The sequence below is a fragment of the Ramlibacter pinisoli genome (assembly GCF_009758015.1).
In the GTDB taxonomy this organism is placed as follows: domain Bacteria; phylum Pseudomonadota; class Gammaproteobacteria; order Burkholderiales; family Burkholderiaceae_C; genus Ramlibacter; species Ramlibacter pinisoli.
Genome location: NZ_WSEL01000011.1, coordinates 169685 through 225705, shown reverse-complemented (window position 1 = coordinate 225705; position 56021 = coordinate 169685). Strand labels below are relative to the sequence as shown.

At 72.9% G+C, this 56021-nt stretch carries 48 protein-coding genes (2 of these 48 running past the window's edge); 19 read left to right on the top strand and 29 right to left on the bottom strand.

Annotated elements, in window-relative coordinates; genetic code table 11:
* Positions 1–2039: the 5' portion of an ATP-dependent DNA helicase RecG gene (recG, locus tag GON04_RS26170; protein ID WP_157401055.1), read on the bottom strand. Its footprint begins 49 nt before the window's first position; the window shows 2039 of its 2088 coding nt (coding positions 1–2039); the start codon lies at positions 2037–2039; its stop codon lies off the left edge, out of view.
* Positions 2040–2105: 66 nt separating this feature from the next.
* Between recG and queA the strand changes: the two genes are divergently transcribed.
* The 3 genes from queA to GON04_RS26155 are packed head-to-tail and all read left to right on the top strand — an operon-like array spanning position 2106 to position 4817.
* Positions 2106–3143 (top strand): tRNA preQ1(34) S-adenosylmethionine ribosyltransferase-isomerase QueA, encoded by a 1038-nt coding sequence (gene queA / locus GON04_RS26165; RefSeq protein WP_157401054.1) that lies wholly within the window; start codon positions 2106–2108, stop codon positions 3141–3143.
* 1 nt (position 3144) lies between these two features.
* Complete coding sequence (gene tgt, locus GON04_RS26160) at positions 3145–4305, top strand: tRNA guanosine(34) transglycosylase Tgt (RefSeq protein WP_157401053.1); 1161 nt, start codon at positions 3145–3147, stop codon at positions 4303–4305.
* 14 nt (positions 4306–4319) lie between these two features.
* Positions 4320–4817, top strand: a complete 498-nt coding sequence (locus GON04_RS26155; protein WP_157401052.1) for a hypothetical protein — start codon at positions 4320–4322, stop codon at positions 4815–4817.
* Positions 4818–4824: 7 nt separating this feature from the next.
* Here the strand turns inward: GON04_RS26155 and GON04_RS26150 are convergent, their stop codons facing one another.
* From GON04_RS26150 to GON04_RS26115, 8 genes are all read right to left on the bottom strand, one after another.
* The gene (locus GON04_RS26150) at positions 4825–6084 is read right to left on the bottom strand and encodes an FIST signal transduction protein (protein WP_157401051.1); all 1260 of its coding nucleotides are present in this window, start codon (positions 6082–6084) and stop codon (positions 4825–4827) included.
* Between the two features lie 15 nt (positions 6085–6099).
* Positions 6100–6810 (bottom strand): PhaM family polyhydroxyalkanoate granule multifunctional regulatory protein, encoded by a 711-nt coding sequence (locus tag GON04_RS26145; RefSeq protein WP_157401050.1) that lies wholly within the window; start codon positions 6808–6810, stop codon positions 6100–6102.
* A 110-nt stretch (positions 6811–6920) separates the two neighbouring features.
* Positions 6921–7409 (bottom strand): copper chaperone PCu(A)C, encoded by a 489-nt coding sequence (locus tag GON04_RS26140; RefSeq protein WP_157401049.1) that lies wholly within the window; start codon positions 7407–7409, stop codon positions 6921–6923.
* 18 nt (positions 7410–7427) lie between these two features.
* Complete coding sequence (locus tag GON04_RS26135) at positions 7428–7976, bottom strand: YcnI family copper-binding membrane protein (RefSeq protein ID WP_157401048.1); 549 nt, start codon at positions 7974–7976, stop codon at positions 7428–7430.
* Positions 7973–10294 carry a TonB-dependent receptor gene (locus GON04_RS26130; RefSeq protein WP_157401047.1) on the bottom strand — a complete coding sequence of 774 codons (2322 nt, stop codon included), beginning with the start codon at positions 10292–10294 and terminating at the stop codon, positions 7973–7975. The genes GON04_RS26135 and GON04_RS26130 overlap by 4 nt, the downstream gene beginning before the upstream one ends.
* Positions 10295–10365: 71 nt before the next feature.
* Positions 10366–10719 carry a DUF2946 family protein gene (locus tag GON04_RS26125; RefSeq protein ID WP_157401046.1) on the bottom strand — a complete coding sequence of 118 codons (354 nt, stop codon included), beginning with the start codon at positions 10717–10719 and terminating at the stop codon, positions 10366–10368.
* 92 nt (positions 10720–10811) lie between these two features.
* Positions 10812–11615 (bottom strand): enoyl-CoA hydratase/isomerase family protein, encoded by an 804-nt coding sequence (locus GON04_RS26120; RefSeq protein WP_157401045.1) that lies wholly within the window; start codon positions 11613–11615, stop codon positions 10812–10814.
* A gap of 106 nt (positions 11616–11721) precedes the next feature.
* On the bottom strand, positions 11722–12300 hold the full coding sequence (locus tag GON04_RS26115) for a YSC84-related protein (RefSeq protein WP_157401044.1): 579 nt from the start codon (positions 12298–12300) through the stop codon (positions 11722–11724).
* Positions 12301–12473: 173 nt separating this feature from the next.
* On the opposite strand from GON04_RS26115, the gene otsB reads away from it, so the two are divergent.
* The 3 genes from otsB (at position 12474) to GON04_RS26100 (ending at position 16506) form a co-directional block, all read left to right on the top strand.
* Positions 12474–13220, top strand: a complete 747-nt coding sequence (gene otsB / locus GON04_RS26110) for a trehalose-phosphatase (protein ID WP_157401043.1) — start codon at positions 12474–12476, stop codon at positions 13218–13220.
* A complete protein-coding gene (locus tag GON04_RS26105; RefSeq protein ID WP_157401042.1) occupies positions 13217–15013 on the top strand; it encodes a glycoside hydrolase family 15 protein in 1797 nt (598 codons plus the stop codon). Before otsB ends, GON04_RS26105 begins: the two co-directional genes overlap by 4 nt.
* A gap of 83 nt (positions 15014–15096) precedes the next feature.
* On the top strand, positions 15097–16506 hold the full coding sequence (locus tag GON04_RS26100) for an alpha,alpha-trehalose-phosphate synthase (UDP-forming) (protein WP_157401041.1): 1410 nt from the start codon (positions 15097–15099) through the stop codon (positions 16504–16506).
* Positions 16507–16512: 6 nt separating this feature from the next.
* On the opposite strand, the gene GON04_RS26095 is transcribed toward GON04_RS26100, so the two are convergent.
* Together GON04_RS26095 and GON04_RS26090 are read right to left on the bottom strand one after the other, a co-directional pair.
* Positions 16513–18192 carry an OPT/YSL family transporter gene (locus GON04_RS26095; RefSeq protein WP_157401128.1) on the bottom strand — a complete coding sequence of 560 codons (1680 nt, stop codon included), beginning with the start codon at positions 18190–18192 and terminating at the stop codon, positions 16513–16515.
* Positions 18193–18271: 79 nt separating this feature from the next.
* Entirely contained in the window at positions 18272–19279 is a 1008-nt protein-coding gene (locus GON04_RS26090) for a fumarylacetoacetate hydrolase family protein (protein ID WP_157401040.1), read from the bottom strand.
* A 107-nt stretch (positions 19280–19386) separates the two neighbouring features.
* Between GON04_RS26090 and GON04_RS26085 the strand changes: the two genes are divergently transcribed.
* From GON04_RS26085 to GON04_RS26075, 3 genes are all read left to right on the top strand, one after another.
* On the top strand, positions 19387–20163 hold the full coding sequence (locus tag GON04_RS26085) for an IclR family transcriptional regulator (protein ID WP_157401039.1): 777 nt from the start codon (positions 19387–19389) through the stop codon (positions 20161–20163).
* A complete protein-coding gene (locus GON04_RS26080; RefSeq protein WP_157401038.1) occupies positions 20160–21236 on the top strand; it encodes a DUF3108 domain-containing protein in 1077 nt (358 codons plus the stop codon). The genes GON04_RS26085 and GON04_RS26080 overlap by 4 nt, the downstream gene beginning before the upstream one ends.
* Positions 21237–21338: 102 nt before the next feature.
* Positions 21339–21611, top strand: coding sequence for a BTH_I0359 family protein (locus GON04_RS26075; protein ID WP_157401037.1), 273 nt, complete (start codon positions 21339–21341; stop codon positions 21609–21611).
* Positions 21612–21638: 27 nt separating this feature from the next.
* Here GON04_RS26075 and GON04_RS26070 read toward each other — a convergent pair whose 3' ends face one another.
* Positions 21639–22694, bottom strand: a complete 1056-nt coding sequence (locus GON04_RS26070; protein ID WP_157401036.1) for an AbrB family transcriptional regulator — start codon at positions 22692–22694, stop codon at positions 21639–21641.
* 34 nt (positions 22695–22728) lie between these two features.
* On the opposite strand from GON04_RS26070, the gene GON04_RS26065 reads away from it, so the two are divergent.
* The gene (locus GON04_RS26065) at positions 22729–23475 is read left to right on the top strand and encodes a ChaN family lipoprotein (RefSeq protein WP_157401035.1); all 747 of its coding nucleotides are present in this window, start codon (positions 22729–22731) and stop codon (positions 23473–23475) included.
* A 25-nt stretch (positions 23476–23500) separates the two neighbouring features.
* Here GON04_RS26065 and aptA read toward each other — a convergent pair whose 3' ends face one another.
* Both aptA and GON04_RS26055 read right to left on the bottom strand, forming a co-directional pair.
* A complete protein-coding gene (aptA, locus tag GON04_RS26060) occupies positions 23501–24835 on the bottom strand; it encodes an omega-aminotransferase AptA (protein WP_157401034.1) in 1335 nt (444 codons plus the stop codon).
* A 49-nt stretch (positions 24836–24884) separates the two neighbouring features.
* Complete coding sequence (locus GON04_RS26055; RefSeq protein WP_157401033.1) at positions 24885–25586, bottom strand: DUF4197 domain-containing protein; 702 nt, start codon at positions 25584–25586, stop codon at positions 24885–24887.
* A gap of 97 nt (positions 25587–25683) precedes the next feature.
* On the opposite strand from GON04_RS26055, the gene purU reads away from it, so the two are divergent.
* The 4 genes from purU to GON04_RS26035 all read left to right on the top strand — a co-directional run bounded on the left by purU (position 25684) and on the right by GON04_RS26035 (position 30799).
* A complete protein-coding gene (gene purU, locus GON04_RS26050) occupies positions 25684–26532 on the top strand; it encodes a formyltetrahydrofolate deformylase (RefSeq protein WP_157401032.1) in 849 nt (282 codons plus the stop codon).
* 71 nt (positions 26533–26603) lie between these two features.
* Positions 26604–27473 (top strand): LysR substrate-binding domain-containing protein, encoded by an 870-nt coding sequence (locus GON04_RS26045; RefSeq protein ID WP_157401031.1) that lies wholly within the window; start codon positions 26604–26606, stop codon positions 27471–27473.
* On the top strand, positions 27449–29224 hold the full coding sequence (locus GON04_RS26040) for a sensor domain-containing diguanylate cyclase (RefSeq protein ID WP_181653809.1): 1776 nt from the start codon (positions 27449–27451) through the stop codon (positions 29222–29224). Before GON04_RS26045 ends, GON04_RS26040 begins: the two co-directional genes overlap by 25 nt.
* A gap of 81 nt (positions 29225–29305) precedes the next feature.
* Positions 29306–30799: an FAD-linked oxidase C-terminal domain-containing protein gene (locus GON04_RS26035; RefSeq protein ID WP_157401029.1), complete on the top strand. Its 1494-nt coding sequence runs from the start codon at positions 29306–29308 to the stop codon at positions 30797–30799.
* Between the two features lie 54 nt (positions 30800–30853).
* Here GON04_RS26035 and GON04_RS26030 read toward each other — a convergent pair whose 3' ends face one another.
* Positions 30854–38185, bottom strand: coding sequence for a two-partner secretion domain-containing protein (locus GON04_RS26030; protein ID WP_157401028.1), 7332 nt, complete (start codon positions 38183–38185; stop codon positions 30854–30856).
* A gap of 316 nt (positions 38186–38501) precedes the next feature.
* Between GON04_RS26030 and GON04_RS26025 the strand changes: the two genes are divergently transcribed.
* Positions 38502–39452: a GlcNAc-transferase family protein gene (locus GON04_RS26025; protein WP_157401027.1), complete on the top strand. Its 951-nt coding sequence runs from the start codon at positions 38502–38504 to the stop codon at positions 39450–39452.
* On the opposite strand, the gene GON04_RS26020 is transcribed toward GON04_RS26025, so the two are convergent.
* The 3 genes from GON04_RS26020 to tsaB are packed head-to-tail and all read right to left on the bottom strand — an operon-like array spanning position 39449 to position 41431.
* Positions 39449–40231: a uracil-DNA glycosylase gene (locus tag GON04_RS26020; RefSeq protein WP_157401026.1), complete on the bottom strand. Its 783-nt coding sequence runs from the start codon at positions 40229–40231 to the stop codon at positions 39449–39451. The genes GON04_RS26025 and GON04_RS26020 overlap by 4 nt on opposite strands.
* A gap of 31 nt (positions 40232–40262) precedes the next feature.
* The gene (gene rimI / locus GON04_RS26015; protein ID WP_157401025.1) at positions 40263–40730 is read right to left on the bottom strand and encodes a ribosomal protein S18-alanine N-acetyltransferase; all 468 of its coding nucleotides are present in this window, start codon (positions 40728–40730) and stop codon (positions 40263–40265) included.
* Positions 40727–41431: a tRNA (adenosine(37)-N6)-threonylcarbamoyltransferase complex dimerization subunit type 1 TsaB gene (tsaB, locus tag GON04_RS26010; protein WP_157401024.1), complete on the bottom strand. Its 705-nt coding sequence runs from the start codon at positions 41429–41431 to the stop codon at positions 40727–40729. The genes rimI and tsaB overlap by 4 nt, the downstream gene beginning before the upstream one ends.
* 63 nt (positions 41432–41494) lie before the next feature.
* Between tsaB and dacB the strand changes: the two genes are divergently transcribed.
* Both dacB and GON04_RS26000 read left to right on the top strand, forming a co-directional pair.
* Entirely contained in the window at positions 41495–42877 is a 1383-nt protein-coding gene (gene dacB / locus GON04_RS26005) for a D-alanyl-D-alanine carboxypeptidase/D-alanyl-D-alanine endopeptidase (RefSeq protein ID WP_157401023.1), read from the top strand.
* Positions 42874–43152, top strand: coding sequence for a SemiSWEET transporter (locus tag GON04_RS26000; protein WP_338051063.1), 279 nt, complete (start codon positions 42874–42876; stop codon positions 43150–43152). The genes dacB and GON04_RS26000 overlap by 4 nt, the downstream gene beginning before the upstream one ends.
* A 73-nt stretch (positions 43153–43225) precedes the next feature.
* Here the strand turns inward: GON04_RS26000 and GON04_RS25995 are convergent, their stop codons facing one another.
* The 4 genes from GON04_RS25995 to purE form a co-directional block, all read right to left on the bottom strand.
* Positions 43226–44197: an SGNH/GDSL hydrolase family protein gene (locus tag GON04_RS25995; RefSeq protein WP_157401022.1), complete on the bottom strand. Its 972-nt coding sequence runs from the start codon at positions 44195–44197 to the stop codon at positions 43226–43228.
* 65 nt (positions 44198–44262) lie between these two features.
* Complete coding sequence (locus tag GON04_RS25990) at positions 44263–45258, bottom strand: L-threonylcarbamoyladenylate synthase (RefSeq protein WP_157401021.1); 996 nt, start codon at positions 45256–45258, stop codon at positions 44263–44265.
* A 3-nt stretch (positions 45259–45261) separates the two neighbouring features.
* A complete protein-coding gene (locus GON04_RS25985; RefSeq protein WP_157401020.1) occupies positions 45262–46425 on the bottom strand; it encodes a 5-(carboxyamino)imidazole ribonucleotide synthase in 1164 nt (387 codons plus the stop codon).
* Complete coding sequence (gene purE / locus GON04_RS25980; protein ID WP_157401019.1) at positions 46422–46916, bottom strand: 5-(carboxyamino)imidazole ribonucleotide mutase; 495 nt, start codon at positions 46914–46916, stop codon at positions 46422–46424. The genes GON04_RS25985 and purE overlap by 4 nt, the downstream gene beginning before the upstream one ends.
* 46 nt (positions 46917–46962) lie before the next feature.
* On the opposite strand from purE, the gene trxA reads away from it, so the two are divergent.
* Complete coding sequence (gene trxA, locus GON04_RS25975) at positions 46963–47865, top strand: thioredoxin (protein ID WP_157401126.1); 903 nt, start codon at positions 46963–46965, stop codon at positions 47863–47865.
* Between the two features lie 12 nt (positions 47866–47877).
* Here trxA and GON04_RS25970 read toward each other — a convergent pair whose 3' ends face one another.
* From GON04_RS25970 to pyk, 3 genes are all read right to left on the bottom strand, one after another.
* On the bottom strand, positions 47878–48786 hold the full coding sequence (locus GON04_RS25970) for a phosphoribosylaminoimidazolesuccinocarboxamide synthase (protein WP_157401018.1): 909 nt from the start codon (positions 48784–48786) through the stop codon (positions 47878–47880).
* A gap of 178 nt (positions 48787–48964) precedes the next feature.
* A complete protein-coding gene (gene fba / locus GON04_RS25965; protein WP_157401017.1) occupies positions 48965–50029 on the bottom strand; it encodes a class II fructose-bisphosphate aldolase in 1065 nt (354 codons plus the stop codon).
* Between the two features lie 176 nt (positions 50030–50205).
* A complete protein-coding gene (gene pyk, locus GON04_RS25960) occupies positions 50206–51639 on the bottom strand; it encodes a pyruvate kinase (protein WP_157401016.1) in 1434 nt (477 codons plus the stop codon).
* A 164-nt stretch (positions 51640–51803) separates the two neighbouring features.
* Here pyk and GON04_RS25955 point away from each other — a divergent pair, with 164 nt between their 5' ends.
* On the top strand, positions 51804–52886 hold the full coding sequence (locus tag GON04_RS25955) for a fatty acid desaturase (protein ID WP_157401015.1): 1083 nt from the start codon (positions 51804–51806) through the stop codon (positions 52884–52886).
* Between the two features lie 19 nt (positions 52887–52905).
* Here the strand turns inward: GON04_RS25955 and GON04_RS25950 are convergent, their stop codons facing one another.
* The 4 genes from GON04_RS25950 to fmt form a co-directional block, all read right to left on the bottom strand.
* Positions 52906–54099, bottom strand: coding sequence for a phosphoglycerate kinase (locus GON04_RS25950; RefSeq protein WP_157401014.1), 1194 nt, complete (start codon positions 54097–54099; stop codon positions 52906–52908).
* An 83-nt stretch (positions 54100–54182) separates the two neighbouring features.
* Positions 54183–54524 carry an AzlD domain-containing protein gene (locus GON04_RS25945; RefSeq protein WP_157401013.1) on the bottom strand — a complete coding sequence of 114 codons (342 nt, stop codon included), beginning with the start codon at positions 54522–54524 and terminating at the stop codon, positions 54183–54185.
* Complete coding sequence (locus GON04_RS25940) at positions 54521–55258, bottom strand: AzlC family ABC transporter permease (RefSeq protein WP_157401012.1); 738 nt, start codon at positions 55256–55258, stop codon at positions 54521–54523. Before GON04_RS25940 ends, GON04_RS25945 begins: the two co-directional genes overlap by 4 nt.
* Positions 55258–56021, bottom strand: the 3' portion of a protein-coding gene (gene fmt, locus GON04_RS25935; protein ID WP_157401011.1) for a methionyl-tRNA formyltransferase. It continues 199 nt past the right edge of the window; the window shows 764 of its 963 coding nt (coding positions 200–963); its start codon lies beyond the right edge, outside the window; the stop codon is at positions 55258–55260. The genes GON04_RS25940 and fmt overlap by 1 nt, the downstream gene beginning before the upstream one ends.

Sequence of the window (56021 nt, the reverse complement as noted above, 5' to 3'; positions counted from 1 at the left end):
CGGCTGGCGTCCTGCGGGTGGCGATCGAGCAGCAGCGGCGCGAGGCGGCGCGCCGGCTCCAGCAGGTGCGCATCGGTGGCCAGGTCGGCGAACCGCAGCAGCGGCGCGCCCGACTGGCGCGCCCCCAGGAACTCGCCCGGCCCGCGGATCTCGAGGTCGCGGCGCGCGATCTCGAAGCCGTCGGCGGTCTCGGCCATCGCCTTCAGCCGTGCCCGCGCCGTCTCGCCCAGGCGGCCGTTCTCGCCCGGCGCGTACAGCAGCACGCAGGCCGAGGCCGCCGCGCCGCGGCCGACGCGACCGCGCAGCTGGTGCAGCTGCGACAGGCCGAACCGCTCGGCATGCTCGATCACCATCAGCGAGGCGTTGGGCACGTCGACGCCGACCTCGATCACGGTGGTGGAGACCAGCACGCCCATCTGGCCGCCGGTGAACAGCGCCATCACGGCCTTCTTCTCGGCCGCCGGCATGCGCGAATGCAGCAGGCCCACCAGCACGCCGGGCAATGCCGCCGACAGCGCCTGGTGGGTGGCGGTGGCATTGGTGAGGTCGAGCGCCTCGCTCTCCTCGATCAGCGGACAGACCCAGTACACCTGCCGGCCCTGGGCGACCTGCGCCCGGATGCGCTCGACCACCTCGTCGCGCCGGCTGTCGGCCACCAGCCGGGTGACCACGGGCGTGCGCCCGGGCGGCAGTTCGTCGATGGTGGAGACGTCCAGGTCGGCGTAGTAGCTCATCGCCAGGGTGCGCGGGATGGGGGTGGCCGACATCATCAGCAGATGCGGCTCCTGCCCGCCCTCGTCCATCTTCTCGCGCAGCGCCAGCCGCTGCGCGACGCCAAACCGGTGCTGCTCGTCGATGATGGCCAGCGCCAGCCGCCGGAACTGCACCTGCTCCTGGATGACGGCGTGGGTGCCCACCACCAGCGCCGCCTCGCCGCTGCCGATGCGCTCGAGCATCGGCGCCCGCTCCTTCTTCTTCTGGCTGCCCGTGAGCCAGGCCACCACCTGCCCGCGCGCCGCCAGCAGCGGCTCCAGCCAGCCGATCAGCTTGCGGAAGTGCTGCTCGGCCAGGATCTCGGTCGGTGCCATCAGGGCGCACTGCCAGCCGGCGTCGATGGCGATGGCCGCCGCCAGCGCCGCCACCACCGTCTTGCCGGCGCCCACGTCGCCCTGCAGCAGCCGGTGCATCGGCACCGCCCGGCCGAGGTCGCCGGCGATCTCCTCGCCGACGCGCCGCTGGGCGGCGGTGAGCTGGAACGGCAGCACCTGCAGCAGCTGCTCGTGCAGCCCGCCGGCCGGCGCGGCCAGCACCGGCGCGCGCAGCCGGTCGCGCTCGCGCTTGCTCTCCAGCTGCGACAGCTGCTGCGCCAGCAGCTCCTCGGACTTCAGGCGCTGCCAGGCCGGGTGGCTGCGGTCCTCCAGCGTCGCCAGCGGCGTGTCGGGCGGCGGATGGTGCAGGAACTGCAGCGCCGCCCGCAGCGGCCAGGGGTCGCGCAGGCCCAGCTGGGGCACGAGTGGCACCGGCACGGTCTCCGACAGGTCGGCGCGCGCCAGCCCGGCCAGGACCGCCTTGCGCAGGTAGGCCTGGGGCAGGCTGGCCACGGTGGGATAGACCGGGGTCAGGGCCTCGGGCAACGCGCCGCCGGCGGGCCGGGTGGCCGGATGGACCATCTGCCAGCCGAGGAACCCGCCCTTGAGCTCGCCGCGCACCAGCAGCCGGGTGCCGACCGCCAGCGCCTTCTGGTGGGACGGGTAGAACGAGAAGAAGCGCAGCACGCAGGTGTCGCTGCCGTCGTCGACGGTCACCACCAGCTGGCGGCGCGGCCGGAAGGCGATCTGGCTGTCGGTGACGGTGGCCTCGATCTGCACCGTCTCGCCCTCGCGCGCGTCGCACAACCGCACGATCCGCGTCTCGTCCTCGTAGCGCAGGGGCAGGTGCAGCGCCAGGTCGATGTCGCGCACCAGCCCCAGTTTGCGCAGGGCCTTCTGGGGCTCGGACAGGGCCTTCTTCGGCGCGGCGACGGCCTGGGCAGCGGGCATGGGACAATTCTGCCTTCCCCTGTCCCCCTCCCTCTTGGCACGGGTCTCGTCCGACCCTCAAGCAGCATGCGTCCCTTCACCCCGGCGGACTTCGACTTCGCCCTGCCCCCCGAGCTGATCGCCCAGCATCCCGCCGCCGAGCGCAGCGCCTCGCGCCTGCTCGATGGCCGCACGCTGCCGCCGGTCGACCGCGTGTTCCGCGACCTGCCCGCCCTGCTGGCGCCGGGCGACCTGCTGGTGTTCAACGACACCCAGGTCGTCAAGGCGCGCCTGTACGGCGAGAAGCCCTCGGGCGGCAAGCTGGAGCTGCTGGTCGAACGCGTGCTGGGCGCGCGCGAGGTGGTGGCGCACATGAAGGTGAGCAAGAAGCCGGCGCCCGGCACGGTGCTGGCCATGCACGGCGGCTTCAGCGCCACCCTGCTGGGGCGCTGGCCAGACGACGAGGGGGCGCTGTTCCGCTTCGCCTTCAGCGACGACCCGTTCGCGCTGATGGAGCGCCATGGCCACGTGCCGCTGCCGCCCTACATCGAGCATGGCGACACCGCCGAGGACGCGCGCCGCTACCAGACCGTGTTCGCCCGCCACCCCGGCGCCGTCGCCGCGCCGACCGCGGCGCTGCACTTCGACCAGGCGGTGCTGGCGGACCTGGACGCGCGCGGCATCGGCCGCGCCAGCCTGACGCTGCACGTGGGCGCCGGCACCTTCCAGCCGGTGAAGACCGCGACCCTGGCCGAGCACCGCATGCACAGCGAGTGGTACGACGTGCCGCCGGCCACGCAGGAGGCGATCGCGCGCACCCGCACGCAGGGCGGCCGCATCGTCGCGGTCGGCACCACCAGCGTGCGCACGCTGGAGTCCTGGGCCGCCAGCGGCCAGGCCCGCGGCGACACCAGCATCTTCATCACGCCCGGATTCGGCTTCCGGGTGGTGGACCTGCTGGTCACCAACTTCCACCTGCCCAAGTCGACGCTGATGATGCTGGTCAGCGCCTTCGCCGGCCACGACGAGGTGATGACCCTGTACCGCCACGCGGTGGCGAATCGCTACCGCTTCTTCAGCTACGGCGATTCCATGCTGCTGGAACGCCAGGCCCTTCCTTCCTGACATGCTGCAGTTCGACCTCCTCGCCACCGACGGCCATGCGCGGCGCGGCCGCCTCACGCTCAACCACGGCGTCGTGCAGACGCCGATCTTCATGCCCGTGGGCACCTACGGCACCGTCAAGGGCGTGACGCCGCGCTCGCTGCAGGAGATGGGTGCGCAGATCATCCTGGGCAACACCTTCCACCTCTGGATGCGCCCCGGCCTGGACGTGCTGGCGCAGTTCGGCGGGCTGCACCGCTTCGAGCGCTGGGAGCGTCCCATCCTCACCGACTCGGGCGGCTTCCAGGTCTGGAGCCTGGGCGAGATGCGCAAGATCAGCGAGGAGGGCGTGAAGTTCGCCTCGCCGGTCAACGGCGACAAGCTGTTCCTCACGCCCGAGGTGTCGATGCAGATCCAGACCATCCTGGACAGCGACATCGTCATGCAGTTCGACGAGTGCACGCCGTACGAGACCAAAGGCCACATCACGACCGAGGCCGAGGCGCGCGTCTCGATGGAGCTGAGCCTGCGCTGGGCCCGCCGCTGCCAGGCCGAGTTCGCGCGGCTGGCCAACCCGAACGCCCTGTTCGGCATCGTGCAGGGCGGCATGTTCGAGCACCTGCGCGACGAATCGCTGGCCGCCCTGGTGGCCATGGACTTTCCCGGCTACGCGGTCGGCGGCGTCAGCGTCGGCGAGCCCAAGGACGAGATGCTGCGCATCATGGCCCACACGCCGCACCGGCTGCCGGCGCACAAGCCGCGCTATCTGATGGGCGTGGGCACGCCGGAGGACCTGGTCGAGGGCGTCGCCCAGGGCGTGGACATGTTCGACTGCGTCATGCCGACCCGCAACGCGCGCAACGGCCACCTGTTCACCCGCTACGGCGACCTGAAGATCCGCAACGCGCGCCACCGCAGCGACCAGCGGCCGCTGGACGAAACCTGCACCTGCTACGCCTGCCGGGGCGAGACGGCGGCCGACGGCAGCGTCAGCGGCGGCTTCTCGCGCGCCTACCTGCACCACCTGGAGCGCTGCGGCGAGATGCTGGCGCCCATGCTGGCCACGATCCACAACCTGCACTACTACCTGAACCTGATGCAGGAGGTGCGCGACGCGCTCGACGCCGGCCGCTTCGCCGCCTTCCGCGAGCAGTTCCGGCGCGACCGCGCGCACGGCGTCTAGCGGGGCACGCCGACATGGGTCGCTGGCTCGTCAACCTCCTGGGCTGGCTGCTGCGCTGGCCGCTGGCGCTGCTGATCCTGTTCGAGGAATGGGGCTGGGAGCCGCTGCAGCACGCGCTGGTGCGCCTGTCCGAGCGGCTGCGGCTGCGCTGGCTGGAGCCGCGCATCCGGGCCCTGCCGCCGTACCCGGCGCTGGCCCTGTATGCGGTGCCGGCGCTGCTGCTGCTGCCGGTCAAGCTGCTCGCCCTGGCGGCGATCGGCAGCGGGCACGTCGTGCTCGGCGCCGCCGTCATCGTCACCGCCAAGGTGGCCGGCACGGCGGTCCTGGCCCGGCTCTTCACGCTCACCCGCCCGGCCCTGATGCGCCTGCCCTGGTTCGCCCGCTGCTACGAGGGCTGGACGGCATGGAAGGAGGCGCTGCTGGCACAGGTGCGGGCCAGCGCCACCTGGCAGGCCGCGCGGGTGATGCGGCGCTGGCTGGGCCTGCGCTGGGCCGCCCTGCGGCGCCGCTGACCGGCGCTCAGCGGAAGACGGTCAGCACCCCGGTGTAGCCGTACAGGTGGTGGCGGGCGATCTCGCCGCCGGCAAAGAAGCCCACCAGCGGCACGTCGCCCAGGGCGCGGCGCACGATCTGCAGCTCGGCGCTGGGACCGCCGAAGTGCGGCCCGCCGCGGCCGGCGCAACTGACGTAGACGGCGCCGGCGATGCGGCGCTCGGGGCTGGGCGCCGACTGCGCCTCGGGCGCGGCCAGCGCCGCCGCCACGGTGCGCGGCAGTTCCTCCGGCTCCAGTTCTTCGCGCACCTCGGCGCAGATGCGGGTGAGGTCGGCCCGTGCCGCCTGCGCATTGCGCTGGCAGAACGCCATGCGCATGCCGGCCTCGACCCGGCTGGCCACGGCCACCGCCCGCCGGGCCGGGTCCAGGCCGATGATGTGACGCACCACCACGTCGGTGCCGAAGGTGCCGGCGCGCCCCATCACGTCGGCCCCGGCCTCGGTCAGGCCGACCAGCGTGCCGCGCAGCGTGGCCATCGCCTGCTGCGGCTGCTCGAGCGAGATGCCGGCCTCCTCCAGCAGCACGTCCAGCGCCGGCTCGCCGTCGAGCGTGACCAGCACGTTGCCGTCGGCCTCGGTGATGCTGCGCTGGTGGCCGATCGGCTGGCAGCCCTGGGTGACGCGCGAGACCAGCGCCACCCCCTCGCCGAAGGCGACGCCGGACAGGCCGCCGCTGTACACCCCGCGGGCCTTGCCCTGGCCGCGCATGTTGCCGTTGCCGCCGACGGCGAACTGCACCACGTCGGAGCGGCTGGAGGCCAGCCCGCCGAACAGGTAGCCGGTGGCGGTGCGGCCGGCCATCTCGGCGATCAGCTCGCTGACGTCGGGCGTGCCGGCGTCGGCGTGCACCAGCGCCGTGTACGGCTCGAAGCCCATGCCCTCGCCGCTGCCCAGCGGCGCGACGCCGGAGAAGACGCGGTACTGGTCGGACGGGATGGCGCACAGCATGACCGCCAGCGCCGGCTCGTCGAAGTACTCGACGTTGCTGGACGCGATGCCCACGCCGACGGTGCCGGACCAGTCGGTGACTTCCGGCAGTTCGGCGCTCAGGTGGTCCAGGATGTCCTGCGCGTGGGCGGCGTAGTGGTCGGTGATGTAGAGCAGCCCCAGGGTCGGTGCCGAGGCGTAGTCGCGCAAGGCCATCTGCGCGCGCAGTTGCGCCAGCACCAGGCCGGCGGCCATCGGCCACTGCGGGTGGGTGGCGTGCCCGAAGGGAAAGAGCTGCATGCCGCTGTCCCGCCCTCAGCTGCGCGTGCGCGGCGCCGCTGTCTTGCGCGCCCGCGGCGCCTTGGCGGCCGCCTTGCGCGGTGCCTTGGCAGCGGCGCCGGGCGCGGCCGCGTGCACCGGCGCGGCCGGCGGCTGCGCGGCGCTGCCGGCGCCGCCCATGCCGGACGCTGCGTCGACGGCGGTGTGGCGCGCCGCGTCGTTCAGGGCGTCGGTCGCGATCTGCTGGAACTGCTGCGTCAGGGCGCCCCACCATTGCAGCGGGTCGATCACCGACCCCGCCGGCTTGTCGGACCGCGACGCCGCCGGTGATTCGGCCGGCTTGGCACGCGGGGCGTGCGCCGCCGCACTCGCCTCCTTGGGGGCGGCGGCCGGCGTGGACGCCGCCTTCTGCATGCCGGCCACCGCGTCGGCGGCGTTGGTCCGCAGGGCGTTGGCGACCTCCGCCATGCTCAGGTTCATGCCCTGCAGGGTGGCCAGGGTCATCTTCTGGACTTCCAGCGCCTGGATGGTGGCGCCCAGCGCCTTGGAGTTCTGGTCCAGCCAGAAGTGCACCGCCTTCATGTCGGTGATGCGCTTGTCCAGCTCCTCGACGCTGAGGGTGGGCGCGACCCAGTTCGACAGGCTGGGCATCTGCGGGATGGCCTTGCTGGCGCCCTGCGCCAGGTTCTGCAGGAAGTCGAAGCCCGGGACGAACTTGCCGAAGCCGACATGCTGGGAGTCGCTCATGGGGCTGCCTCTGAAAGTTTGCTGCAGCTTAGCAGCCCGCCGCGCGGCCGGGCATGGCGTGCGCGCGCCCAATGCGCAAGAAAGGGTGACCGGCGACGCCGGCCGCCGCGTCAGTGCTTGTGCGCGCCGGCCGCCGCCGCGGCGCCCAGCTCCTTGGGCGGGGTGGCCGACACCGGCACCTGCAGCGCCAGCTGCCGCTGCTCGCCACGGGCGGTGCGGAAGGTCAGCGTCAGCGGGATGCTGGTGCCGGCCTGCAGCGGCGCCTTGAGCTCCTGCAGCATCAGGTGGTTGCCGCCGGGCTTGAGTTCCACCGCCTTGCCGGCCGGCAGCTCCAGCCGCTCGAGCGCGCGCATGCGCATCACGTCGCCCTCGAGCTTCATCTCGTGGACCTCGGCGGTGCCGGCGATCGGCGTCGCGGCGCCCACCAGCGTGACCGGCTCGGAAGCGGTCAGCGTCACGTACACGCCGCCGCTGCGCTGGCCCTGCACCGTGGGGCGGGCCCAGGGCAGTTGCGCGGTGACGGGCGCGGCGGCCTGGGCGAAGGCGGCACCGGCGGCCAGCAGCAGGGCGGCGGCGAGGAAAGGTCGGGTCTTGGTCATGGTGGCGCTCCGATGGGGTCAGTGGCGGTGGCTGCTGGCGCCGGCGGCGGGCAGCACTTCGAGCACCGCGGCGGGGCTCTTGAGGTCGGCGATCGATTGTCCCGGCTTGGGCACCTCGACCCAGTCCAGGCGGCCCGGATCGCACACCTGGCTGAGGGGCCAATACAGCGGCCCGGCGCGCCCCGGCAGCTGGGCCACCAGCACGAACTCGTCGTACTGGTCGCTCGGCAAGGCGTCGGCCGCGCTGCGCGCGGTCCAGGTGATGCGGGTCACGTCCTCGGTGACGGTGCGGCCGTGGCTGGTGAAGGGCTGGGCCAGCTTCTCGCGCTGGATCTCCACCGTCCAGCCCGGCTTGGGCATGGGGCGCGCGCCGGCCACGCCGGCCGGGATGGCCACGCTGACCTGGCGGGTCGCCGCGCTGCCGCAGCCGTGGCCGACCTTGAAGGTCGCCTTGTACGCACTGTCGGCCGGCGCGACCTGGTATTCGAGCACGACGTGCGCGCCGGCCGACGAGGCCAGGCCCAGTCCCAGGACCAGGGCGAGGGGGGAGAGGAGGTGGTGGTTCATAGGTCGGCTCTCACTTCCGCGAAGTAGGTTCGTTGCGGGTAGGGGTGGAAATTCCAGTAGGTGCGGTTGTTCAGGTTGTCGATGCCGAACGCCGCGCTGAACGTCTTGTCGATCTGCACCCGGGCGCGCACGTCGACGACGAAGAAGGGGCTCACGCCCATGTAGGTGTTGCCGTTGACGTCGCTGTTGTCCAGGGTGCGGTACTGGGTGCCGCTGTAGCGCGCCCCCACCGAGGTCGTCCAGCGCTCGCTCCAGTGCCAGCTGGCCAGGCCGGAGGCGCGAAGCTCGGGCACGTTGGGCTGGCGCTTGCCGATGGTGTCGCCGGGCACGGTGACGAAGCCGGCGTTCTCCTTGATGCGCGAGTCGGCCCAGGTCAGGCTGGCCTGCAGGTCCAGGCCGCGCCAGACCACGTCGGCGCCGTTCCAGGCCAGCTCGATGCCCTTGGTGACGATGCGGCCGACGTTCTGCACCCGGCTCACGTTGCGGTTGGCCACGGTGTCGAACGTGGTCTGGGTGTACAGCGCGTCGTGCGTGTCCTCGTAGAACAGCGTGGCCCGGGCGACCCCGTTGCCCACGTCCTTCTCGGCGGTGAGCTCGCCGGTCCACGAGCGCTCGGGCCGCAGGTTGGGGTCGTTGATGAACGCCGAGTTGGTGGTGGAGGTGGCGCCGTACAACTCGGCCACCGTGGGAAAGCGCACCGCCCGCCCGGCCGCCGCCTTGAGCACCAGGTCGGACCGGGTCTGCCAGGACACGGCGAGCTTGGGCGACAGGTGGCTCTCGGTGCGCTCCGGCCAGGCCGTGTTCACCGCCGGCGCCGCGGTGATGGTGGTGAAGCCCGAGTAGGCCGACCAGCGCTCCGCCCGGGCGCCCAGCACCGCCTTCCAGTCCGGTGCGAAGGCCCAGGCATCCTGGCCCCACAGGCTGCGCAGGCGGGTGCGGCCGCCGACGTCGCTGGCCAGGGCGCCGCCCGGGTCGGCCAGCCAGTTGCCCGTGATCGTCGAGGTGCGGTAGGACAGCTTGTAGTCGTCCTGCTGCACCCCGCCCTCGACGATGTGCGGGCCCTTCATGCCCGCCGGCCGCCAGGTGCCGCGCAGGGCCAGCGTCGACCAGCCGGTGCCGCTGCCGTCGGCGACCGTCCCGGGGCCGCCGCTGGCCGCGCCCGGCAGCGTGTTGGTCACGGCGGTCTGCCGCTTCAGGTCGCGCGCGTAGTCGTACAGGCTGGCCGTCGCCTCCCAGTCGAACACGCCCTGGGTGCGGCTGCGCACCGAGAAGCCGTGGATCCAGTGGGTGGCGCTCTCGTCCAGCAGCGGCAGGTCGGCGCCGGTCACGGGCGCGAAGGTCGAGCCGCCGATGCTGATCGGCCCGCTGGTCACCGGCGCGCCGGCGCTGTTGCGCAGATAGCTGGCCGAGTTGCCCTGGGCCGAGTTCTGCCACCAGCCGAGCGTGTAGCTGGCCCGCACCTGCTGCGGGAAGTCGTAGGCGACCTTGGCCTTCACGTGGTCCTGCACCGTGTGGTACTGGGTGCTGGCGCCCAGGATGTACCAGGGCTGGTTGGCGTTGTTGCGGTCCGGCACGGCGCCGGTGACCGGCACGCCGGCGCCGACCGGCGTGCCGGTGCTCACCAGCCGGGTGGCGAAGGTGAGCGGCTGGCTCTCGGCGTCGCCGCGGTCGGCGGCCAGCCACCAGCTCCAGTCACCGGCCCGGCTGCCCAGCGAGGCATTGGCGTGCCAGGTGCGGTAGCTGGCGTCGGTGCCGTAGAGCTGGAAGGGCTGCAGCGAATAGCCCAGCTTGGCGTGGCCCTCGAGCCGGGTCGGCATCCGCGTGGTGTAGTCGACCACTGCGCCGACCGAGTTGCCCGGGTAGGCGGCCGAGAACGGCCCGTACATGACGTCGACCCGGTCGATCTCCTCCGGCGTCACCAGGCCCCAGCGGGGCGGGAACGACAGGCCGCCGACGCCATTGCCCAGCAGGTTGGACAGCAGGATGCCGTCGGCATAGACCAGCGAGCGGGCGCTGTTGCCGGTGCCCGAGGCCCGGCTGGACAGGATGGCATGGTTGAAGTCGCCCGGGTAGCGCTTGCGCACCAGCAGGCTGGGGAAGTACTTGAGGACGTCGGCGCTGTCGGTGGCGTTGATGGACCGCTCGATCTGCTCGCGGTCCATCCCCTCCATGGTGGCGGGGATCTGGGTCGGCAGCGAGGTCGGCTGGCCGCCGTTGATGGTGACCATGCCGAGCGCCTTGGCCGGCGCCTCCTGGGCGGGCGCCTGCGTGCACGGGAAGCCCAGGGCCAGCGCCAGGGCAAGACGGGTGGGGCGCATGGTGCGCACTCCTTGAACGAACGAACGGGAAGCCGCGGCGGCACGGCGGCCCCGCGGAACGGTTCAGGCGATCAGGAGAGCGACGGTGGCCCGCGCGCGGGCAGGGGGGCGGCGATTCGCGCGGCATGGCGCGCGGCCGGGATGGACTGGACCACGTGGCCGAGCGGCAGCGCCAGCGGCGCGGCGTTGACCGCCGGCGGCGGCGGCGCGACCGCCGCGCACAGCGGGCAGTCGAGCGTGTGCTGGACGGCCGGCGTGCCGTCGTCGCCGGCCAGCGTCTTCAGGGTCATGCCGCCGGCGCCGCTGCAGATGAGCTGGACACCCTGCGGGTTGACGACCGGGGAGGCGATGGCCACGCCCACGGCCAGCGCGAACCAGGCCAGCACGAGGCGGGCGAGGTAGCGGGTCTGGCGCAGGCGGTCCATGGCGCGGATTATGGCCACCGTCGCGCCGGCGCCGCCATCCCCAGTTCGATCAACGCCAGCTATTTTTTTTTGCCGGCCGCGCGCCGGCCAGCTCAACCGCCGGGGAAGCGCGGTGGCCGGCGCTCGCGCAGCGAGGCCACGCCCTCGCGCACGTCCGGGCCGGCGAATCCCATGAATTCCAGGGCAAGCGAGGCGTCGAAGGCGGGCCCGGCCTGGCGCAGCCAGTTGTTGAGCGCGTACTTGGTCCAGCGGATCGCGCTCTGGCTGCCGTTGGCCAGCCGGTCGGCCACCTCGTAGGCCTTGGGCAGCAGCTGGTCGTCGTCCACCGCCAGCGCCACCAGGCCGATGCGCTCGGCTTCCTCGCCGCTGACCGGTTCGCACAGCAGCAGGTGGTACTTGGCCTTGGCCATGCCGCACAGCAGCGGCCAGACGATGGCCGCATGGTCGCCCGCCGCCACGCCCAGGCGGGTGTGGCCGTCGACGATCTTCGCGCTGCGGGCCGCGATCGGGATGTCGGCCAGCAGGCCGGCGACCAGCCCGGCACCGACGGCCGGGCCATGCAGCGCGCTGACGATCGGCTTGTCGCAGTTGATGACGTTGTAGACCAGGTCGCGCGCTTCCTTCCAGACCCGGCTGCGCACCTCGAAGTCGTCCGCCATGTCCTGCACCAGCGACAGGTCGCCGCCGCCGGAGAAGCCCTGGCCCTCGCCGCGCAGCACGGCGCAGCGCACGCTGGCGTCGGCGCCGACGTCGCGCCAGATCTCGGCCAGCTCGCGGTGGCCGTCGTGGCCGGCCGTCGGCAGCTTGCCGTTGGCCGCCCGCATCTGGATGTCGAGGACGGCGCCGCCGGGGCCGCGGCGGCTGATGGCGAGGGTCTGGTAGCGCGCGTAGTCCATGGGCAGTGGGCGTGAAGGCGGTCGCGGCCGGCCTGCCGGTGGGCCGGCCCGTGCACAAGGGGAAACGAGTATCGCCCAGCCCCGCCCGGCGCCCGGCGCGACGCCCTCAGCGCTTCTTGAACGAGTACTTCTGGCCGGCCAGCGACACCTCGTACATCAGGCCGCCGCGCACGATGGTGAACACCGCCATGCCGTTGTTGTAGGCCGCTGCGGCGGCGGCCTTCTCCTTGGTGATGCTGGCCCCGGCCCCGGCGCCGGTGGTGCCGGCCTTGGCGCCGGCGCCGGCCGTGAGCGCCACCGCGGACGCGCCCGCGCTGAACTCGAAGTCGCCGGCCGTGAACTTGTCCAGGGCGGCCTTGTTCTCGAAGAAGATCAATTCCGAGAAGCCCTCGCCACCGAGCTGGAAGCCGATCGAGACCTGGGTCATGGTCGAATCGCCGATCAACTTGCCCTTCTCGTAGACGCGGCCGTCGCCGCGCGCGCCGCCGATGCCGATGGCGCCCTTCAGGATCTTGGGAAAGAGCGCGTAGCCCTGCGCGTTGGCGAAGAACTTGCCGGTTTCCTCGGCCTTCTTGAAAGTGGCAAGGGCCTCGTCGTACTCGTCGGCCCGGGCCGAGGGGAGCCACGCCCCGCCGCACACTGCCGCGCAAGCCGCCAAGGCCGTGCGCCGATGGACCAGGATCATGTCGATCTCCTTCTAGGTGGGTCCCCGACCGTAGTGGAGCCCGGCCGGGCCCGGAATCGGACCTTGGTCCAACTCTTTCTGCCCCGTCTCGCCCTGGCGTAGGACGCCTCCTACGCGTGGCGGCGGCTGCGGGACCCGCCGCCGGGCTGGGTGCGGTGGTACGGTTGGCGCCCATGAATTTCGTGGACCTGCTCAGTCCCGCCTGCGCCCTCTTCCTGGATTTCGACGGCACGCTGGTCGACATCGCACCGGAACCCGGCGCGGTGACCGTTCACTCCAGCCTGGTGCCCACGCTCGGCGCCCTGCACCAATACCTCGGCGGCGCGGTCGCGGTGGTGAGCGGCCGCCCGATCGCCGAGATCGACGAGTTCCTGGCGCCGCTGCGCCTGCCCACCGCCGGCATCCACGGCGTCGAGCGCCGGACCGCCGCCGACGTGCTGGTGCGCGCCGCCGCCCATCCCCTGCAGGCCGTCGAAGCGGCAGCGATGGCGCTGGGCGCCGCCCATCCGGCGCTGCTGATCGAACACAAACAGGCCTCGATCGCCGTCCACTACCGGCGCGCGCCGGAGCTCGAAGCCGTCTGCCTGGCCACCATGCAGGATGCGATCGACCGCTCGCCCGGGCTGACGCTGCTGCGCGGCAAGATGGTGGTGGAGGCCAAGCCGGGGGGCGCGAGCAAGGGCCTGGCCATCGAGGCCTTCCTCAACGAGCCACCGTATGCCGGCCGCGTGCCGGTGTTCATCGGCGACGACGTCACCGACGAGGCGGGTTTTTCCGCCGTCCAGCGCCTCGGCGGACTGGGCGTGAAGGTGGGGGAAGGCCCCACCATCGCCCACCAGCGTCTGGCCGATCCCGGCGCACTGCGCCAAGCATTCGATACCGCCATGGCCACCAAGGCCACGGCAAGGGCAAGGGCATGAAAGCCAACACCTCGGTCCAGAACCTCAACCTCGGCATCATCGGCAACTGCGCGTACAGCGCCCTGGTCGACGAGCGCGGCAACATCGTCTGGTGCTGCCTGCCGCGCTTCGACAGCGATCCGGTGTTCAACGGCCTGCTCGACCCGAGCGAGAACGGCAGCCTGTGGGCCTTCGAGCTGGAGGACTTCGCGCGCAGCGAGCACCAGTACGAGCCCAATACCGCCATCCTGCGCACACGGCTGTACGACCGCCAGGGCCAGGGCATCGAGATCACCGACTTCGCGCCGCGCTTCTGGAGCCGCGGCCGCACCTTCCGGCCGCTGACCATGATCCGCCGCGTGCGGGTGCTGGGCGGCACGCCGCGCATGCGGGTGGTGCTGCGGCCGCGCTTCGACTGGGGCCGCGAGGTGCCGCACATCACCCGCGGCAGCACCCACCTGCGCTACGTCGGCTCGCAGCAGACGCTGCGCGTCAACACCGACGCGCCGATCGACTACATCCTGTCCGAGACCTTCTTCGTGGTCGACCGGCCGCTGAACTTCATCCTCGGGCCGGACGAAACGCTCACCGGCGGCATCGAGGACACCGCGCGCGCCTTCGAGCAGGACACGGCGTCCTACTGGCGCAACTGGTCGCGCGCGCTGGCGGTGCCGCTGGAGTGGCAGGACGCGGTGATCCGGGCCGCCATCACGCTCAAGCTGTCGCTGTTCGAGGACACCGGCGCCATCGTGGCGGCGATGACCACCAGCATCCCCGAGGCGGCCAACAGCGGGCGCAACTGGGACTACCGCTACTGCTGGTTGCGCGACGCGTTCTTCGTCGTGCGCGCGCTCAACAGCATCTCCGAAGTGGCGACCATGGAGGAGTACCTGCGCTGGCTCAACAACGTGGTGGTGCGCTCGCGCGGCGGCCACATCCAGCCGCTGTACGGCGTCGGCCAGGAGGAGAACCTGGGCGAGGCCATCCTGGAGCACCTGCCCGGGTACCGCGGCATGGGGCCGGTGCGCGTGGGCAACCAGGCGGCCGAGCACTTCCAGCACGACGTGTACGGCAACATCGTGCTGGGCGCCGCCCAGGCCTTCCACGACCACCGGCTGCTCAAGCGCGCCGGGCGCACCGAGTTCGCCTCGCTCGAGGCGGTGGGCGAGCAGGCGTTCCGGGTCTACTCGGAACCCGACGCCGGCATGTGGGAGCTGCGCACGCGGGCGCGCATCCACACCTCGTCGGCGCTCATGAGCTGGGCCGCCTGCGACCGGCTGGCCAAGGTGGCCGTCGCGCTGGGCCTGAAGGACCGCGCCAACTACTGGGCCGAGCGCGCCACCACCATCCGCGAGCGCATCCTCAACGAATCGTGGAGCGAGGAGCGCCAGGCCTTCGCCGAGAGCTTCGGCGGCCGCGACCTCGATGCCAGCGCGCTGCTGATGGCGGAGGTGAACATCATTGACCCGCGCGACCCGCGCTTCGTGGCCACCGTCGACGCGCTCGAGGCCTCGCTGTGCGACGGCCCGTACATGCGCCGCTACGAGGCGGCCGACGATTTCGGCAAGCCGGAGACGGCGTTCAACATCTGCACCTTCTGGCGCATCGACGCGCTGGCGCGCATCGGCCGCAAGGAGCAGGCGCGCGAGATCTTCGAGGTCATGCTCAAGAGCCGCAACCCGCTCGGCCTGCTGTCCGAGGACACCCATGCCACCACCGGCGAGATGTGGGGAAACTTCCCGCAGACCTACTCCATGGTCGGCCTGATCAACGCCGCGGTCCGCCTGTCGACGCCGTGGGACACGGTGATCTGAGGGCCGCCGCCGGTCATCCCACCGCGCGCGCGGCAGCCCCGCCGGCCCGCGCCCGCTCCACCACCCACCCTCCACGCTGAACCATGTCGCGCCTGGTCGTCGTCTCCAACCGCGTCGCCGACCCGCGCAAGACCGCCGCCGGCGGGCTGGCGGTGGCCCTGGGCGAGGTGCTGAACAACAGCGGCGGGCTGTGGTTCGGCTGGAGCGGCAAGCTGGTCGACCGGCCGGCCGGCAGCCCGCAGCCGGTGCGGATGCACCACGCCGGCCAGGTCACGCTGGCCACCATGGACCTGACGCGCGTCGACTACGACGCCTTCTACGTCGGCTACTCGAACGGGGTGCTGTGGCCGGTGTTCCACTACCGGCTCGACCTGGCCGACTTCGATGCCGGCTACATCGAGGGCTACCGGCGCGTGAACCAGCTGTTCGCGCGCCAGCTGCTGCCGCTGCTGCGGCCCGACGACATCCTGTGGGTGCAGGACTACCACCTGATCCCGCTGGCGGCCGAACTGCGCGCGCTCGGCTGCCAGCAGCGCATCGGCTACTTCCTGCACATCCCGCTGCCGCCGCCGCTGATCCTGGCCGCCATCCCGGGGCACGACTGGCTGGTCAAGGGCCTGTGCGCCTACGACCTGGTGGGCTTCCAGAGCGGGGCCGACCTGGAGCACTTCACCGACACCATCCGCAGCGAGGCCCACGCGCAGGACCTGGGCGAGGGGCGCTGGCGGGTGTTCAACCGCACCCTGCAGGCGGGCGCGTTCCCGATCGGCATCGACGTGCAGGAGTTCAACGCGCTCACCCAGGGGATCGAGGCGGTCGACATGTACGAGCGGATGCGCCGGGAGTACTCGCGCCGCAAGCTGCTGGTGGGGGTGGACCGGCTCGACTACTCGAAGGGCCTGCCGCAGCGCATGCGCGCCTTCCGCGAGCTGCTGGCCAAGTACCCGGACACGCGCAACAGCGCCACGCTGATCCAGATCGCCTCGCCCAGCCGCGAGGACGTCAGCGCCTACACCGACATCCTGCACGAGCTCGAGAGCCTGTGCGGCTCGATCAACGGCAACTACGGCGAGCTCGAATGGATGCCGGTGCGCTACATGCACCGCACGGTGGCGCGCTCGCGCCTGCCGGGGCTGTACCGGGCCAGCCGGGTGGCGCTGGTGACGCCGCTGCGCGACGGCATGAACCTGGTGGCCAAGGAGTTCATCGCGTCGCAGGACCCCGAGGACCCCGGCGTGCTGGTGCTGTCGCGCTTCGCCGGCGCGGCCGAGCAGCTGAAAGAGGCGCTGCTGGTCAACCCGTACGACACCGAGGCCACCGCCGCCGCCATCCACGTCGCGCTGCAGATGCCGGTGGAGGAGCGGCGCGAGCGCCACGTGGCGATGCTGGCCACGATCCGCCGCACCGACGTGCACTGGTGGTGCGACTCGTTCCTGCACCTGCTCGGCCAGACCGAGGCCCACGAGAGCGGCACGCCCTGGCTGCGCCTGTGAGCGCCGTCAGAACACGGTGGCGAGCAGGCCGGCCAGGCCCAGCCCGAGGGCGGCCAGCGCGTCGCCGGCGATCAGGCCGCCGCCCAGCAGCGACATCCCACCCATGTCGGCCGGCACGTCGGGCCGGCGCGGCGCCCGCAGTTGCAGCAGGCTGGCCACCACCCCGCCGCCGCCCAGCCACAGCGCGGTGGGCAGGTTGACGAAGCCGCCGAACGACAGCGCATAGGGCGAGGGCAGCAGCACCGCGTCGACGACGAAGTCGAGCCGGCGCCCGCGCGCCGTCGCGAGTGCCTGCCGGTAGCGGGAGCGGGAACGCAGCCACTTGCGTGCGACCTCGATGGCGAAGCCGATGCCGATGCCGATGGCGATCGCGCGCCGCTGGTGCGGCTGGTCGTCGGTGAGGCTGCGCAGCACGCCGACGAACTTGTACGTCATCGCCGAGCCCCACTCGGGCGGCTGCTGGCCGGCCCGCATCAGCGTCTGGTCCTGCAGCAGCACCGGGTAGGCCGCCATGAACAGGCGCGCGAACGCGACCGCCAGCACCGCGCCGACCAGGATGCCCAGCACCTGGTAGCGGAACTGCAGCACCCGCGGCGTGCCCAGCCGCCAGCCGGTGGAGCGGTCCTGCTGCATGTCGCAGGCGACGCTGGTGGACACCAGCAGGATGGCGCCGGCCATCAGGCCGACGGCGGGCTCGGCCAGGCCCAGCGCCGCCATCACCACCACGCTGACGACGAAGGCGGACGAGATCGGGTTGGAGTCGCTGACGCCGGCGGCGATGCCGTTGACCAGGGCGAACAGGAACACCAGGACGATCGCCACCAGCAGGTACGGCAGCGGCTGCTGCAGCAGCCAGTGGCCGGTGGCCGCCGTCGCCGCGCCCCAGGCCACCACCCAGGCCCACAGGCGGCGCTGGTCGACCCGGCGCCAGTCGGGCGCCTGCACGGCCGGCGCCGGCGCGCGGGCGGCGGCCAGCGCCTGGCGCAGCACCAGTGCGAGGTCGACGACGGCGGCGCCCATGATGGTGCCCAGCGCCAGCAGGAACATGATCTTGCGCGGCGGGTCGCCGGCCTGCAGCCAGCCGATCGCGACGAAGGACGGCTGCAGCGCCCAGCCGATCAGGCCGCCGACGACCGCCGGGATGCCGATGCGGGCGCCCACGATCAGCCCGGCGCCGAAGGTGGAGGCGGAGACCTCGAGCGCGCCCAGCCAGGCGAAGCGGCTGGCCGCCAGCCCCACGGCCAGGCCGGCGGCCGCCCCGCCGCCCAGGCGGGTCATCGAATGGCGCAGCAGCCGGGCGTCGGTGAGCGCGCGCAGGATGTTGGCCACGGCCAGCCCCGACGGATAGGCCAGCCGCAGGCGGTCGACCAGGACCGGCGTGTACAGCATGCCGACGCCGACGCCGAACAGGCCGATGCAGGCGAAGTAGGCCACCAGCTGCCAGGCCGGCGGCTGCGGCAGCCCCAGCCAGGCCATGGCCTGCACCAGCACCGCCATGCCGCTCATGCTGGCCACCGAGGCGGCGGCGGTCTGGATGTAGTTGGCGCCATGCTGGCCGCTGCGGCCGTAGCCGGCCGTCACGGCGGAGCCGAGCAGCCCCGCCAGCACCTGGCCGCCGACGAAGAAGCCGAGCGAGAAGTTCATGTAGGCCGCCGTCACGCCGGCCAGCGGGCCCAGCACCAGCATGCCCGCCGCGCCCAGCAGCGCGTGGTAGCCCCAGCTGTGTTCGCGCGGCAGCCAGGACCAGCGCGCCAACGGTGCGGCCCTAGCGCTGCGCGGCGACCGTCTGGTCGATGGCGCCGAACACCGACTGGCCGTCCTTGCCCTTCATCTCGATGCGGATGGTGTCGCCGAACTGCATGAAGGCGGTGGACGGCTGGCCGTCCTGGATGGTCTCGATGGCGCGCTTCTCGGCGATGCAGCTGTAGCCCTTGGGCCATTCGGTGCGGCCGTCCTGCTCGACGCCCTTGTTGCTGACGGTGCCCGAGCCGACGATGCTGCCGGCGCGCACGTTGCGCGTCTTGCAGATGTGGGCGACCAGCTGGCCGAAGTGGAAGGTCATCTCGGGCCCGGCGTCGCACATCCCGACGCGGCGGCCGTTCCAGGTCGATTGCAGGGTGAGGTGCACGCGCCCACCTTGCCACGCGTCACCCAGTTCGTCCAGCGTGACCGCCACCGGGCTGAACGCGGTGGCCGGCTTGCTCTGGAAGAAGCCGAAGCCCTTGGCCAGTTCGTCCGGGATCAGGTTGCGCAGGCTGACGTCGTTGGCCAGCATCACCAGCCGGATGCCGTCCAGCGCCTGCTCGGGGCTGGCGCCCATGGGCACGTCGCCGGTGACCACCGCCACCTCGGCCTCGAAGTCGATGCCGAAGTCCTCGCTGGGCACCAGCACCGGGTCGCACGGGCCCAGGAAGTCGTCGCTGCCGCCCTGGTACATCAGCGGGTCGGTGTAGTAGGTGGGCGGCACCTGCGCCTTGCGCGCCGCGCGCACCAGCTCCACGTGGTTGATGTAGGCCGAGCCGTCGGCCCACTGGTAGGCCCGCGGCAGCGGCGCCATGCAGCGCTGCGGCTCGAACGGGAACGCGTGCCGCGACTTGCCCTGGTTCAGGGCCTCCGACAGGTCCTGCAACTGGGGGGCGACGAAGCCCCAGTCGTCCAGCGCCTGCTGCAATTTGCCGGCGATGCCGGTCGCATAATGGGCCGTCGCCAGGTCGCGCGAGACGACCACCAACTGGCCATCGCGGGAGCCGTCCTTGTACGTCGCGAGCTTCATCCAGGTTGCTTCCGGTTGGCATGCTGCGCTAGAGTCGCTGCGACTCCACGCGTTACGCATAGTGAAATGAATTTACCTAATCGAAATTCTAGCGGATGCCTTCCGGCATGACGAAGCGCGCCGGCATCCAGTCGGTCGAAGTCGGCTTCGGGCTGCTGCAGGCGCTCGGCGAGGCGGCCGGGCCGCTGATGCTGCGCGACCTCGCCGCCGCCGCCGGCATGAGCGCCGCCAAGGCGCACCGCTACCTCGTGAGCTTCCAGCGCCTGCAGCTGGTGGTGCAGGACCCCGCCAGCACCCGCTACGACCTGGGCCCCGCCGCACTCAAGCTGGGGCTGGCGTCGCTCGAGCGGCTCGATGCGGTCAAGCTGGCGCGCGAACGCGTCGCCGTGCTGGTCGAGCGCATCGGCCACACGCTGGCGCTGGCGGTGTGGGGCAACCACGGGCCCACCGTGGTGCACTGGGAGGAGTCGCCCACCGCCGTCACCGTCAACCTGCGCCTGGGCGACGTGATGCCGCTGCTGTCGTCGGCCACCGGCCGCTGCTTCGCGGCCCACGCGCCCAAGGACGCCATCGCCGGGCTGCTGCGGGAGGAACTGGCGCGGGCCCAGAAGCAGGGCCGCACCGACGTGCCGACCACGCTGGCGCAGGCGCGCGCGCTGTTCGAGGAGGTGCGCGCGCGCGGCGCCGCCCGGGTCGTCGACGTGCTGCTGCCGGGCATCGTCGGGTTCTGCGTGCCGGTGTTCGACGCCGACGGCCACATGGCGCTGGGCATCGTCGCGCTCGGTCCCACCGGCACCTTCGACGGCGCCTGGGACGGCGCCGTCCACGGCCCGCTGCAGCAGGCGGCGGCCCAGCTGTCGAGCGACCTGGGCTGGCGGGGATGAGCCCCGCCGCCGGCGTGCCCTGGCGGCCGCTGGCGGCGCTCACGGCCGGCGTGCTGGCGCTGCACGCGCTGCTGCTGCAGGGCGCCCCGGCGCGCATCACCTGGGACCCACCGGCGCCGCCACGGGTCGTGCGCGCGCTGCTGCCGGCCGTGGCGCCCGTGCTGCCGCCGGAACCAGTCGCGCAGACGGTGGTGGCCGCGCCGGAGCGCCCCCACATCGCACCCGCACCCGCACCCGCGCCGGCACCCGCGCCGGCACCGGGACCGGCACCGGCCGCACGACCCGACAACGCCCGCCGGCCGGCGCCGCCAGTGCCAGCCGCCGACGCGACCCAGGCCACCTCTAGCGCCACCTCTGCCGCCACCTCGGCCGCCCCCACCGCCACCACCGCCCCGCTCCCGACGCCCCCCGCCACCGCGACCACGCCGCCCCGCTTGCTGCTGCCGCCGCCGGCCCGCTGGCACTACCAGGCCACCGCGCTGCACCGCGGCGTCACCCTGCAGGGCCGCGCCGACCTGGCGTGGCAGCCCACGGACGGCGCCTATGAGGCCGTGCTGCAGGTGCAGGTGCCGCCGCTGCCGGAACGGCTGCAGCGCAGCGTGGGCCGGCTGACCGACCAGGGCCTGGCACCGACGCGCTACTCGGACCGCAGCCGCACCGAACAGGCCACCCACTTCGAGCGCGGGCCGGGCCGCATCGTCTTCAGCAGCAACCGGCCCGACGCGCCGCTGCTGCCCGGGGCGCAGGACCGGGTCAGCGCGCTGGTGCAGCTGGCGGCGCTGGCGGCCGCCGACCCGGCGCGGCTGGTCGCCGGCACGGTGGTCACCTTGCAGACGGCCGGCACGCGCGAGGCGCAGCCCTGGGACTATGTCGTCGAGGGTCCCGATGACCTCGCATTGCCGGCCGGCCGCCTCCGCACCGTCAAGCTCACGCGCGCCCCCCAGCGCGAGTACGACCTGCGGCTGGAGGTCTGGCTCGGTCCCGGACCGGACTACGCCCCGGTTCGCCTGCGTCTGACACCGCCCAATGGCGATTGGCTCGACATGCAGTGGTCCGGCACCGACAAACGCTGAGCCGCTGCCCCGCCTACTCTGGAAGCCATGGAAAGCCGCGGCCCGGAGTCTGTCTTGTATCCGGATCCAACGTCGCTATCTGCAAGGGCAAAGGACTCCACCATGCAAATGCTTTATGACTCCGATACGTTCGTCGTCGTGCACATGCAGGCGAACGAACCGGTCGATGGCGAGGCTCCTCCGCCCATCGTGCGGCACGGCTTCGAGATCGTGGACAAGCGATCGAACAAGGAGGTGTACCTCGACGGCACCTGGGCGGAGGCGTTCCAGCGCCAGATCAACGCCTGGCAGCTGAACACTCCCACGCAGGAGGAAGTGGAGGAGACGCTCGACGGTTACGCCGAACTGGCGCAGAACCCGCTCGTCATGCACTGAGCCCGGCGGCCGGCCGGCCCCGGCCGGCTAGCGCAGCATCCCGCGCCGGTACAGCGGCTCGACCAGCACCAGGATGGCGATCAGCCGGCAGACCTGGAACGCGGTCACCACCGGCACCCCCAGCTGCAGCACCTTGGCGGTGATCGCCATCTCGGCGATACCGCCCGGCGAGGTCCCCAGCACCATCGTCGCCGGATGCAGCCCGGCCAGCCAGCCCAGCCCCACCCCGAACAGCGCGCTGGTCACCAGCATCACCACCGTCCCGGCCGCCACGGCGGCCAGCCAGCGCGGCGCCGTGTGGATGAACTCGGCCCGGAAGCGCACCCCCAGGCTGATGCCGATCACCAGCTGGGCCGCATTGCTCAGCGCCTGCGGCACGGCCGACAGCTCGATCCCGCTCATCGTCAGGCCCATGGCCACCAGCAGCGCCCCGATGAACCAGGGGTTGGCGCGGCCGGTGCGTGCCATCAGCCAGGAGCCGACCCAGGCGCCGGCGCCCAGCACCAGCAGGCCCAGCGGCACGACGGTGCGCGGGCCGGGCAGGCTGGGATCGACGCCGTGCAGGCCGCTGGCCGTGATCGCCACCGGCAGCGTGAGCGTCACCACCAGCAGGCGCAGGCTGTGCGCGGCAGCCACCAGGTCGGTGCGGCCGCCGGCGCGCTCGGCCAGCAGCGTCATCTCGGAGGCACCGCCGATGGCACCGGCGAAGTAGCTGGTGGCGCGCTGCTCGGCCGGCGAGCCCGGCAGGTGCTCGCGCACCAGCGGATGCAGCAGCCGCCCGAACGCCCAGCCCAGCAGCAGGGCCCAGGCGATGCCCAGCAGGATGGCCCACCAGAGCTGGCCGACCAGGGCGGTGACCTGGGGCGTGAAGTACAGGCCCAGCGCGACGCCGATCACCAGCTGGCCGGCATTGCGCAGCCGCGTCGAGCTCTGCGTCGGCAAGCCCAGCATGGACGCCGCGGCGGTGGCGATGAGCGGCCCCAGGATCCAGGGCAGGGGCGTGTGCAGCCAGGCACAGAGCGCCGCGGTGGCGAGGGCGAGGGCGAGGGTGGCGGTGACGCGAAGGAGGACGACTGGCGGCATGCGGCGGACGGCGGGAGACGCTTAGTATCGATGCATGTCATCCGTGCGCCGCGCTGCCATTGGCCTCGCCCTGCTGGCGCTGGCGGCCTGCGCGCCGATGACCCCGCGCCTGCAGGACCTGGTCCAGGCCGACGTGGTGCTGCTGGGCGAGCTGCACGACGACGCCGGGCACCAGAGCACCCACCGCCAGGTGGTGCAGGAGTTCGCCGGCCAGGGCCGCCTGGCCGCGCTGGCGCTCGAGATGGCCGAGGAGGGCACGACCACCGCCGGCCTGCCGCCGACGGCCGGCGAGGCCACCGTGCTGCGCGCCCTGCGCTGGAACGACGAGGCCTGGCCCTGGGACGCCTACGGCCCGGCGGTGATGGCCGCGGTGGCGGCCGGCGTGCCGGTGCTCGGTGCCAACCTGCCGCGCGCGCAGCTGCGGGCCGCGATGGCCGATGCCAGCCTGGACGACCGGCTGGATGCCGCCGCGCTGGCGGCGCAACGCGAGGCCATCCGCACCGGCCACTGCGACCTGCTGCCCACGGCGCAGCTGGGGTTGATGGTGCGGGTGCAGGTGGCACGCGACCTCGCCATGGCCCGGACCATCGAGTCCGCGCTGGTGCGCGGGCGCACGGTGGTGCTGCTGGCCGGCAGCGGCCATGTCGACCCGGCACTGGGCGTGCCGCGCCACCTGCCGCCGCGGCTGGTGGTGCGGTCGGTGCGGCTGCCGCGCACGGCGGACAGCGAGGCCAAGGACTACTGCGCCGGCCTGCGGCGACAGATCGGGCAGCCGGCCTGACCGGGCGGAGCCAGGCCGGGCGCGCTCAGGCGTGGCGCCGGATCGCGTCGGCCAGCGTGTTCACCAACTGGTCGATGTGGGACTTCTCGACGATGTAGGGCGGCGCGATCACCACCGTGTCCCCGGCCGGGCGCACCAGCGCGCCGTGGTGGAAGCAGTCGAGGAAGATGTCGTAGGCGCGCTTGCCCGGCGCTGCGGCCATGGGCGCCAGGTCGACCGCCGCGGCCAGCCCCATGCTGCGGATGCCGATCACGTTGGGCAGGCCCTTGAAGGTGCCGTGGAAGGCGTCGCCCAGCACCCGGCCCATCTCGCCGGCGCGCGCGAACAGTTTCTCCTGCTGGAACAGCTGCAGCGTGGCGATGGCGGCGGCGCAGGCGACCGGGTGGCCCGAATAGGTGTAGCCGTGGAAGAACTCGATCACGTGCTCGGGCGCGTCGGTCTTCATCATGGTGTCGTAGAGCTTGTCGCGGCAGATCACGCCGCCGAGCGGGATGACGCCGTTGGTCACGCACTTGGCAAAGTTCAGCATGTCGGGCACCACGCCGTAGAAGTCGGCGCCGAAGTTCGTGCCCATGCGGCCGAAGCCGGTGATCACCTCGTCGAAGATGAGCAGGATGCCGTGCTTGTCGCAGATTTCGCGCAGCCGCTGCAGGTAGCCCTTGGGCGGCAGGTACCAGCCGGCCGATCCCGCCACCGGCTCGACCATGATGGCCGCGACGTTGCTCGGGTCGTGCAGCGGCAGGATGCGCTGCTCCAGGTCGGCCAGCGGGTCCTCGGCCCACACCGGTTCCTGGTGGTGCACGTAGGCGTGGTTCACCGGGTCGTGGATGAAGCGCATGTGGTCCACCCGCGGCAGCAGCGCGCTGCCGAACGCCTTGCGGTTGGCCGGGATGCCGCCCACGCTCATGCCGCCGAAGCCGACCCCGTGGTAGCCCTTCTCGCGGCCGATGAACAGCGTGCGGTGGCCCTCGCCGCGGGCGCGGTGGTAGGCCAGCGCCACCTTCAGCGAGGTGTCGGCCGCCTCCGAGCCGGAATTGCAGAACAGCACCTTGTTCAGGTCGCCGGGCGCCATCGCGGCGATCACCTCGGCGGCCTTGAAGGCCTTGTCGTTCGAGGCCTGGAAGGCGGTGGCGTAGTCCAGCGTGTCGAGCTGCTGCTTGATCGCGTCGTTGATCGGCTTGCGGTTGTGGCCCGCGCCCACGCACCACAGGCTGGAGATGCCGTCGATGACCTGGCGGCCGTCGTGGGTGGTGAAGTGCATGCCGTCGGCGGCGACGAACACGCGCGGGTCCTTGCGGAAGTGGCGGTTCGGCGTGAACGGCAGCCACTGGTTGTCCATGTTGAAGTCGGTGTAGGCCATGCCTCTGCTCTCCTGGATGCGGATGTCGATCGTACGCCGGGCGCCGACCTCAGCGAATGGCGCCGAACACCTTGCGCAGGATGTCGCTGCCGGCGGCCACCGGGTTGCTGCGGATCTTCTTCTCCTCCTCGCCGATCACCAGGTACAGGCCGTCCAGGGCCTTGCGCGTGACGTAGTGGTCGATGCTCGCGTCCTCCTTCTTCACCAGGCCGAAGCCGGCGGCCTGGCCGGCGACGCGGTCGTACTTGGCCGCCAGGTCGACCCGGGCGGTGGCCTGGTGCACCACCGGCAGGAACTGGGCCGCCAGCGGGGTGCGGGTGCGGTCGGCGAAGAAGGCGGTGACCGAGGTGTCGCCGCCGGTGAGGATGCCCTTGGCGTCGCTGACCGACATGGTGCGCACGGCGTCCACCAGCAGGTTCCTGGCCAGCGGGACGGCGGACTCGGCGGCACGGTTGAGGGCCAGCTCGAGGTCTTCCACCTGCTGGCGGCGGCCGATCGCCTTGAGCAGCTTGGCCGCCTCCTGCAGTGCGCCGGGCAACGGGATGTGCACCTTGGGGTTGGCCAGGAAGCCGTCCTGCACGCCCAGCAGCCGCACCGCGGCCAGGGCGCCGGTCTCCAGCGCCGCCTTGATGCCCTTGCTGGCGTCGGCGTCGCTGAGGGCGGCCAGCCCGCCGGCCCGGGCAGCGGGCGGCAGCAGCACCAGGGGCGAGGCGGCGAGGGCGAGGGCAAGGGCGAACGGTCGGCGTTGCATGGACGGCTGAGCGATGGGGCGATGGATGGGGAGCGCCGATGATGCCCTGCGCGGCTGGGGCGGGGCAACCGCCGGGCTGCGACAATCGGGGGGCGCCATGAACCACTCCTACATCCTCACCCTGTCCTGCCCCGACCGCCCGGGGATCGTGCATGCCGTGTCCGGATTCCTGCTCGAGCGGGGCGGCAACATCGAGGAGGCGGCCCAGTACAACGACCCCGGCACCGGGCTGTTCTTCATGCGGGTGCAGTTCGGCTGCGACCAGCTCACCTACGAGGACCTGAAGGTGCAGCTGCAGTCGTTCGGCGAGCCGTTCCAGATGGGCTGGAAGCTCCACGCCACCAACCAGCCGCTGCGCACGGTCATCCTGGTGAGCAAGGAAGGCCATTGCCTGAACGACCTGCTGTTCCGCTGGAAGAGCGGACTGCTGCCGGTCGACATCGCGGCCATCGTCTCCAACCACCGCGAGTTCTACCAGCTGGCGGCCAGCTACAACGTCCCGTTCCACCACATCCCGGTGACGGCGGCGACCAAGGCCCAGGCCGAGGCACGGCAGTACGAGATCATCGAGGCGGAGAAGGCCGAACTGGTGGTGCTGGCGCGCTACATGCAGATCCTGTCCGACGAGATGTGCCGCAAGCTCGCCGGCCGGGCGATCAACATCCACCACAGCTTCCTGCCCAGCTTCAAGGGCGCCAAGCCCTACTACCAGGCGCACGACCGCGGGGTGAAGCTGATCGGCGCCACCGCCCACTACGTCACCGCCGACCTCGACGAGGGCCCGATCATCGAGCAGGACGTGGCGCGTGTGGACCACGCCCACACGGTGGAGGCGCTCACCGCCGTCGGCCGCGACACCGAGAGCCAGGTGCTGGCGCGGGCGGTGAAGTGGCACGGCGAGCACCGGGTGCTGGTCAACGGCCACCGGACCGTGGTGTTCCGCTGACGCCGCGCGCAAGCTAGCGGCGCCAACCCGGCGCCGGTTCGACACCGTTTCGCGCCACCGATGTTCCGCCGATGACGGCCCGCATCCCGCCCATCCAGTGCCTGCTGACGTTCGAGGCCCTGGCCCGGCTGCGGTCGGTGACGCTCGCCGCCGACGAGCTGTGCGTCACGCCCAGCGCCGTCAGCCACCGAGTGCGCCAGCTCGAGCAGATCATCGGCGCCAAGCTGTTCGGCCGCGCCGACTTCTCGCTCACCACCGACGGCAGCGAGTACCTGGCCCACGTGCGCGAGGGGCTGGCGGTGCTGGAGCGCTTCCCCGGCCGGGCCGGCGCGGCCGGCAAGCGCAAGCTGCGGGTGGCGGTGACGCCGACGTTCTCGCGCTCCATCCTGATGCCGCGCCTGCGCGCCTTCATCGACACCTATCCGGAGATCGACCTCACGCTGCAGGTGTCGATCCCGCTGCTGGACGTGGTGGCCGAGGACGCCGACCTGATGATCCGCTTCGGCACCGGCCGCTACGCCGACGTCGAGCACACCTGCCTGATGACCGACGAGGTCACGCCGCTGGCCGCGCCGGCCTTCCTGCGCGAGCACGGCCCCTTCGATTCGATCGAGGAACTGCAGGCCGCCAAGCTGATCAAGAGCCCGCTGGAACCCTGGCGCACCTGGTTCCTGGCCCACGGCGTGGACGCGGTCGAACCCGGCGACGGCTCCTCGTTCAACGACATCGGGCTGATGTGCGACGCCGCCGCGCAGGGCCTGGGCATCGCGCTGGTGCGCCTCAAGCTCGGCCAGCCCTGGCTGGACAACGGCACGCTGGCCCGCCTGTCGCCGCGCAACGTCCCCAGCCCGCATGCGCACTACCTGTGCTGGCGCACCGGCGCCATGGACCGCTGGGAATGCGCCGCCTTCGCCGAATGGCTGAAGAACAGCCTGGCCTGAGGGCGCGCGCGGCCGCGCTGCTGCGGCGGCTGGCGCTGCTGCTCCTGCTGCTCGCCGGGGCTGGCGGCCAGCCGGCCTGGGCCGTGCCCGGCGAGGGCGACATCACCGTGCAGGGCCGGTACGCGTTCGACCCCGGCGGCCAGGCCAGCGTGGAGGCGGTGGCCGGCGGCGCCCTGCCGCTGCAGCGCCTGGACCGGCACCGCGCGTTCGCGCTCGGCACCGGCGCGTTGTGGATGCGCTTCGAGCTGCCGGTCCTCGACCCGGCGCAGCGCTGGTACCTGCTGCTGTCCGGCTCGCCCTTCATCGACCGGGCCAGCCTGTTCACCGCCGATGCCGGCGGCCGCTGGCGCGAGCAGCGTGCCGGCGACCACCTGCCGGTGGCGCAGTGGGCGCATCCGCACGACTCGCCGCTGTTCTCGGTGCCGGCCGGCAGCGGCGGCACGGTGTGGCTGCGGCTGCAGAACCAGCCGGCCCCGGCCAGCCCCTTCTTGCGGCTGGTCAGCGAGGACGGGGTGCAGGCGCAGCGCCAGTGGACCCATCTGCTGGTGGGCGGCTACCTCGGCTTCGGCCTGCTGGTGTTCGTGGTCGGGCTGATGCATGCGCGCCTGTACCGCGACCGCGCCTTCCACGCCTACTGCGCCTATGTCGCCTGCATGCTGCTGTTCCAGCTGGCCTTCACCGGGCTGGGCGGGCTGTTCCTGTGGCGCACCTCGGCGGCCTTCAACGACGCCGCGCCGGCGCTGTTCATGCTGCCCATGATCGCGGCCGGCATCTGGTTCGTGCGCGAGGCGACCGCCCTGCAGCGCCACCACCGCGGCGTCGACCGCGCGACCTGCGCCTTCGTGCTGTTCGGCCTGGTGCTGGCCGGCGTCTACCCGTGGGCCCGCGGCCACGGGGCCTATCCGCTGCTGAACGCCTACGGCCTGGTCTCGGTGGTGTTGAGCATCACGCTGTGCGCCTGGACCTGGCGGCGCGGCGAGCGCTATTCGGGCTGGCTGCTGCTGGGCTTCCTGCCGGTGCACCTGGCCTACCCGTTCCCGGCCCTGCGGGCGGCCGGCCTGCTGCCGGACAGCTGGGCCACCGAGTACGCCGTGCTGATCGGCTCGGCGCTCGAGATTCCCCTGCTGCTGTGGATCCTGCACTGCCGGGCCAAGGACTTCAGCGAAACCCGGGTGCGCCTGCGCGCCCTCGACAGCACCGATCCCCTGACCGGCCTGGCCATCCCGCCGGTGCTGCAGCTGCGCCTGCGCGATGCGCTGCGGCGCGCCCATGCCACCGGCCAGCGCTGCGCCGTGCTGCTGGTCGAGGTCGCCAACCATGCCGACATCGTGGCGCGCGCGGGCCGCGAAGCCGGCGACCGCGCCCTGGTCGTCGCCGCCTCGCGCCTGACGGCCGTGGTGCGCGAGCTGGACACCGTCTGCCGCATCGCCGACCACCGCTTCGCCATCCTCACCGAGGGCTCGCAGCCGTCGGAGCGGCGTCGGCTGCTGGCGCAGCACGTGGTGGCGCGCGGGCTGGAGCCGGTGCCGCGGCTACCGCGCGATCTCAGCCTGCGCCTGCGGGTGGTGACGGCGTCGGCGCCCGACGGCTCGATCGAGCTGACCGGCGACGGGACGGCCGACGAGCAGCACCTGATGCAGCGGCTGAACCGACGGCTCGACCGCATGCTGCTGGATCCCCGGCTGGTGGTGCACCACCTGGAGCCGCGCGACGCCGCAGCATCCGTGCGGCAGCCCGTCGCGGCGGGGTGACGCCGCGGCGCGCGGCATTTTTCAGCCGGCAGCGCCAAAACGCTCAGCCCCCGGCCGCTGGACTTGCGGTACCGTCGGCGCATGAATGCACCGCTCGACCCCGCCGTGGCCAGCCAGGCCGGCTTGCTCGATCGCCTGCTGCCGGCCCTGCGCGCCGTGCTGCCGGCCCATGCGCTGCTGTGGCACGCCGAGGAGACCCGGCCCTACGAGTGCGACGGCCTCACCGCCTACCGCGAGCGGCCGCTGGCGGTCGCCCTGCCGGAGAACGAGGCGCAGGTGCAGGGCGTGCTGCGGGCCTGCCACGCCCTCGCGGTGCCGGTGGTGGCGCGCGGCGCCGGCACCGGCCTGTCGGGCGGCGCCATGCCGAACCGGGCCGGCGTGACGCTGTCGCTGGCCAAGTTCAACCGCATCCTGGCGGTCGATCCGGCCAGCCGCACGGCGCGCGTGCAGTGCGGCGTGCGCAACCTGGCCATCAGCGAGGCCGCGGCCAGCCACGGCCTGTACTACGCGCCCGACCCCTCCAGCCAGATCGCCTGCACCATCGGCGGCAACGTGGCCGAGAACTCAGGTGGCGTGCACTGCCTGAAGTACGGGCTCACCTTGCACAACGTGCTGCAGGTGCGCGGCTTCACCGCCGAGGGCGAGCCGGTCACCTTCGGCAGCCGGGCCCTGGATGCGCCCGGCTACGACCTGCTCAGCGTGCTGGTCGGCAGCGAGGGCATGCTGGCCGTCACCACCGAGGTGGTCGTCAAGCTGGTGCCCAAGCCGCAGCTGGCGCGCTGCATCATGGCCAGCTTCGACGACGTGCGCAAGGCGGGCGACGCGGTCGCCGCCGTCATCGCCGCCGGCATCATCCCGGCCGGCCTGGAGATGATGGACAAGCCCATGACGGCCGCGGTCGAGGACTTCGTGCAGGCCGGCTACGACCTGTCGGCCGAGGCCATCCTGCTGTGCGAGAGCGACGGCACGCCGGAGGAGGTGGAGGAGGAGATCGGTCGCATGAGCGAGGTGCTGCGCGGCGCCGGCGCCACCGCCATCGCGGTCAGCCGCGACGAGGCCGAGCGGCTGCGCTTCTGGAGCGGGCGCAAGAACGCCTTCCCGGCGTCCGGCCGGATCAGCCCCGACTACATGTGCATGGACTCGACCATCCCGCGCAAGCGGCTGGCCGACATCCTGCTGGCCATCCAGGACATGGAGCGCAAGTACGGGCTGCGCTGCGCCAACGTGTTCCATGCCGGCGACGGCAACCTGCACCCGCTGATCCTGTTCGACGCCAACGATCCCGACCAGCTGCACCGCTGCGAGCTGTTCGGCGCCGACATCCTGGAGACCAGCGTCGCCATGGGTGGCACGGTGACCGGCGAGCACGGCGTCGGGGTCGAGAAGCTGAACTCGATGTGCGTGCAGTTCAGCGCCGCCGAGCGCGAGCAGATGCTGGGCGTCAAGCGGGCCTTCGACGCCACCGGCCTGCTCAACCCCGGCAAGGTGATCCCGACCCTGCAGCGCTGCGCCGAGTACGGAAAGATGCTGGTGCGCGGCGGCCGGCTGGCGCACCCCGAGCTGCCGCGCTACTGAGCGCCGGCCGGCCGCATCCCACGCGGCCGGCGCGGCGGCGCCGCCGCCCCGGGCTCAGGACGCCGGGCCGCAGCCGGCGTCCTTGAGCACGATGTCCGGCTTGCCGGTTTCCTTCTTCCCCTCGGCCTGTTCCTTCTCCTCCTTCAGCAGGAGCGAGACGAACTTGGTGACCACGGTCTCCTGTTCGATCAGGGCCTGCTGCACCGCCTCGCGCGTGGTGTCCTGCTGCAGCAGCGCGAACACCCGCTCGGCCAGCGGCGTGCCGGCCGGGGCCGCGGCCGGGGTCGGCGCCGACGTCGGTGCCGGGGTGGGTGCCGGCGTCGGAGCCGGTGTGGGAGCCGGCGTCGGGGCCGGTGTCGGCGCCGGCGTGGGTGCCGGCGGCGGCGTCCCGACGACGTTGGTGACGATGATGTCGCTCAGCGTCCCGGCGGCGCTCATCTGCAACGACGTCGACACCGGTGCCGGCGCGGTGACCGCGCTGAAGCCGCCGGTGGCCGCGCCGCCGGAGTCGATCAGCACCACGGTCGGCGTGGCGACCGGCGCCACGGCCAGCGCCAGCGGCGCGAACGATTGCAGCGGTGCCGGCGCCGGGCTGGGCGCGGCGACGGCGTTGACCTCGAGCGTGCCCGCCAGCGAGGTCGTGCCCAGGATGCGCAGCTGGTCGTAGGTGACGCCCGGGATGAACGCGGTGCCGTCCGCGACGTCCAGCACCAGCCGTCCGCCGGCGCTCTGGGTGTAGTTGCCGTGGACCGAGAAGGTCCCGATCGGGCTGGCGGACGTGCCGACCGACAGCAGCCCGGCGTTGTTCACGTTGCCGACCACCGTGCCCAGCCCGGTGAGCGAGCCGGTGCTGGTGTTGAACAGCGTGCCGCTGCCGGCGGTGAAGGTGTCGGAGCTGGACGAGTAGGTGCCGAGCTGCAGCGAGGCGCCGCTGTCGAGGGCCAGCGCGGCGCCGTTGGTGAGGTCGCCGTTGACCAGCACCACGGCGCCGGGCGCCAGGGAGAGGTTGGAGCTGGTGGTCCAGTCGGCGTCGACGGCCAGCGCGAAGGCCGGCACGCCGCTGGAGGCGCCGGCGCTGGAGATGCCGGGGACCTGGATGCCGCCCGGCGCCGAGACGGTGAAGGCGGCGCCGGCGCCGGCCGGCCGCGACAGCGGGAACGCCTGCACGTTGGTGTAGAGCGGCTCGCCGCTGACCGGATCGTGGCCGGCGACGTCCGCCGACAGGCCGCCCTGGCCGCGGGTGGACACCTCGCCGGCCAGCACCAGCGAGGCGGTGGCACCGGTCAGGGTGATGCTGATGGGCGCGCCGATGCCGGCATCGCCGGCCGGGACGCCGCTGGCCGACGGCGTGTCGCCGCCGTCGCCGCCGCCCGCGTACAGGCTGCCGTAGAGCGCCGACGAGTCCCGCGCCGTGATCCGGATCGCGCCACCAGCGCCGCCGTTGCCGGCGCGGGCGTTGCCGGCGACGCCGTCGGCGCCGCGGCCACCGGCCGTCTCGTAGTAGCCGGCCGACGCGCTGGCGGACGCCCCGACGCCACTGGTGAACACGCCGCCGCCGAATGCGCTGATCACCAGCTCGCCGCCGTTGCCGCCGTCACCGCCCATGCCGCCGGCAACACTGGAGCCGCCGCCATCGCCGCCCAGGGCGTTGATGTAGGCGCCCTCGAGGTGCACCGCGCCGCCGGTGGAGGTGAGCGTGATGTTGCCGGCGTTGCCGCCCTGGACGCCGACGGTGCTGGCCTTGGCGCCACCGCTGGAGCCGCCCCGCGAGACCAGGCCCGGCGAGGTGTCGTAGCTGGAGCCGACCAGCGCCGCCGAGGCGATCGTGATGTCGCCGCCGGCGGTCAGCGTGATACCGCCGCCGGAGGAGCCGACCGTGAGCGCGCCGTTGCCGCCGCCGGTATCGATGCGGCCGACGGTGAGCGCGCCGCCGGCGTTGACGGCAACCTCGCCGCCGTGGCCACCGGCCGACCCGTCGCCGCCGCGCGCCAGCACGGTGGTGACCGTGACGCTGCCGCCGCCGGCGATGGAGACGTTGCCACCGCCGGTCGCGAAGCCGCTGCCGGTGCTGCCGCCGCGGCTGTCGATGCCGTCGACCGTGATGTTGCCGGCCGCGGTGAGGACGACATCGCCGGCGAAGCCGGCCGTGCCGAAGGCGGCCTGGCCACCGGCCGCGGCGATGGCGCCGGCGACGTGGATGGCGCCGCCGGACGAGCCGATCGTGACGTGGCCGGCGTCGAGGCTGCCGCCGCCCGCCGACGCCGTGCCGCCGGAGGTGGCCACCGCCTGGCTGGTGGCCGCGTTGCCGGCATTGATGCTGACGCCGGTGGCACCGGTCACGGCGACGGAGCCGCCGTAGCCGCCGCTGGCGCCATTGCCGCCGCGGGCGTAGATGCCGCCCGCGACGGTGGCGGCGCCGCCCGCCGCGATGCGCACGCCCTGGGCGCTGCCGCCGATGTCGGAGGCATTGCCGCCGCTGGCACGGATCGCGCCGGCCACCGTGGTGCCGGCGCTCGAGGCCAGGTCGATCCAGCCGCCGTGGCCGCCCTGCACGCCCGGCGCACCGGCGCTGCCGCCATCGGCCAGCACGTCGCCGCCCAGGCTCACGGCGCCGTTGGCGGCGCTGACGACCAGGGTGCCGCCGCCGCCGGGGCCGAAGGTGCCGCCGGCCCCGGTGCTGCCACCGGAGAGGTTGGTCAGGCCGGTGACGGTGACCCCGCCGCCCGAGGAGGTCAGGCTGGCCATGCCGCCCGAGCCGCCGCCGTTGAGGCCGCTGGCCCCGATGGCGCTGAGGGCGCCGTTGATGGTCAGGGCACCGCCGGCGTCGACCACGATGAAGCCGCCACCGGCGCCGTCGTCGTTGGTCGCGCCCAGCCCGCCGGCATTGGCCGCCAGGGCGCCGGTGCTGACGGCGCGGTCACCCGTGATCGAGATGAAGCCACCACCGCCGCCGCTGCCGACCGTGCCGCCGTTGCCGCCGCTGACGTCGATGGCGCCGGTGCTGATGGCGCCGCCGGTCGCCGCCATGTTGACGAATCCGCCCGAGCCGCCGCGGCTGGCACCGTTGCCGGCGCCCAGGTCGATGGCGCCGGTAGTGATGCCGCCGCCGCTCGACTGCAGCGTCACGGCGCCGCCGTAGCCGCCCAGCGACCCCGCGCTGCCGCCGCCGCGGCCGGTGAGGGACTGCAGGCCGACGGAGGTCCCGCTGGCGAACAGCGCACCGGCGCCGCCAGCACCGAAGGATGCGTCGTCGCCGCCGCTGAAGTCGATGGCGCCCGTGACCTGCACCGCGCCACCGGCGGACACCAGCTCGAGCAGGCCGCCCAGGCCGCCGAACGCGGCACCGGAGCCGCCGCGGGCGTCGATCGGACCGTTGACCGTGATCGCGCCGCTACCGGCGCTGAGCGTGACGTCGCCGCCCCAGCCGCCGCCATCGCCGACGGAATCGCCGCCCCGGGTGCTGATCGTCCCCACGCTGATGCCGGTGCCGGCACTCGCAAAGACGCGGCCGCCCTCGCCGGCGCCGGAGAAGAATCCGTACGGGTTGCTGGCATCGTTGCCGCCATCGGTGGTGATGGCACCCGAGACGTTGACGGCGCCGGCACTGGACGTGAGCGTCACCGCGCCGCCCCAGCCGCCACCCGAGTAGTCGCCGCTGGAGCCCTGGGTCTGGATGGCGCCGGCGACGACGATGCTGCCCGGCGCCGTGACGGTGACCGAGCCGCCGTCGGAGCCGAACGAGCCGCCGGTGCCGGCGGCGGCCAGCAGCGCACCGGTGGCGATGCCGTGGGTGGCGGCGCCGACGACGCCCAGGTCGATGCTGCCGCCGCGGCCGGCCGAAAAGCCGAACACGCCGCTGGAGCCGCCCGCCGTCGCGATCGTCCCGGTGGCGATGCCGCCGCCCGTGGCGCCGATGGAGACGGCGCCGCCGTCGCCGCCACCGTCGTTGCCGGCGCCGCCGGTGGCGGTGATGGCGCCGGTGACGCTGATGGCGCCGGCCGCGGAGGCCAGCGTCAGGGTGCCGCCGGGCCCGCCGCCGCCGGCGCTGGCGTCGCCGCCGCGCACGTCGATGGCGCCGGCGACGGTCAGGCCGCCGGCCGAGGCCAGGGTGGAGGACGACCCGCTGCCGCCGCCGTCGACGCCGGAGCCGCCGGTTGCCTTCAGGCCCTGGGTGCTGATGCCGTGGAGCGACCCGCCCAGGGTGCCGATCGTGATCGAGCCGGCCCAGCCGCCCGAGCCGAAGCTGCCGCTGGCATTGCCGCCGCTGGCGTCGACCGCCCCGGTCAGCGTGACCGAGCCGCCGTCGGCGCCGATCGTGACGTGGCCGCCGTCACCCCCGCCCTGCGGGCCGTCGCCGCCGGTGGCGGTGATGGCGCCGATCCGGACGTTGCCGCCCTGGGCGCCGACCAGCACGTCGCCGCCGCTGCCGCCGTAGGTGCCGCCGGCGCCGCCGCGGGCCGACAGGCCGGTGACGGTGACGCCGCCGGCGCTGGCGCCGATGGTGACGCCGCCGGCATGGCCGGGCGCGAATGCGAAGGCGTTGTTGTAGCCGTCGGTGGTGATGGTGCCGGCCTTGACCGACGTGCCCTTGAGCACGACCGAACCGCCGTTGCTGCCCATGCTGGGGGCCGCGGCGGCGTCGATGTCCTGCACGTCCACCTTGCCGCCGGCGTGGAGGAAGACGCTGCCGTTGAAGGGCGAGGTCGTGACCTGGCCCCAGGTCTGGATCGCGCCGCTGGACGTGATGTCGCCGTCGGCCTGCAATTCCAGCTGGCCGGCCAGTGCGTTGCCCACCAGGCTGATGCTGCCGGCCGCAGGCGCGACGGTGGAGACGCGGGTGTTGGTGATGGCGACGGCGCCGTTCGGGTCGGAGGCCAGTGGCGTGGCCGGATCGAACAGCGGCGCGGCGTCGCCGCTCAGCACGGTGCTCGTGTGCGAGCGGATGGTGAGCAGGTCCGCCTGGTTGACCAGCGTCATGCCGTGGACCGATGCCGCCAGGTTCCTGACGCTGTTCGGCCCGGTGAGGTTGGCGTCGGCGGACTGCGTGTACACCGCCATTTCATTGGCGGCGATGCCGGCCGTGCCGGCCTGGTTGATGCCTTCGAAGCCCCAGGCCTCCAGCGCCACCTTGTCGGCCGTGATGCCGGCGTTCAGGTTGATGCCGCCGCTGGACGTGATGAGGTTGCCGGCGGCGATGCCGACTTCCTTCGCGCTGGAGACTGCGGCATCGATGGTGACCGTGCCGTTGGGCGTGGCCAGACGGACGTTGCCGCTGGCGGCGATGGTCGTCTCCGCGCCGATCGTGAGCGGGCCGAACGCCTGCGTGATGGCCAGCTCGTTGCCGGTGAAGGACAGGCTGCCGCCACTGACGCCGTAGGTGCCCAGCACCGTCAGGTTGCCCGAGCCCCCCTGGGAATAGGTGCCGCGGACCTGCTCGAGCGCCTGCAGCCGGACCGCGCCCTGGGTCAGGTCGACGGTGCCGGAGTTGGTGAGCGCACCCAGCACCGACTCGCCGCCGAAGCCGCCGCGCGCCCCGGCCGCGCCGTTCACCGTGCCCTGGTTGTCGAAGGTGGCGGCGACGCCGCCGCCATCCAGCAGCACGGCACCGTTCTGGTTCAGCGTCAGCGTGCCGCCGTTGCTCCAGGTGCGGCCGTTCATCACCCGCAGCTTCACGTCGGACGAGGCATCGTCGGTGGCCAGTCGCACCGTCGCGGTTCCGTCCGTGACGATGCCGCCGGCGGTGCCGGCCCCGGCGACGAGGTTGACGTCCAGCGCGCGCCCGCCCGGCGCCAGCGTTCCCGTGTTCAGGGCCTGGAAGCTGGTGGTGCTGCCGGCGCTGAAGCGGATGTCGCGGTAGGCCTCGAGCTCCAGCGTGCCCGCCCCGGCCTGGTTGCGGGCGATGGTGACGTCGCCGACGAAGGTGATGTCACCGCCGCCGTTGCCCACCGTGCTGTTGGTCGTGACCTTGACGTGGGTGCCGCTGCCGGCGTTCAGGGCCGCGTTCAGGGTGGTGTCGGTGATCTGCGACGGGCCGGAGAAGGCCTGGCTGAACAGCTGGCCCAGCACCTCCTGGACGATGTTGTCGGGGCCGCTGGTGCCGCTGACGATCTGGATGTCGGCCGGATCCAGCAGCCAGGTGCCCGCCTGGCCCTGCGCCGCCAACGCGCTCACCCGCGCGCCGTTGGCGTCCAGGTAGCGCTTGGCCGAGGTCTCGACCAGGCCGCCGTTGCCGCCCTGCGGCCCGGCGTCGGCCGACAGGGTGCCGTAGACGCGGGTGGTGTCGTCGGACCAGACGATGACCTTGCCGCCGTCGCCGGTGCCGGTGGCGTCGGCGCGCAGGGTGGCGTTGCGGTCCACATAGGTGACCTGCGCGTTCGGCAGCGCGGCGTTGCGGCCCTGGTAGTCGCCGCCGATGCGGATGCGGCCGCCGCTGGCGCTGTTGGAGGTGGTGATGGTCGCGCCGGCCAGCACGCCGACCCTGGCGCCCAGCACGTCGACCGAGCCGCCCGTGCCGGCGGCGCCCTGCGCCACGATGGCGCCGCTGGTCTGCGCCACGTCCAGCGCCTTCAGGACCACCTTGCCGCCCTCGGCCGTGACGGCCCGGGTCTGGATCAGCCCGCTGTGCTGCAGGGTGCCGGCGAAGACGGCGACGGCGTCGCCCTGGAGCGTGCCCAGGTTGACCGCCCGGTCGGTGGGCGCCTGGACCTCGAACACGATACCCTCGACGCCGCGTCCGGTGATCTCGACCTTCTGGCCCGCCGCCAGCACCGTCGCGCCCTGGCTGCGGATCAGCGCCTGGGGGCCGGTCTCGACCTGCTGGCCGATCAGCACCACGTCGCCCTGGCTGGCCAGCACGGTGCCGTCGACCTTGAGCAGGCTGCCGATGCCGTTGCCGAACCGCAGCCGGCCGTTCAGCAGGTCGGCGTCGGTCATGCGCAGGGTGGAAGCGGTGAAGGCGGCGGTGTCGACCACCGCACCGGCACCGACCGTGATGCCGGCCGGGTTGACCAGCACCAGCCGGCCGTTGGAGCCCAGGGTGCCGTAGATGAGGCTGGGGTCGGGACCGACCACCCGGTTGATCGCGGTGCTGGTGGCGCCGGGCTGGGCGAACCAGGTGGTGGTGCCGCCCGGGACGCTGAAGCTCTGCCAGTTGAGCGCGGAGTAGTTGCCGGGGCCGTTGGTGGTGGTGACCACCAGCCGGTTGCCCTGCTGGCTGAGCGTGGCGGTGCCGACCACGGCCTGCGCACCGCTGGGCTGCGACAGCGCCGGCAGGGCCGAGAACCCGGTGGCCAGCGCGACGGCCAGCAGCAGGGGCCGGTGGCCGGCGGCGGCGGGCGCCGGGGCTGCGGCCCGGGGGAAGACTCGGTACGGATGGCGTCGCGACATGGCTGGCCCTGCTCAAGAAAAGGATCGCGAGCGGCCGGCGTGCGCCGCTCGCGAGGGACGGCGTTCCGCGGAACCCGGACCCGGCCGCCCGGACCGGAGATGAATCCCTCGAAATGCGCTGTCTTGTTGTTGCTCTTCCCCGGCCACGGCGCTGGCCGGCGTGGTCGGGGCGATGGTCGGCTGACGGTAGCATACCGTTACACCCTGGGCAACCAACCCAGCCGTAGCGGGCGCGCCGCGTCCACCACGACGGGCCGGGATGCGGCAAAGTTCACGGACACGCCGATCCCCGGCGCCCACCGATCCTCCGCCGCCCATGAGCATCTTCGTCAGCGTGGCCGCCTACTGCGATCCCGTGCTCGGGTTCACGCTGGGGCGCGCCCGGGCGGCCGCCAGCCGGCCGCAGGCGCTGCATTTCGGCGTGCTCGACCAGAGCCCCGAGCCGCCCGCCGCCTCCGTGCTGGCGCAGCTGGCGCCCGCACGGCTGACCTACCAGCGCATCGACCCGCTGTACGCCCGCGGCCCCTGCTGGGCCCGTGCGCTGGCCATGGCCCTGTACGACGGCGAGGACTGGTACCTGCAGATCGACTCCCACATGGACTTCGAGCCCGGCTGGGACGAGCGGCTGGTGGCCCAGGCCGGTGCGCTGCTGCCGGGCCGGCGCGGCGTGGTCATCTCGGCCTACCCGAGCGCCTTCTTCTTCGCCCAGGGCCGCCCGATGCCGCGCCCGGCCACCGGCAAGGTGCTGGCGCACGTGGTCAAGCCGGGCAGCGCCTTCGCACCGGACCATCCCGTCCTCGGCTTCGAGGCCCATGCGGTGGAGTGCGACCACCCGCTGCCGGGCTTCCACCTGGGCGCCGGCTGCCTGTTCGCGCCCGGCCGCTTCGCGCTGGCGTTCCCGTACGACCCGGCGCTGTACTTCCACGGCGAGGAGCAGGCGCTGGCCATCCGCCTGTACACCCACGGCTGGGACATCGTGCACATGCCCGGCCTGCCGCTCTACCACCTGTACAACGACGGCGCTTCCGGCGTCCCCGCCCGGCCCCTGCACTGGGATGCGGCACACGAAGCCGGCCGCTCGCAGAGCTGGTGGGAGCTGGAACAGCGGTCGCGGCGCCGGCTCACCGCGCTGCTGGCCGGCCAGCCGCTGGGCGTCTACGGACTGGGACGCGAGCGCACCCTGGCCGATTACGCACGCTGGTGCGGCATCGACTACGCCGCGCGCCGCCTGGAGCCCCAGGCGTTCCAGCCGCTGCCGCCGCTCTAGCCGGCCACCCGCCCCTCGAGCAGGTCCATGGCCAGGCACAGGTCGGCCCAGGCCTTGGCCTTGTCCGGCTGGTTGCGCAGCAGGTAGGCGGGGTGGAAGGTCACCACCAGCGGGACGTCGTGGTAGCGGTGCACGCGGCCGCGCAGGCGGCCGATCGGCTCGGTCGTCTGCAGCAGCGACTGCACGGCGAAGCGGCCCATGGCCAGGATGATGCGCGGCTGCAGCAACTCGACCTGCCGGCGCAGGAAGGGCTCGCACTGGGCCAGTTCGGCCGGCTCCGGGTTGCGGCCGCCGGGCGGGCGGCACCGCAGCACGTTGGCGACGTAGGCATTGCGGCGCCGGTCCAGGCCGAGGCTGCGCAGCATGTTGTCCAGCAGCTGGCCGTCCTGGCCGACGAAGGGTTCACCGGCCGCATCGGCGTCCTCGTCGGGGGCCTCGCCGACGATCAGCCACTCGGCCGTGGCCGGACCGGTGCCGAACACGGCGTTGCGGCGCGATTCGCACAGGCCGCAGGCGCGGCAGTCCTGCACCGCGGCCTGCAGGCCGGCCCAGTCGAGGGATGCGATGGCGCCGGGCGGCACGACCGCGACCGGCGCCGGGGCGGCGGCCGATGCGTCGGCCACGGGCCGGGCCACCGGTGCAGCCGCCGCGGCAAGGGAGGCGGGCGGTGCCGACGGCTCGACAGCGGCCTGCGCCGCCGGCGGGGCGATCGGGGGCAGCAGCTGCAGGCCCATCTCGCGCAGCATCGCGACCCGGCGCGGATCGAGCTGCAGGGTCATGGGCGCACGGCCCCCGGGGCGGTGTCCGTCCTCACAGGCGCAGGCTCATGACGATGGCGTCCTCGCGCCCGCCCGCGGCCGCCGGGTAGTAGTTCTTGCGTTCGCCGACGCGCCGGAAGCCGTGCCGCTCGTAGATGCGCTGGGCCCGGGTGTTGCCGGTGCGCACCTCCAGCCACAGCCACTGGGCCCCCTGGTCGCGCGACCACACGGCCAGCGCGTCCAGCATCAGCCGGCCCCAGCCGCGGCCCTGGTCGCCCGGCGCCACCGTGATGTTGAGCAGGTGCACCTCGTCGACGCCCTTCATGGCGACGAAGTAGCCGATCAGGCGGCCGTCCGACCGCAGCAGCTGCGCCTGGTAGCCCGAGCGCAGCGAATCGGCGAAGTTGCCGGCCGTCCAGGGATGGCCGTAGGCGAGGCGCTCGATCGCCAGCACCTCGTCGAGGTCGCTTTCGGCCATCGGCACGAAGCCGGCCTGCTCGCTGTCGAACACCGCACTCATGGCGTGATTGTCGCGCCCGCGGCCGCCGCGCGGGCCGCTGCCCGCTCCTCGGTGGTCTGGGCGACCTTGTCGCGCACGTAGAGCGGCAGCGCCTCGTCGGCCGGCCGGCCCTCGCCGGCCGCCAGCAGCCCGGGCGCCAGCCGCAGCAGGGCCTGCGCGTCCGGCCACAGCTCCAGCTGCGCCGCGCCGGGCGCGATGCGGCCCGGGTAGGCGGCGAAGGCGTTGCCCGCCACCAGCCAGCCCGGCTGCGGGCCGACCGCCTGCGGCGCCGCCAGCCGGATCGGGGCCGCGCGCCGCCAGCCGCTGCCGCCCCAGGTGTACTCGGCGGCATAGACCTCGTCCATGCGGGCGTCCAGGACGGCCAGCACCTGAGTGGCTCCGCTGCGCGCCCGCGCCTCGTCGGCCAGCACCAGCAGGGTCTCGACCGGCAGCACCGGCACGCCCGCGCCCAGCGCCAGCCCCTGGGCCACGGCGCAGGCGGTGCGCAGCCCGGTGAAGGAGCCCGGTCCGCACCCGAACACGATGGCGTCCAGCGTGGCCAGCGGCACGCCGGCCTGCCCGAGCAGGTCCAGCAGCTGCGGGATCAGCGCCGCCGAGGCCTTGGCGCCGCCCTCGCCGCGGTGCACCAGCGGCGCGCGGCCCGGTACCGCCACGGCGATGCTGAGCCGGTCGGTGCTGGTGTCGAAGGCGAGGAGGCGCAAGGGGAAGGGAACGGCGGCGGGGCGGCCATTATCGGTGCCCGGCCAGCCGGGATAATCCGCCCCATGCGTGTCCTGCCGCTCCTGGCCGTCCTGCTCGCGGCGACCGCCGCATGGGCCCAGCCCCTGCCCCCCGAGGTCGACGCCGCGCTGGCACAGGCCCGGCTGCCGCGCGACGCGGTGACCCTGCTGGTGACCGACGTCGATCCGGCCCAGCCGCCTCGCCTGAGCCACCGGGCCGAGGTGCCGGTGAACCCGGCCTCGATCGCCAAGCTGGCCACCACGATGGCGGCGCTGGAGCTGCTCGGTCCTGCCTACACCTGGACCACGCCGGTCCTGACCGACGGCCCGATCGCCGGCGGCACCCTGCAGGGCAACCTGTACCTGCAAGGATCGGGCGATCCCAAGCTCGTGCTCGAGAGGCTCTGGCTGCTGCTGCGCCGGGTGCGCGCGCTGGGCATCGACCGCGTCGCCGGCGACATCGTGCTGGACCACGGCGCCTTCGCGCCGGTGTCCACCGACCCGAGCTCCTTCGACGGCGAGCCGCTGCGGCCGTACAACGCCACCCCGGACGGCCTGCTGCTCAACTTCAAGTCGGTGCTGCTCACGCTGGTGCCGCAGACCGACGGCCGGGCCCGCCTGCTGGTGGAGCCACCGCTGGCCGGCGTGCGCTGGCCGTCGACGGTCCCGCTGGTGCTGGGCGAATGCGGCGACTGGCGCAGCACCCTCAAGGCCGACTTCACCGACCCGCTGCGGCCGCGGCTGGCCGGCAGCTATCCGGCCGCCTGCGGCGAGCGCGGCTGGCCGCTGGCCTTCGCCGACCCGGCCAGCTACGCGACGCGCGCGGTGGCCGGCCTGTGGGCCGAGGTCGGGGGCCGGGTCGGCGGCGTGGTGCGCGACGGCCGCGTGCCGGCCACGGCGACGCAGCTGGCCGTGTCGGTCTCGCCGCCGCTGTCCGAGGTGGTGCGCGACATCAACAAGTACAGCAACAACGTGATGGCCCAGCAGCTGTTCCTGACCCTGGGTCTGCAGGGCCAGGGCCCGGCCACGCGCGAGGGGGCACGGGAGACGCTGCGCGCCTGGTGGCGCGACCGCATCGGCCCGGACCTGCCGGCGTTCGACAACGGCTCGGGGCTGTCGCGCGACGAGCGCATCACCGCCCAGCAGCTGGCGCGCCTGCTGCAATACACCTGGGCCTCGCCGCTGATGCCCGAACTGGCCGCCTCGCTGCCGGCGGTGGGCACCGACGGCACGCTGCGGCGCACCCGGACACCGGTCGGCGCGCACCTCAAGAGCGGCAGCCTGCGCGACGTGCAGGGCGTGGCCGGCTACGTCGACGGCGCCGGCGGCCGGCGCTACGTGGTGGTCGCGATCGCCAACCATCCGAATGCCGCCGGCTTCCGGCCGGCGGTGGAGGCGCTGCTGGCCTGGGCGGGGCGGGAGCGGTGAGCGGCGGCTGGATCGACTGGACCGGCTACCTGGCCGCGTCCCTGACCACCTGCAGCTTCGTGCCGCAGGCCTGGCTCACCTTCCGCACGCGCGACGTGCGCGGCATCTCGCTGGGCATGTACGGCGTGTTCGCGCTCGGCGTCGCGCTGTGGCTCGCCTACGGCCTGCTGCTGCGCGCCTGGCCGCTGGTGCTGGCCAACGGCATCACGCTGGCACTGGCGATCGCGATCCTGGCGATGAAGCTGCGCTACCGCTCCGGGCCGGCCGCGCGCTGAGCCGCGCCAGCCGGGCGCGCAACGAAAAGGGCGCCAGCGGCGCCCCTTGCATGGTCCGTTGGCGGCAGCGCCGTCACCAGCGCGCCCGCAGGCGGTCGAAGGCGTAGTCGCCGAACAGCGAGGCCGCCGCCGGCGTCACGTAGATGCGGTCGGCGAACAGCGTCAGCGCGATGTTGATGCCGGGGGTGATCGTCGCGTCGGTGCACAGCGCCGAATTGACCTGGCCGGCGCCGGTGCCGATGCCGGGGCCCGGATCGATCGAGTTGCAGGCCAGGTCGGTCACGTTGTTGATGCCGCCGTAGGTGGAGTTGTTCAGGTTCTGCGTCACCAGGTTGTAGTAGAACTCGGCGTCGATGTAGAGCACCCGGCTGGCGATGTTGAAGCCGAACAGGTCGGTCTTGAGCCGGATGTTGAACTGTTGCGACAGGTTGGACAGCCGCGTGGCCTGCCCGGTCTGGGTGGCCCAGGGCGTGCGCCCCAGGTCAAACACGCCCACCACGCCGACATGCTCGGCGCCCGAATTGGCGATCCGCTTCACCTGCGCGGCCAGGTCGGCGGCGGCCTGCTCGACGGCCGCCAGGGCCTGGTCGTCGTTCTGGGTGCCGGCGTTGATGGCCGCCACTTCGGCCACGATGTCGCCGATGCCGGCGTTCACCAGCACCAGGTCCTTGGCGCTGAAGGCCGGCTGGGTCGCCAGGAAGGTGTCCACCTGCTGGGTGATGGTCGGCGTGCTGGCGTCGCCGCCGGCGTCGGGCACCACGCGCACGCGCGCACTGCCGATGCCAAAGCCGAACCCGCCCGCGGCACTGGGCCGCAGCGTCAGTCCGTAGCGCAGGGCGATGCGCTCGTTCCAGGCGGCGGCGGTCGCATTGTTGACGGTGTAGCGGGTGCCGCGCTGGCCGACGTCGCTGAAGGCGTCGCCGAAGGCGACCACCCGGTTCGGGTTGAATTGCGACACCACGGTGCCGCCGCCGCAGGCGGCGACCACGATGGCCGACACGCAGGCGGCCGCGAGCAGCGCTCGGCGCAACCAGGAAACTTGCATGGGGGAGATCTCCGAAAAGCGGTCGCTAGTGTACCGAGCGCCCGATGCCCGCCCTCACGGGCGTGTCATGCAGCGGCCGCGCGCTGCAGGCGGTCGCGCACGCCGTCCCACTCGGGGCCGGGCGGCGGGGTCTCGATCCAGATCAACTGCATCTGCTGCTGGTCGAATTCGCGCAGCACCGCGAACAGCTGGCGGGCCGTCTCGCGCGCGTCGTCCGGCATGCGCCGGCGCAGCACCCGCGCCGACGGCGTGTGCAGGATGGCGCGCGACCAGGTGGCGATGTTGGCGGCGTCAGCGCCCAGCACGTCGAGCGCGGTCTGCAGCGCGCCGGCTTCCATCAGCCGCACCCGCGCCCGCGGGGCGTAGTGCGCCTCCAGCGTGCCGGAGGCGCGCGGCGCCGCATCGGGCAGGTCCTGCGGGCGCAGCAGCGGCTCGCCGCAAGCGGCCTCCAGCTGCTCCCGCGTGAGCACGCCGGGGCGCAGCAGCACCGGCCGGCCGCGGGTGCAGTCGACGATGGCCGACTCGATGCCGACCTCGCACGGCCCGCCGTCCAGCACCAGCAGGGCGTCGCCGAACTCGGCCTGCACGTGGGCGGCGGTGGTCGGGCTCACGCGGCCGAACTGGTTGGCGCTCGGCGCCGCCAGGCCCGGCACCGGCGGGGTGGCGGCGGCGCAGCCGGCCAGCAGCGCGCGGGCCACCGGGTGGCTGGGGCAGCGCAGGCCGATCGAGTCCTGGCCGCCGGCGGCGGCGGCGGCGACACCGGGGCGGCGCGGCAGGATCAGGGTGAGCGGGCCGGGCCAGAACGCGGCGACGAGGCGGCGGGCGACGTCCGGCACCTCGGCGGCGAAGGACGCGATGGCCGCGGCATCGGCCACGTGCACGATGAGGGGGTGGTCGCTCGGGCGCCCCTTGGCGGCGAAGATCTTCGCCACCGCCGCATCGCTGGACGCGTCGGCGCCCAGGCCGTAGACGGTCTCGGTCGGGAAGGCGACCAGCTCGCCCGCCTGGAGGCGGCCGACGGCGGCCTGCAGCGCCGCCGGATCACGGGCATCACGCAGCATGGCTCAGAACGCCTGGATGCCCAGCGCCGCGCAGGCCTCGAGCGCCGTGGTGCGGGCGCCGCGGGCCGACTCGGCGACCAGCGTGAGGTGGCCCATCTTGCGGCCGGGCCGTGCCTGCGGCTTGCCATACAGGTGCAGGCTGGCGCCCGGCAGGGCCAGCACGCGCTCCCAGGGCGGAGTGCGCTCGGCGCCGCCGGCGAACCACAGGTCGCCCAGCAGGTTGAGCATGACCGCGTGGCTGTGCTGGCGCGGCGCCACCAGCGGCAGGCCGGCCAGCGTGCGCACCTGCAGGTCGAACTGCGACAGGTCGGCGCCGTCGATGCTCCAGTGGCCGCTGTTGTGCGGCCGCGGCGCCATCTCGTTGACCACCAGCGTGCCGTCCTGCAGCACGAAGAACTCCACGCACAGCACGCCGACGTAGCCCAGCCCCTGGGCGATGGCGCGCGTGCCCTCGATCGCCTGCGCCGCGATTGCCGCCGGCAGCACGCCCTCGCCGACCTCGGTGACCGCCAGGATGCCGGCGCGGTGCAGGTTGCGCTGCACCGGCAGGTGCACCATGGCGCCGTCGGCGCCGCGCGCCACCACCACCGAGCACTCGAAGGCCAGCGGCAGCAGCTTCTCGAGCACGCAGGGCACGCCCTGCATCGCCTCCCAGGCCTGCACCAGTTCGGCCCGGGTGGCGACGCGCGCCTGGCCCTTGCCGTCGTAGCCCAGCCGGGCGGTCTTGAGGATGCCGGGCAGCAGCTCGTCCGGCACGGCGTCCAGCTGGTCGCGCGAGGCGATCACGGCATGCGGGGCGCAGGGCACGCCGCAGCGGGCGAAGTGCGCCTTCTCCTGGGCCCGGTCCTGGGCGATGGCCACGGCCGCCGCGCCGGGAGCGACGAAGCGCCGCGCGGCCAGCCGGGTGAGCGCTGCCGCCGGCACGTTCTCGAATTCGGTGGTGATCGCCGCGCAGGCTTCGGCCAGCTCGGCCAGCCCGCCCTCGTCGAGGTAGCCGGTGCGCACGTGCAGGTGGCTCACCCGCCCGGCCGGGCTGTCGGCGTCGGGGTCGAGCACGGCGGTGGAGTAGCCGAGCCGCTGGGCGGCGTGGACGAACATGCGGCCCAGCTGGCCGCCGCCCATCACGCCCAGCATGCTGCCCGGCGGCAGGAATGCCGGCGCCGTCATGCGGCGGGCGGCAGCGTCATGGCGCGCGCCGCGGCGGTCTGGCGGGCCCGGAAGGCGTCGAGCTGGTCGCGCAGCGCCGGCTGCTCGCCGGCCAGCATGGCCACCGCGAACAGCGCCGCATTGGCGGCACCGGCCGCGCCGATGGCGAAGGTGGCGACCGGGATGCCCTTGGGCATCTGCACGATGCTGTGCAGCGAATCGACGCCCTGCAGGTGGCGGCCGGCCACCGGCACGCCGAGCACCGGCACCGTGGTCTTGGCCGCCAGCATGCCCGGCAGGTGGGCGGCGCCGCCGGCGCCCGCGATGATGGCCTTCAGGCCGCGGCCGGCGGCTTCCTGGGCGTAGGCGAACATGTCGTCCGGCATGCGGTGCGCCGAGACGACCCGGGCCTCATGGCCGATGCCGAATTCCTGGAGAATCTGTACCGCGTGCTGCAGGGTCTCCCAGTCACTGCTGGACCCCATCACCACGCCGACCTGGACCGGGGGCATGTGCTGCTCCTAAAGGTTGAATTTTAAGGTGCCCGAGTCCCACGCCATGATCGACGTCACGCTAGAGAACTTCGAAACCGAAGTCATCGCCGCCTCCATGACCCAGCCCGTGCTGGTCGACTTCTGGGCCCCATGGTGCGGGCCCTGCAAGGTGATCGGCCCGCTGCTGGAAAAGATGGAGGCCGAATACGCCGGCCGCTTCAAGCTGGTCAAGATCGACTCCGACCAGGAGCAGCAGCTCGCGTCGGCGTTCGGCATCCGCAGCATCCCGACCTGCATCCTGCTGATGAACGGCCAGCCGGTCGACGGCTTCATGGGCGCGGTCCCCGAGGGCCAGCTGCGCCAGTTCCTCGACAAGCACGTGCCGCCGGCCGATGACGCCGCCGCCGAGGCCGAGGACGACCTGGTGGAGGAGCCGCCGCTGGACGCCGAGGGCCAGCTCGAGCAGCTGCAGCAGGCGGTGGCCACCAATCCAGCCGACGACGATGCGCGCTTCGAGTACGTCAAGGCGCTGCTGCTGGCCGGCCGCGTGGCCGATGCCCGCACCGCGTTCGCCCCGGTGGCCTCCAAGGTGGCCGCGGTGCGCCGGCTCGACTCGCTGCAGCGCGTGCTCGCCGCCGCCGACTTCGCGGCGCAGCAGGGCCAGCCGGCCGATGCGATCGCCGCCTTCGACGCCCGCATCGCGGCCAACCGGCGCGACTTCGAGGCCCGCTTCGGCCGCGCCAGCGTGCTGGCCGCGCAGCGCCGCTGGACCGACGCCATGGACGAACTGCTCGAGATCCTGATGCGCGACAAGGCCTGGAACGAGGACGCGGCGCGCAAGACCTACATCGCCATCCTGGACGTCATCGAGCCGCCCAAGCCCAAGGTGGCCGAGGGCCAGATCCCGCCCGACGATCCCACGGTGGCGACCTACCGCCGCCGCCTGTCCAGCGTCGTGCTGTCCTGAGCGCCGGCGGCCTCAGGCCGTCAGGCGCTCCAGCGCCTCGCGGTACTTGGCGGCCGTCTTCTCGACCACCTCCTTGGGCAGGCGCGGCGCCGGCGGCGTCTTGTCCCAGGGCTTGCCGTTGATGCGCACCTGCTCCAGCCAGTCGCGCACGAACTGCTTGTCGAAGCTGGGCGGGTTCTGGCCCTGCCGGAACGCCGCCTCGTAGCCTTCCACCGGCCAGTAGCGCGACGAGTCGGGCGTCAGCACCTCGTCCATCAGCACCACGTTGCCCTGCTCGTCAAGGCCGAACTCGAACTTGGTGTCCGCGATGATCATGCCCTTGGCCAGCGCGATGGCCGCCGCTTCCCGGTACAGCGCGATGCTGACGTCGCGGATGCGGGCCGCGACGTCGGCGCCGACCATCTCCACGGTGCGCTCGAAGCTGATGTTCTCGTCGTGCTCGCCCATGGCGGCCTTGGCGGCCGGCGTGTAGATCGGCTCCGGCAGCCGGGCCGCATTGGTCAGCCCGGGCGGCAGCGACACGCCGCACACCGCCTGGGTCTCCTGGTACTCCTTCCAGCCGCTGCCGGCCAGGTAGCCGCGCACGACGGCCTCGACCGGAATGGGCCGCAGGCGCCTGACCAGCATCGAGCGGCCGATCACCTGCGCCAGCTCGCCCGAGTTCACCACGCTCTCGGGCAGTTCGCCGGTCAGGTGGTTGGGGCACAGATGGGCCAGCTTGCCGAACCAGACCAGGGCCATCTGGGTCAGGAGCTCGCCCTTGCCGGGAATGGGCTCGCCCATGATGACGTCGAAGGCCGACAGCCGGTCGGTCGCGACCATGAGGATGCGGTCGTTGCCGACGGCGTAGTTGTCGCGCACCTTGCCGCGGGCCAGCAGGGGGAGCGAGGTGAGCGAGGAGGTGTGCAGGGCGGAGGTCATCGGAGGCTCTGGGGCGCTGCTGCGCCGGAGGGATCGATTATCCGCCGGGCGCGGCGGCAGCCGGTGGCCGCCGGGCAGCGGCAGGTCCTGCGGCTCCACGCGCTTGCGCCCGCCAAGCGCAGGCCAGAAACGGCGAAGCCCGCCGGGCGGCGGGCTTCGCAGGAACGGGAGCAGCGGGTCAGTGGACCGTCTGCGCCAGCTCGCCCTTCTGGTACTGGGCGGCCACGACCTGCAGCGCATGGCCCTTGATCTTGGGCGCCTGGCCGACGCAGCCGAACTCGACGTAGCGCTGCTTGCAGATCTGCTTGGCGGCCTCGCGGGCCGGCTTGAGCCACTCGCGGGCATCGAACTTCTCGGGGTTCTCGGCCAGGAACTTGCGCACCGCGCCGGTCATCGCCAGCCGGATGTCGGTGTCGATGTTGATCTTGCGCACACCGTGCTTGATCGCTTCCTGGATCTCCTCGACCGGCACGCCGTAGGTCTCCTTCATCTGGCCGCCGTACTGGCGGATGATGGCCAGCAGATCCTGCGGCACCGACGACGAACCGTGCATCACCAGGTGGGTGGTGGGCAGGCGGCGGTGGATCTCCTTGATGCGGTCGATGGCCAGGATGTCGCCGGTGGGCTTGCGCGTGAACTTGTAGGCGCCGTGGCTGGTGCCGATGGCGATGGCCAGCGCGTCCAGCTGGGTCTTGCGGACGAAGTCGGCGGCCTGCTCGGGGTCGGTGAGCAGCTGCTCGCGGGTCATGGTGGCCTCGGTGCCGTGGCCATCCTCCTTGTCGCCCTTCATGGTCTCGAGCGAGCCCAGGCAGCCGAGTTCGCCCTCGACGGTGACGCCCAGCTTGTGCGCCATGTCGACCACCTTGCGGGTGACGTCGACGTTGTAGTCGTAGCTCGCGATGGTCTTGCCGTCGGCCTCGAGCGAGCCGTCCATCATCACCGAGGAGAAGCCCAGCTTGATGGCACCGGCGCACACGTCCGGGCTCTGGCCGTGGTCCTGGTGCATCACCAGCGGGATCTCGGGGTAGGCCTCGAGCGCGGCCTGGATGAGGTGCTTGATGAAAGGCTCGCCGGCGTACTTGCGGGCCCCCGCGCTGGCCTGCAGGATGACCGGCGCGCCGGTCTCCTTGGCCGCTTCCATGACGGCCTGCACCTGCTCGAGGTTGTTGACGTTGAAGGCCGGGATGCCATAGCCGTTCTCCGCGGCATGGTCCAGCAGTTCGCGCATGGATACGAGGGGCATGGTGCAGTCCTGTCGAGATGAAAAACGAGTCCGCGGTCGCGGCCCCGGGACCGCGAGCGGAAGCCTCGAATTCTACCGGCCGGGTCTGCCGGCCGGGGCTGGGGCGGCGCCGGCCTGGCCCGTTCGGACTGGCGGGCGGCCCGCTGCGGACGCGCCGGCGGGCGGGCGGCCGGCGCTCAGGCCACGCGGCAGATCTTGAGCATGTTGGTGCCGCCCGGGGCACCCATGGGCTCGCCGCAGGTGATGGCGTAGATGTCGCCCGAGGCCACGATGCCGCGCCGCTTCAGGTGCGCCTCGGCGTCGCCGAGGGCGGTGTCGCGCTCGGCGCTCTGGTCCATCAGCAGCGGCCGCACGTTGCGGTACAGCGCCATCTTGCGCTGCGTCTCCAGCTTGGGCGTGAGCGCGTAGATCGGGATGTGGATGCGGTGCCGGCTCATCCACAAGGCGGTGGAGCCGGAATCGGTGAGCGCCACGATCGCCTTGCAGCCCAGGTGGTAGGCCGTGAACAGGGCGCCCATGGCGATCGACTGGTCGATGCGGGCGAAGCTCATGCCGGTGAAGTCGGCGTCGAGCTTCACGTCCTCGGCCATCTCGGCCTCGGCGCAGATGTTGGCCATCTCGACGATGGTCTCCAGCGGATACTTGCCCGCGGCCGTCTCGGCGCTGAGCATCACGGCATCGGTGCCGTCGAGCACGGCGTTGGCGACGTCGCTCACCTCGGCGCGGGTGGGCACCGGGTTGTTGATCATCGACTCCATCATCTGGGTCGCGGTGATCACCACCTTGTCGCACTGCCGGGCCATCCGGATCATCTTCTTCTGCAGCGCCGGCACCGCGGCATTGCCCACCTCGATGGCCAGGTCGCCGCGCGCCACCATGATGCCGTCGCTGGCCAGCAGGATGGATTCCAGGTTCGGGATCGCCTCGGCGCGCTCGATCTTGGCGATCAGGAACGGCTTGTGGCGGTAGTCGGAGGCGGCCACGTTGCACAGCTGGCGCGCCATCTCCATGTCGGTGGCGGTCTTGGGAAAGCTCACCGCCACGTAGTCGGCCTGGAAGCTCATGGCGGTGCGGATGTCCTCCATGTCCTTGGCCGTGAGCGCCGGCGCCGTCAGCCCGCCGCCCTGCTTGTTGATGCCCTTGTTGTTGGACAGCACGCCGCCGACCTTGACGGTGGTGTGCACCTGCTCGCCCTGCACCGAGTCGACGGTGAGCACGATCAGGCCGTCGTTGAGCAGCAGCACGTCGCCCGCGCGCACGTCGCGCGGCAGTTCCTTGTAGTCCAGGCCGACGCCCTGCAGGTCGCCCGGCTCGGTGCGCGAGGCGTCGAGCACGAACTTGGCGCCGCCCACCAGCGACACCTTGCCGTCGGCGAACTTGCCGACCCGGATCTTGGGACCCTGCAGGTCGGCCATGATGGCGACCTCGCGGCCGGCGCGCTGCGCGGCCTCGCGCACCAGGTTGGCACGGTCGATGTGGTCCTGGCCCTTGCCGTGCGAGAAATTCAGCCGCACGACGTTGACGCCGGCGCGGATCATCTGCTCGAGGAGCTTGGGATCGCTGGAGGCGGGGCCGAGGGTGGCAACGATCTTGGTGGCGCGTCGGGCCATGGGCGTTCTCTTCCTTCTGCAGTGGTGTCTGGCATTCTCACACGCGCGCCCGCCCGGCTGGCGGCCAGGCCCGGCGGGCGGCCGCGTTGACATGGATCAGCCGGTGCCGGCGGGGCCGCCCCTAGCATCGGCCGCTCCGCTCCGCCTCCACCGTTTCCGCGCCCATGTCCGCCGCCGCCACCCGTCCGATCCCGCCCGGCACCCCGCTGCCCCACCGCAAGACCATCCGCCAGTGGCTGGTGCCGCTGGCCAGCAAGGCCACCGGGCGGGCGCTGTTGCTGCTGGTGCTCGATGCCGCGCTGCTGGGCGCGGCGCTGGCCGGCACGGTGCTGCTGGCGGCGACCTGGGCCAAGCTGCTGTGCGGCATCGGCGCCGGCTTCGTCATCGGCCGCCTGTTCATCCTCGGCCACGACGCCTGCCACCAGAGCCTGACGCCGCACCGCGGCCTAAACAAGTGGATCGGCCGGATCGCCTTCCTGCCCTCGATCACGCCGTACTCGCTGTGGGACGTGGGGCACAACGTGGTGCACCACGGCTACACCAACCTCAAGGGCTTCGACTTCGTCTGGGCGCCCTGCACGCGCGAGGAGTACGCCGCCCTCGGCGGCGGCCGGCGCCTGCTGGACCGCATCTACCGCAGCGGCTGGGCCCCCGGCCTGTACTACCTGGTCGAGATCTGGTGGAAACGCATGTTCTTCCCCGCCCGCCGCCACATGCCGACGCGCCGTCCGGTGTTCCTGTGGGACAACCTGCTGGTGAGCGCCTACGCGGTGCTGTGGGCCGGCGGCCTGGCCTGGGCGGCGCGTGCCACCGGCCAGTCGACGGCCACCGTGCTCGTGGCCGGCTTCGTCGTGCCGTTCCTGGTCTGGTGCGCCATGATCGGCTTCGTGGTCTACGTGCACCACACCCACACGGCGGTGTCCTGGCACGACGAGCGCACGGCCTGGGCGCAGGCGGCGCCCTTCGTGTCGACCACCGTGCACCTGACCTTCCCGCTGGCGATCGGCAGCCTGCTGCACCACATCATGGAGCACACCGCGCACCACGTGGACATGGGCATCCCGCTGTACCGGCTGAAGCAGGCCCAGGCCAGGCTGGAGGAACTGCTGCCCGGGCGCATCGTCATCCAGCGCTTCTCGTGGCGCTGGTACTTCGACACCGCGCGCCGCTGCAAGCTGTACGACTTCCAGCGCCGCTGCTGGACCGACTACGCCGGCCGCGCCACCAGCGCGCCGCGGCCCGCCTGAGGGCCGCCCGCGCGCCGAGCTAGCCGGCCGCGCGCCTGGCCAGGATCTCGAACGCCGGCAGCGTCTTGCCTTCCAGCACTTCGAGGAAGGCGCCGCCGCCGGTGGAGATGTAGCCGACGTCCTTCTCGATGCCGTACTTGGCGATCGCCGCCAGGGTGTCGCCGCCGCCGGCGATGCTGAAGGCAGGCGAGGCCGCGATGGCGCGCGCGATGGTCTCGGTGCCGCCGGCGAAGGCGTCGAACTCGAACACGCCCACCGGGCCGTTCCAGACGATGGTGCCGGCCGCCATCAGCTGGTCGGCCAGCCGGCGCGCGGTCTGCGGGCCGATGTCCAGGATCAGGTCGTCGTCGGCCACCTCGGTGGCGGCCTTCACCGTGGCCGGCGCGTCGGCCGCGAAGGTCTTGGCGACCACCACGTCGGTGGGGATGGGCACCTCGGCGCCGCGCGCCTTCATGGCCTCGATGACGGCTCGGGCCTCGCCCACCAGGTCGGCCTCGGCCAGCGACTTGCCGATCTTCAGGCCGGCGGCCAGCAGAAAGGTGTTGGCGATGCCGCCGCCGACGATCAGCTGGTCGACGTTCTTCGCCAGCGACTGCAGGATGGTGAGCTTGGTCGACACCTTGGAGCCGGCCACGATGGCGGCCAGCGGGCGCCGGGGATTGGCGAGCGCCTTGCCGATGGCGTCGATCTCGGCCGCCAGCAGCGGCCCGGCGCAGGCGACCTTGGCGTACTGCGCGATGCCGTAGGTGGAGGCCTCGGCCCGATGCGCGGTGCCGAAGGCGTCGTGCACGAAGATGTCGCACAGCGCCGCCAGCTTCTGCGCCAGCTCGGGGTTGTTCTTCTTCTCGCCCTTGTTCAGGCGGCAGTTCTCCAGCAGCACCACCTGGCCCGGCTGGACGTCGACGCCGTCGACCCAGTCGGCCCGCAGCGGGACCTCGCGCCCCAGCAGCTGGCCGAGCCGCTCGGCCACCGGCGCCAGCGAGTCGGCCGGCTTGAACTCGCCCTCGGTCGGGCGGCCCAGGTGCGAGGTGACCATCACCGCCGCGCCGGCGTCCAGCGCCAGGCGGATGCAGGGGACCGAGGCGCGGATGCGCGTGTCCTCGGTGATGCGGCCGGCATCGTCCTGCGGGACGTTCAGGTCGGCGCGGATGAACACGCGCTGGCCACGGACCTTGCCCTGGGCACAGAGGTCGGAAAAACGAAGGACGTTCATGGGACGAAAGTGGAGACGGCAGACGAAGCCCGGAATTGTAGGCAGCGCCCCACCCCTGCCAGGCCACCCGCAGCCCGAAGGTGCTACCAGCCCAGGCCCAGGTGCAACGGGAGGTAGACCGCCATGCCGGCCAGCATGGTCAGCAGCACGCTGCCGCGCAGGTAGTACAGCAACGCCCCGGCCAGGGCGGCGTAGCAGCGCGCGTCCAGCCACGGCACGACCAGCGCGCCCTGCGTCAGCACCACCTCGGGCAGCACGACGCCGGCCAGCGCCGCCACCGGGGCGTACTGCAGCGCCCGCTCGGCCCAGCGCGGCAGGGTCCAGGCGCGGTCGAGGATGAAGAAGAAGCAGCGCGTGAGCACGGTGACGGCGGCCAGGCCGGCGATGACGGCCAGGGTTGCGAGGTCGGTGGCACCGGCGGTCATGCCGGATGCTGGCGCGGCGGTGCCCCACGCCGGCCCTCCAGCCAGGTGGCAGCGAGCACGGCGGCGCCGATCGCCACCACGATGTTGAGCTTGAGGGGCAACGCGTAGGCCGCCACGGCCACCGCGCCGGCGACCGCCGCCGCCAGCACCCGCAGCGGCGAGTTGGCCATGGAGCACAGGATGCCCACCAGGCACAGCACGCCGGCGAAGCCCAGGCCCCAGGAACTCGGGACGGCATTGCCCAGCGCGATGCCCGCCAGGCTGGCGCCGGTCCAGGCCAGCCAGGTCAGGCAGTAGTTGCCGGCCAGGTAGGCCTCCTGGGCGCTGCGGCCGGCGGCGTCGGTGGCCGGCTCCGGGTAGCGGCTGGTGAACAGCGCATAGGTCAGGTCGGCGGTGAGGAAGCCGTTGACCAGCCGGCGCCAGCGCGGCAGGTGCATCAGGTACTGGCGCAGGTGCAGGCTGAAGACGACGAAGCGCAGGTTGACGCAAAAGCCCGTGGCCCACACCACCCAGGGCGGTGCGCCGGCCACCAGCAGCGGGATCGCCGCCAGCTGCGAACTGCCGGCGTAGACCAGCAGCGTCATGGCGATCGCTTCGACCACGCTCATGCCCGACTTGACCATGGCGACGCCGGTCATCAGCCCCCAGGCCGCGATGCCGGTGGCCACCGGCGCGCTGGCGCGCAGCCCCTCGGGGAACTGCGGCAGCCGGCGCACCGAGCGCAGGAAGAACATCAGCGCCCGCCGCCCTCGAAGCGCTGGCCGGGGCTGACGGCCAGGCCCTGCAGCACCTGCGCGGCCGGCAGCCGCCGGCCGCCCGGGCGCTGCAGTTCGGTCAGGCGCAGCGCGCCGTCGCCGGTGGCGACGTCCAGGCCCTGGGGCGAGACGGCCAGCACGGTGCCCGGCGCCGCCGCGGCGGGCGCGATGACCTCGCCGCGCCACAGCTTGAGGGCCTCGCCGGCCAGCGTGCTGGTGGCACCGGGAAACGGGTCGAAGGCGCGCAGGCGGCGCTCGATGGCGGTGGCCGGCTGCGACCAGTCGAGCTGCGCCTCGGCCTTGTCGATCTTGTGGGCGTAGCTCACGCCCGCGGCCGGCTGCGGGGTGCGCGCCAGCGCGCCGCGGGCGGCCAGCGCCAGCGCCTCGACGACCAGCCGGGCGCCGAGCGCGGCCAGCGTGTCGTGCAGCGTGCCGGTGGTGTCGCGCGGCGTGATCGGCAGCGGCTCCACCAGCAGCATGTCGCCGGTGTCCAGGCCGGCGTCCATCTGCATGATGGTGACGCCGGTGTGGGCGTCGCCGGCCTCGAGGGCGCGGTGGATGGGCGCGGCACCGCGCCAGCGGGGCAGCAGCGAGGCATGGATGTTCAGGCAGCCACGCCGCGGCGTGTCCAGCACCCACTGCGGCAGGATGAGCCCGTACGCAGCCACCACCAGCACGTCGAGGTCGGCGGCGCGCAGCAGGTCGCGCGCCTGCGCCGCGTCGTCGGGGAACTTGCCATCCA

Coding starts and splice junctions, on each gene's coding strand:
- queA (WP_157401054.1), top strand. CDS start 2,106: ATGCGTCCCTTCACCCCGGCGGACTTCGACTTCGCCCTGCCCCCCGAG.
- tgt (WP_157401053.1), top strand. CDS start 3,145: ATGCTGCAGTTCGACCTCCTCGCCACCGACGGCCATGCGCGGCGCGGC.
- GON04_RS26155 (WP_157401052.1), top strand. CDS start 4,320: ATGGGTCGCTGGCTCGTCAACCTCCTGGGCTGGCTGCTGCGCTGGCCG.
- GON04_RS26150 (WP_157401051.1), bottom strand. CDS start 6,084: ATGCAGCTCTTTCCCTTCGGGCACGCCACCCACCCGCAGTGGCCGATG.
- GON04_RS26145 (WP_157401050.1), bottom strand. CDS start 6,810: ATGAGCGACTCCCAGCATGTCGGCTTCGGCAAGTTCGTCCCGGGCTTC.
- GON04_RS26140 (WP_157401049.1), bottom strand. CDS start 7,409: ATGACCAAGACCCGACCTTTCCTCGCCGCCGCCCTGCTGCTGGCCGCC.
- GON04_RS26135 (WP_157401048.1), bottom strand. CDS start 7,976: ATGAACCACCACCTCCTCTCCCCCCTCGCCCTGGTCCTGGGACTGGGC.
- GON04_RS26130 (WP_157401047.1), bottom strand. CDS start 10,294: ATGCGCCCCACCCGTCTTGCCCTGGCGCTGGCCCTGGGCTTCCCGTGC.
- GON04_RS26125 (WP_157401046.1), bottom strand. CDS start 10,719: ATGGACCGCCTGCGCCAGACCCGCTACCTCGCCCGCCTCGTGCTGGCC.
- GON04_RS26120 (WP_157401045.1), bottom strand. CDS start 11,615: ATGGACTACGCGCGCTACCAGACCCTCGCCATCAGCCGCCGCGGCCCC.
- GON04_RS26115 (WP_157401044.1), bottom strand. CDS start 12,300: ATGATCCTGGTCCATCGGCGCACGGCCTTGGCGGCTTGCGCGGCAGTG.
- otsB (WP_157401043.1), top strand. CDS start 12,474: ATGAATTTCGTGGACCTGCTCAGTCCCGCCTGCGCCCTCTTCCTGGAT.
- GON04_RS26105 (WP_157401042.1), top strand. CDS start 13,217: ATGAAAGCCAACACCTCGGTCCAGAACCTCAACCTCGGCATCATCGGC.
- GON04_RS26100 (WP_157401041.1), top strand. CDS start 15,097: ATGTCGCGCCTGGTCGTCGTCTCCAACCGCGTCGCCGACCCGCGCAAG.
- GON04_RS26095 (WP_157401128.1), bottom strand. CDS start 18,192: ATGCTGGTGCTGGGCCCGCTGGCCGGCGTGACGGCGGCCTACATGAAC.
- GON04_RS26090 (WP_157401040.1), bottom strand. CDS start 19,279: ATGAAGCTCGCGACGTACAAGGACGGCTCCCGCGATGGCCAGTTGGTG.
- GON04_RS26085 (WP_157401039.1), top strand. CDS start 19,387: ATGACGAAGCGCGCCGGCATCCAGTCGGTCGAAGTCGGCTTCGGGCTG.
- GON04_RS26080 (WP_157401038.1), top strand. CDS start 20,160: ATGAGCCCCGCCGCCGGCGTGCCCTGGCGGCCGCTGGCGGCGCTCACG.
- GON04_RS26075 (WP_157401037.1), top strand. CDS start 21,339: ATGCAAATGCTTTATGACTCCGATACGTTCGTCGTCGTGCACATGCAG.
- GON04_RS26070 (WP_157401036.1), bottom strand. CDS start 22,694: ATGCCGCCAGTCGTCCTCCTTCGCGTCACCGCCACCCTCGCCCTCGCC.
- GON04_RS26065 (WP_157401035.1), top strand. CDS start 22,729: ATGTCATCCGTGCGCCGCGCTGCCATTGGCCTCGCCCTGCTGGCGCTG.
- aptA (WP_157401034.1), bottom strand. CDS start 24,835: ATGGCCTACACCGACTTCAACATGGACAACCAGTGGCTGCCGTTCACG.
- GON04_RS26055 (WP_157401033.1), bottom strand. CDS start 25,586: ATGCAACGCCGACCGTTCGCCCTTGCCCTCGCCCTCGCCGCCTCGCCC.
- purU (WP_157401032.1), top strand. CDS start 25,684: ATGAACCACTCCTACATCCTCACCCTGTCCTGCCCCGACCGCCCGGGG.
- GON04_RS26045 (WP_157401031.1), top strand. CDS start 26,604: ATGACGGCCCGCATCCCGCCCATCCAGTGCCTGCTGACGTTCGAGGCC.
- GON04_RS26040 (WP_181653809.1), top strand. CDS start 27,449: ATGGCTGAAGAACAGCCTGGCCTGAGGGCGCGCGCGGCCGCGCTGCTG.
- GON04_RS26035 (WP_157401029.1), top strand. CDS start 29,306: ATGAATGCACCGCTCGACCCCGCCGTGGCCAGCCAGGCCGGCTTGCTC.
- GON04_RS26030 (WP_157401028.1), bottom strand. CDS start 38,185: ATGTCGCGACGCCATCCGTACCGAGTCTTCCCCCGGGCCGCAGCCCCG.
- GON04_RS26025 (WP_157401027.1), top strand. CDS start 38,502: ATGAGCATCTTCGTCAGCGTGGCCGCCTACTGCGATCCCGTGCTCGGG.
- GON04_RS26020 (WP_157401026.1), bottom strand. CDS start 40,231: ATGACCCTGCAGCTCGATCCGCGCCGGGTCGCGATGCTGCGCGAGATG.
- rimI (WP_157401025.1), bottom strand. CDS start 40,730: ATGAGTGCGGTGTTCGACAGCGAGCAGGCCGGCTTCGTGCCGATGGCC.
- dacB (WP_157401023.1), top strand. CDS start 41,495: ATGCGTGTCCTGCCGCTCCTGGCCGTCCTGCTCGCGGCGACCGCCGCA.
- GON04_RS25995 (WP_157401022.1), bottom strand. CDS start 44,197: ATGCAAGTTTCCTGGTTGCGCCGAGCGCTGCTCGCGGCCGCCTGCGTG.
- GON04_RS25990 (WP_157401021.1), bottom strand. CDS start 45,258: ATGCTGCGTGATGCCCGTGATCCGGCGGCGCTGCAGGCCGCCGTCGGC.
- GON04_RS25985 (WP_157401020.1), bottom strand. CDS start 46,425: ATGACGGCGCCGGCATTCCTGCCGCCGGGCAGCATGCTGGGCGTGATG.
- purE (WP_157401019.1), bottom strand. CDS start 46,916: ATGCCCCCGGTCCAGGTCGGCGTGGTGATGGGGTCCAGCAGTGACTGG.
- trxA (WP_157401126.1), top strand. CDS start 46,963: ATGATCGACGTCACGCTAGAGAACTTCGAAACCGAAGTCATCGCCGCC.
- GON04_RS25970 (WP_157401018.1), bottom strand. CDS start 48,786: ATGACCTCCGCCCTGCACACCTCCTCGCTCACCTCGCTCCCCCTGCTG.
- fba (WP_157401017.1), bottom strand. CDS start 50,029: ATGCCCCTCGTATCCATGCGCGAACTGCTGGACCATGCCGCGGAGAAC.
- pyk (WP_157401016.1), bottom strand. CDS start 51,639: ATGGCCCGACGCGCCACCAAGATCGTTGCCACCCTCGGCCCCGCCTCC.
- GON04_RS25955 (WP_157401015.1), top strand. CDS start 51,804: ATGTCCGCCGCCGCCACCCGTCCGATCCCGCCCGGCACCCCGCTGCCC.
- GON04_RS25950 (WP_157401014.1), bottom strand. CDS start 54,099: ATGAACGTCCTTCGTTTTTCCGACCTCTGTGCCCAGGGCAAGGTCCGT.
- GON04_RS25945 (WP_157401013.1), bottom strand. CDS start 54,524: ATGACCGCCGGTGCCACCGACCTCGCAACCCTGGCCGTCATCGCCGGC.
- GON04_RS25940 (WP_157401012.1), bottom strand. CDS start 55,258: ATGTTCTTCCTGCGCTCGGTGCGCCGGCTGCCGCAGTTCCCCGAGGGG.